At 54.8% G+C, this 57671-nt stretch carries 41 protein-coding genes, 1 pseudogene and 1 riboswitch; of the genes and pseudogenes, 10 read left to right on the top strand and 32 right to left on the bottom strand.

Annotated elements, in window-relative coordinates:
- Positions 1-139: 139 nt before the first annotated feature.
- The 4 genes from KI367_RS07100 to KI367_RS07085 form a co-directional block, all read right to left on the bottom strand.
- Positions 140-895, bottom strand: a complete 756-nt coding sequence (locus KI367_RS07100; RefSeq protein WP_212948649.1) for an amino acid ABC transporter ATP-binding protein — start codon at positions 893-895, stop codon at positions 140-142.
- A gap of 24 nt (positions 896-919) precedes the next feature.
- A complete protein-coding gene (locus tag KI367_RS07095) occupies positions 920-1633 on the bottom strand; it encodes an amino acid ABC transporter permease (RefSeq protein WP_212948648.1) in 714 nt (237 codons plus the stop codon).
- A 13-nt stretch (positions 1634-1646) separates the two neighbouring features.
- Positions 1647-2354 (bottom strand): amino acid ABC transporter permease, encoded by a 708-nt coding sequence (locus tag KI367_RS07090; protein ID WP_212948646.1) that lies wholly within the window; start codon positions 2352-2354, stop codon positions 1647-1649.
- A 111-nt stretch (positions 2355-2465) separates the two neighbouring features.
- Positions 2466-3344 carry a transporter substrate-binding domain-containing protein gene (locus KI367_RS07085; RefSeq protein WP_246536742.1) on the bottom strand — a complete coding sequence of 293 codons (879 nt, stop codon included), beginning with the start codon at positions 3342-3344 and terminating at the stop codon, positions 2466-2468.
- A gap of 230 nt (positions 3345-3574) precedes the next feature.
- Here KI367_RS07085 and KI367_RS07080 point away from each other — a divergent pair, with 230 nt between their 5' ends.
- Positions 3575-4747, top strand: a complete 1173-nt coding sequence (locus KI367_RS07080) for an acyl-CoA dehydrogenase family protein (protein WP_212948645.1) — start codon at positions 3575-3577, stop codon at positions 4745-4747.
- Here the strand turns inward: KI367_RS07080 and KI367_RS27555 are convergent.
- The 3 genes and pseudogenes from KI367_RS27555 to KI367_RS07075 all read right to left on the bottom strand — a co-directional run bounded on the left by KI367_RS27555 (position 4724) and on the right by KI367_RS07075 (position 5750).
- Positions 4724-4900 (bottom strand): YxiJ family protein, encoded by a 177-nt coding sequence (locus tag KI367_RS27555; RefSeq protein ID WP_373316213.1) that lies wholly within the window; start codon positions 4898-4900, stop codon positions 4724-4726. The two genes, KI367_RS07080 and KI367_RS27555, sit on opposite strands and share 24 nt — an antisense overlap.
- A 55-nt stretch (positions 4901-4955) precedes the next feature.
- A pseudogene (locus KI367_RS27550) lies at positions 4956-5091 on the bottom strand (RHS repeat-associated core domain-containing protein); the annotation flags it as partial.
- 215 nt (positions 5092-5306) lie between these two features.
- Positions 5307-5750: a hypothetical protein gene (locus KI367_RS07075; protein ID WP_212948643.1), complete on the bottom strand. Its 444-nt coding sequence runs from the start codon at positions 5748-5750 to the stop codon at positions 5307-5309.
- 633 nt (positions 5751-6383) lie between these two features.
- Between KI367_RS07075 and KI367_RS07070 the strand changes: the two genes are divergently transcribed.
- Positions 6384-7631, top strand: coding sequence for a peptidase (locus tag KI367_RS07070; protein ID WP_212948641.1), 1248 nt, complete (start codon positions 6384-6386; stop codon positions 7629-7631).
- Positions 7632-7853: 222 nt separating this feature from the next.
- Here the strand turns inward: KI367_RS07070 and KI367_RS07065 are convergent, their stop codons facing one another.
- The 4 genes from KI367_RS07065 to KI367_RS07050 form a co-directional block, all read right to left on the bottom strand.
- Positions 7854-8222 carry a VOC family protein gene (locus KI367_RS07065; RefSeq protein ID WP_212948640.1) on the bottom strand — a complete coding sequence of 123 codons (369 nt, stop codon included), beginning with the start codon at positions 8220-8222 and terminating at the stop codon, positions 7854-7856.
- Between the two features lie 144 nt (positions 8223-8366).
- Entirely contained in the window at positions 8367-9929 is a 1563-nt protein-coding gene (locus KI367_RS07060; protein WP_212948638.1) for an extracellular solute-binding protein, read from the bottom strand.
- A gap of 51 nt (positions 9930-9980) precedes the next feature.
- The gene (locus KI367_RS07055) at positions 9981-10865 is read right to left on the bottom strand and encodes a carbohydrate ABC transporter permease (RefSeq protein WP_212948636.1); all 885 of its coding nucleotides are present in this window, start codon (positions 10863-10865) and stop codon (positions 9981-9983) included.
- The gene (locus tag KI367_RS07050; RefSeq protein WP_212948634.1) at positions 10859-11836 is read right to left on the bottom strand and encodes an ABC transporter permease; all 978 of its coding nucleotides are present in this window, start codon (positions 11834-11836) and stop codon (positions 10859-10861) included. The genes KI367_RS07055 and KI367_RS07050 overlap by 7 nt, the downstream gene beginning before the upstream one ends.
- Positions 11837-12084: 248 nt before the next feature.
- Here KI367_RS07050 and KI367_RS07045 point away from each other — a divergent pair, with 248 nt between their 5' ends.
- The gene (locus KI367_RS07045) at positions 12085-14376 is read left to right on the top strand and encodes a helix-turn-helix domain-containing protein (protein ID WP_212948633.1); all 2292 of its coding nucleotides are present in this window, start codon (positions 12085-12087) and stop codon (positions 14374-14376) included.
- A 223-nt stretch (positions 14377-14599) separates the two neighbouring features.
- Here KI367_RS07045 and KI367_RS07040 read toward each other — a convergent pair whose 3' ends face one another.
- The 6 genes from KI367_RS07040 to KI367_RS07015 all read right to left on the bottom strand — a co-directional run bounded on the left by KI367_RS07040 (position 14600) and on the right by KI367_RS07015 (position 20385).
- Positions 14600-15856, bottom strand: coding sequence for an N-acetylglucosamine-6-phosphate deacetylase (locus tag KI367_RS07040; RefSeq protein WP_246536740.1), 1257 nt, complete (start codon positions 15854-15856; stop codon positions 14600-14602).
- 106 nt (positions 15857-15962) lie between these two features.
- Positions 15963-16748 (bottom strand): glucosamine-6-phosphate deaminase, encoded by a 786-nt coding sequence (locus KI367_RS07035; RefSeq protein ID WP_212948631.1) that lies wholly within the window; start codon positions 16746-16748, stop codon positions 15963-15965.
- Positions 16749-16800: 52 nt separating this feature from the next.
- Positions 16801-17688 (bottom strand): sugar phosphate isomerase/epimerase family protein, encoded by an 888-nt coding sequence (locus KI367_RS07030; protein WP_212948629.1) that lies wholly within the window; start codon positions 17686-17688, stop codon positions 16801-16803.
- Between the two features lie 121 nt (positions 17689-17809).
- Positions 17810-18748, bottom strand: coding sequence for a Gfo/Idh/MocA family protein (locus tag KI367_RS07025; protein WP_212948627.1), 939 nt, complete (start codon positions 18746-18748; stop codon positions 17810-17812).
- 2 nt (positions 18749-18750) lie between these two features.
- A complete protein-coding gene (locus KI367_RS07020) occupies positions 18751-19794 on the bottom strand; it encodes a Gfo/Idh/MocA family protein (RefSeq protein ID WP_036709590.1) in 1044 nt (347 codons plus the stop codon).
- Positions 19795-20022: 228 nt separating this feature from the next.
- Positions 20023-20385, bottom strand: a complete 363-nt coding sequence (locus KI367_RS07015; RefSeq protein ID WP_036709587.1) for a winged helix-turn-helix transcriptional regulator — start codon at positions 20383-20385, stop codon at positions 20023-20025.
- A 146-nt stretch (positions 20386-20531) separates the two neighbouring features.
- Here KI367_RS07015 and KI367_RS07010 point away from each other — a divergent pair, with 146 nt between their 5' ends.
- A complete protein-coding gene (locus KI367_RS07010) occupies positions 20532-21695 on the top strand; it encodes an MFS transporter (RefSeq protein WP_036709585.1) in 1164 nt (387 codons plus the stop codon).
- Between the two features lie 49 nt (positions 21696-21744).
- Here the strand turns inward: KI367_RS07010 and KI367_RS07005 are convergent, their stop codons facing one another.
- The 6 genes from KI367_RS07005 to KI367_RS06980 form a co-directional block, all read right to left on the bottom strand.
- Complete coding sequence (locus tag KI367_RS07005; protein WP_212948625.1) at positions 21745-24954, bottom strand: alpha-mannosidase; 3210 nt, start codon at positions 24952-24954, stop codon at positions 21745-21747.
- Between the two features lie 172 nt (positions 24955-25126).
- The gene (locus KI367_RS07000; protein WP_212948623.1) at positions 25127-26254 is read right to left on the bottom strand and encodes a GntR family transcriptional regulator; all 1128 of its coding nucleotides are present in this window, start codon (positions 26252-26254) and stop codon (positions 25127-25129) included.
- A 257-nt stretch (positions 26255-26511) separates the two neighbouring features.
- Entirely contained in the window at positions 26512-28914 is a 2403-nt protein-coding gene (locus KI367_RS06995; RefSeq protein WP_212948622.1) for a glycoside hydrolase family 95 protein, read from the bottom strand.
- A 455-nt stretch (positions 28915-29369) separates the two neighbouring features.
- Positions 29370-29642 (bottom strand): hypothetical protein, encoded by a 273-nt coding sequence (locus KI367_RS06990; protein WP_036709582.1) that lies wholly within the window; start codon positions 29640-29642, stop codon positions 29370-29372.
- Positions 29643-29744: 102 nt separating this feature from the next.
- Positions 29745-30344 (bottom strand): TetR/AcrR family transcriptional regulator, encoded by a 600-nt coding sequence (locus KI367_RS06985; protein WP_036709578.1) that lies wholly within the window; start codon positions 30342-30344, stop codon positions 29745-29747.
- 327 nt (positions 30345-30671) lie between these two features.
- Positions 30672-32924 (bottom strand): AraC family transcriptional regulator, encoded by a 2253-nt coding sequence (locus KI367_RS06980; RefSeq protein WP_036709573.1) that lies wholly within the window; start codon positions 32922-32924, stop codon positions 30672-30674.
- A 571-nt stretch (positions 32925-33495) separates the two neighbouring features.
- Here KI367_RS06980 and KI367_RS06975 point away from each other — a divergent pair.
- The 3 genes from KI367_RS06975 to KI367_RS06965 all read left to right on the top strand — a co-directional run bounded on the left by KI367_RS06975 (position 33496) and on the right by KI367_RS06965 (position 37010).
- Positions 33496-34395, top strand: a complete 900-nt coding sequence (locus tag KI367_RS06975; protein WP_081992337.1) for an ABC transporter permease — start codon at positions 33496-33498, stop codon at positions 34393-34395.
- A gap of 15 nt (positions 34396-34410) precedes the next feature.
- Positions 34411-35295 (top strand): carbohydrate ABC transporter permease, encoded by an 885-nt coding sequence (locus KI367_RS06970; RefSeq protein ID WP_212948620.1) that lies wholly within the window; start codon positions 34411-34413, stop codon positions 35293-35295.
- Between the two features lie 80 nt (positions 35296-35375).
- Entirely contained in the window at positions 35376-37010 is a 1635-nt protein-coding gene (locus KI367_RS06965; protein WP_212948619.1) for an extracellular solute-binding protein, read from the top strand.
- Positions 37011-37131: 121 nt separating this feature from the next.
- Here KI367_RS06965 and KI367_RS06960 read toward each other — a convergent pair whose 3' ends face one another.
- Positions 37132-38460, bottom strand: a complete 1329-nt coding sequence (locus tag KI367_RS06960) for an MATE family efflux transporter (protein ID WP_246536749.1) — start codon at positions 38458-38460, stop codon at positions 37132-37134.
- A 415-nt stretch (positions 38461-38875) separates the two neighbouring features.
- Positions 38876-40306, bottom strand: a complete 1431-nt coding sequence (locus KI367_RS06955) for an NAD(P)/FAD-dependent oxidoreductase (RefSeq protein ID WP_212948615.1) — start codon at positions 40304-40306, stop codon at positions 38876-38878.
- A gap of 140 nt (positions 40307-40446) precedes the next feature.
- A riboswitch (purine riboswitch) is annotated at positions 40447-40546 on the bottom strand.
- A 281-nt stretch (positions 40547-40827) separates the two neighbouring features.
- Between KI367_RS06955 and KI367_RS06950 the strand changes: the two genes are divergently transcribed.
- Positions 40828-41235: a VOC family protein gene (locus tag KI367_RS06950; protein ID WP_036709561.1), complete on the top strand. Its 408-nt coding sequence runs from the start codon at positions 40828-40830 to the stop codon at positions 41233-41235.
- Positions 41236-41289: 54 nt separating this feature from the next.
- On the opposite strand, the gene KI367_RS06945 is transcribed toward KI367_RS06950, so the two are convergent.
- The 7 genes from KI367_RS06945 to KI367_RS06915 all read right to left on the bottom strand — a co-directional run bounded on the left by KI367_RS06945 (position 41290) and on the right by KI367_RS06915 (position 55975).
- Positions 41290-44475, bottom strand: coding sequence for a GAP1-N2 domain-containing protein (locus KI367_RS06945; RefSeq protein WP_052146961.1), 3186 nt, complete (start codon positions 44473-44475; stop codon positions 41290-41292).
- On the bottom strand, positions 44472-45734 hold the full coding sequence (locus tag KI367_RS06940; RefSeq protein WP_212948614.1) for a hypothetical protein: 1263 nt from the start codon (positions 45732-45734) through the stop codon (positions 44472-44474). The genes KI367_RS06945 and KI367_RS06940 overlap by 4 nt, the downstream gene beginning before the upstream one ends.
- A 547-nt stretch (positions 45735-46281) precedes the next feature.
- The gene (locus KI367_RS06935; RefSeq protein ID WP_036709555.1) at positions 46282-46929 is read right to left on the bottom strand and encodes a hypothetical protein; all 648 of its coding nucleotides are present in this window, start codon (positions 46927-46929) and stop codon (positions 46282-46284) included.
- An 18-nt stretch (positions 46930-46947) separates the two neighbouring features.
- On the bottom strand, positions 46948-48228 hold the full coding sequence (locus KI367_RS06930) for a vWA domain-containing protein (RefSeq protein ID WP_212948612.1): 1281 nt from the start codon (positions 48226-48228) through the stop codon (positions 46948-46950).
- A 58-nt stretch (positions 48229-48286) separates the two neighbouring features.
- A complete protein-coding gene (locus tag KI367_RS06925) occupies positions 48287-50737 on the bottom strand; it encodes a transcription initiation factor TFIID (RefSeq protein WP_212948848.1) in 2451 nt (816 codons plus the stop codon).
- Positions 50737-54129, bottom strand: a complete 3393-nt coding sequence (locus KI367_RS06920) for a tubulin-like doman-containing protein (protein WP_212948609.1) — start codon at positions 54127-54129, stop codon at positions 50737-50739. Before KI367_RS06920 ends, KI367_RS06925 begins: the two co-directional genes overlap by 1 nt.
- A gap of 64 nt (positions 54130-54193) precedes the next feature.
- Entirely contained in the window at positions 54194-55975 is a 1782-nt protein-coding gene (locus KI367_RS06915; RefSeq protein ID WP_212948607.1) for a vWA domain-containing protein, read from the bottom strand.
- Between the two features lie 302 nt (positions 55976-56277).
- Between KI367_RS06915 and KI367_RS06910 the strand changes: the two genes are divergently transcribed.
- Together KI367_RS06910 and KI367_RS06905 are read left to right on the top strand one after the other, a co-directional pair.
- Complete coding sequence (locus KI367_RS06910) at positions 56278-56427, top strand: hypothetical protein (protein ID WP_197069951.1); 150 nt, start codon at positions 56278-56280, stop codon at positions 56425-56427.
- Positions 56424-57362: a hypothetical protein gene (locus tag KI367_RS06905; RefSeq protein WP_246536737.1), complete on the top strand. Its 939-nt coding sequence runs from the start codon at positions 56424-56426 to the stop codon at positions 57360-57362. The genes KI367_RS06910 and KI367_RS06905 overlap by 4 nt, the downstream gene beginning before the upstream one ends.
- Positions 57363-57671: the final 309 nt, after the last annotated feature.

Genomic DNA, 57671 nt, shown 5'->3' with positions numbered 1-57671 from the left:
TCTTATCCAAGAGCTTGATTCAGCTTCCCTCCATGCAATCCAACCCAGCGGCAAACCATTAAGAACCGTTACAGACGAGTCACAGGGTACTTTTTCCTGATCAATGGAAGCTGCCAACCTATCCGAATCCGTAACTCACCTAAATGTCATAAGAGTAATCCGCCGGCAAAACTCTCCTCAAGAACTGTTGGGTGCGCTCTTCTTTCGGGTTTGTAAATATGTCCTTCGGCGTACCTTGCTCCACGATGCTTCCGCCATCCATAAAAATAACCGTGTTAGCCACATCCCTGGCAAAGGACATTTCGTGAGTAACCACCAGCATGGTTGTCCCTTCCTTCGCAATGTTTCTCATGACGGTCAACACTTCCCCGACTAATTCCGGATCAAGCGCAGAAGTAGGCTCATCAAATAAAATGATGTCAGGATTTAATGCAAGAGCCCTCGCAATGCCAACCCTTTGCTGCTGTCCTCCTGATAATTGGCTGGGATACGCGTGGTATTTGTCCGAAAGCCCCACTTTATCCAGCATGGTTCTGCCGATTTTCTCCGCTTCCTGTTTAGGTACCTTTCTTCCGATGATAAGCCCTTCGGTCACATTTTCTAACGCTGTTTTATTGTTGAACAAATTATAATTTTGGAATACAAAAGCGATCTTTTGCCGAATAGCGTGAACTTGTTTTTTTGTTGCTGTTCGAAGGTTTACTTCGACATTGCCAAACACCGCATGCCCTTGGTCGGATCTTTCCAAAAAATTAATGCATCGGAGTAAGGTGGTTTTACCCGAACCGCTGGGGCCAAGGATGACGACCACGTCACCCTTATCTATTTTTAAGCTGACTCCCTTTAAAATCTCCTGCTTGCCAAATGATTTATAGACATCCCGAATCTCTAACACGCGTATGGCCCCCTTTGCTCATTCTTAGGCATTGACCGTCTTGTAGGTTCTCAAATATTTCTCATACCGCTTGAATCCGTATTCCACCAGGCTGCAAATGATCAAATAGATAAGAAAAATATCGATATAAGCCTCTACGTAATTGTAGCCGACGTTGGCCGCCACTTTGGCTTTTAAAGTGATTTCTTGCAAGGACATCGCATAGCCCAAAGAGGTAGCTTTAATTAAGTTGGTTGTTGCCGTACAAATATTGGGTAATGCCACGACTAACGCTTGCGGAATGATAATCCTTCTAAAAGCCTGGACGGTAGTTAATCCGACAGACAAAGCGGCCTCCAGCTGCCCTTTGTTGACCGTGTTGATGGCCGAACGGAATACCTCGATCAGCGTCGCTGTCGTGTACAAGGAAAATACGATGAATGCGTACCAGATCGGATTCACCTTGTAAACGTCAGCTTGAATATGAAATTTCGCAAATAGAGAAGTTAGCAATATGGGCACGCTGCTGTAGATAATAAAAATTTGCACGATGATAGGTGTTCCTCTTACAAAAGAGACATAGATCTGAGCGAGCCGGTGTAAAACCGGGATTTTGTTTATTCTCGTTAACGCTCCCAGAAAGCCTAGCGGAGCCGCAATCAGCAGCGCAACCACCGTAATGGCCAAAGCAGTAGGAGCACCGGACAATGCTATAAAAAAGGTTTTCACCAAAAATCCCCAATCGAGCCCCCCCGACATGTTTCCCACCTCCTCATACGGTTTTTAGAGCTTGTTTTCCTTTGCCGAATATTCGCTCCAGCTTCGAGAAGAGCTGCTCAATAGCAATGGAAACCACCCAGTAAATCAGGGACAAGGCCAGATAAATTTCTAATGCGTGAGCGTTATAATTGCTGGAAATAATTAAACTTGCCTTCCCGATGACATCGATCAAACCGATCGTATACGCCAAGGCGCCTTCCTTAATCAGCGCTAGCAAGCTGTTGCCGAAATTGGGCAGCGCCACTACAAAAGCCTGGGGAAAAACGATTCTCCTATAAGCCTGCGCGCTGCTCAATCCTACACTTACGGCCGCTTCATACTGCCCTTTATCTACAGATTCGTAGGCGGTTCTGATGACCTCGGACATCGCTGCCGCGAATTGAAGCGAGAACGTAATAACCACAAATACAGATTTATCAATGCTGTTCAAGTCGATGCCAAACTGATTGAATAGGTATGGTATTCCGTAATACGTCAGAAATAGAAGCACAATGGACGGCGTACATCTGATCATAGTGGTGTACCCATGAGCCATTTTATTAGCCCAGCGGTTCTTCCCTATTTTTGCCGCCGCTAGAAGGAACCCAAATAGGGTGCCGAACAGCACAGAGAAACCGGTAACCATGAAGGTTACTTTTAAAAAAGGAATTAACACGGGAATGGAGTCAAAGATATATTTTGCATCGAAATACTGGTTCATGGTTCACCTTCATTCTGGCTTAGGAATAGGTAAAAGCGTTAATCGAAAAAACTTGCCACTCGAGTGACAAGCTTTTATTTGACTTTGGAAAACCGGTTAGGCAATAGACTGTTACCTTTTAACAGAATTTAATACCTCGAATAAATCCCGTCCATAAAATTTGACGCTCAATTCATTGAGCTTCTTGTCATTTTTCAGCTTTTGAACAGCCTCATCGTAAGCATCTGCGAATTCCTGTTCCTTCTTATTGAACAACGGCCAGGTTTTGATTACGGCGAACTCGTTGTAGACGATCTGATCCTTGAGTTTATAATAGGGGCCGTCCGGCTCAGTGACTTGCTTATGAAAAGGACCTTCAATCATGACTCCCCCGTCCACGCGTCCTTCATTTACCCATTGAACTACATCCACGGTGAACGAATCGCCGGCTTGCAATTTTACTTTGTTATTAGGATTCGCCTTGTTGTATTCGTCAATAATGGTATATTGCGCGTTATTGGCGGCAATTGGCGCTAAGGTAAGCCCGGCTGAAGCAAAATCCGACAGGTTTTTGATGTTTTCATTCTTTTTCTTCAACACAAGTCCGGTGCTGCTTAAGCCCAGGAATTCTTTGGGGAAAATAAATTTTTTGGTTCGCTCCTCTGTCCAAAAAGCATTTTTAATTCCCACTTGATACTTGCCTTGCTCAACGCCTAACAATAAGTCGTCGCTGGATGTTCCAACGAATTCGAATTTGTATTGAGGGAGTAATTGGCTTACTAACTTCATAGCTTCCACATCATATCCCGTTGGATTGCCCTTGTCGTCCGTATAACTTATAGGCTTGGAAGCTTGATCATACGCTATTTTGACAACTCTGGGTTTGGAATCCTTACCATCCGATGAATCCTTCGACGCCTCTGTGGAAGCCGTTGTGCTTGAACCGCATCCGGCCAGGAAAGTGACCAGCGCCAAACTAGTGATAACCATGGATAACCATTTTTTTCTCATAACACAAACCTCCTTTGATCTGATCGTGAACCCTTTTTGGATGAACCAAATATTAACACAAGTAAACCAATCAGTAAAGTATGATTTAAAATTGACCGGGGGAAATTTCTTTTCTTGACAAATAACAGGCATTGGAAATACCATGATATTAAATAAATCCAATCGGAATTATATGATATCTTGAAAAGTTAGGCAAGAGGTTACTTTTATCGCATGGAGGGGGAATCCGGATGAATTTATTTATACGGCGCGATATTCAACAGGAATGGCTGAACAAGCTTTACGAAAAGGAGGCTGATTTCAAAAATAGAGGCGCGCGGATCGATGAGGAAGGGCTCTTCCCTACAGAAAATATAGCCGATTTAATTGAACTGGGCTACACCCGGTCGACGCTTCCAAAGGCCTATGGCGGGGGAGGACTAAACGTATATGATATGGTGCTGCTTCAGGAAACGGTCGCGAGCTTCGATGCCTCTACCGCCCTAGCCATTGGCTGGCACTTGTCCGTGATCGGGGAGTTGTTCGAGAAAAAATTATGGTCGGATCGCCACCTGAATTTTATAGCTGAAGAAATTGCCAAGGGGGCCTTAATCAATCGAGCTGCCTCTGAAGCCCGGACAGGAAGCCCGACGAGAGGAGGCCGTCCCGAGACCAAGGCCATAAAAAAAGGAAGCCATTGGGTGATCTCGGGACGTAAGGTGTTTACATCGCTTGCTCCTATGTTAACTTATTTTCTGGTTTCGGCATGGATAGAGGAAACAGAGACGATCGGGTACTTCCTGGTACATAAGGATTTAGAGGGACTTAGCATCGATGAAACTTGGGATACCATTTCGTTGCGGGGAACTGGCAGCCATGATCTTGTCCTTGAGCAAGTCACCGTTCATGAGGATCTGCTTGTGGAGCCTGATATTCTTGGCAAAGGAAAAGAAGTGAACGGTTGGCTGCTCCACATTCCGGCTTGTTATCTGGGCGTCGCTCAGGCTGCGAGAGATTATGCGGTCGGGTTTGCCAATCAATATTCGCCTAATAGCATAAGCGGGCCGATCAGTCAGCTGTCCAACATTCAACAGCTTATAGGCGAAATGGATCTTGAGCTGATGAAAGTAAGGCATTTTTTATATAGCGCTGCCGAAGCCTACGATGATTTATCGCGAAGACCGTTCCTCACGAACGAGCTCGGCGCGGCCAAACATGCAGTCACCAATTCGGCGATTGCCGTTGTGGACAAAGCGATGAGAATCCTGGGAATCAAAAGCATCCACCGCAACAATCCATTGCAGCGATACTATCGGGACGTAAGAGCCGGCTTGCATAATCCGCCTATGGATGACGCTACTATACAAAAGATCGCTTTATCGGCCATCGAGCAGGATAAGTTAAAAGCAGCGGCGCGAGTATGAAGCCTGGTTTCTGCCTTTACGTCTCGTCGTTCCAACAATGACAGTACAATAATCATTAAAGTCAGCGTTCAAACTTTCATCTTCAAGTAATAAAAAATCCCATTCAAAATCAACCTTTATTTGGCTTGCTTCCTCATAAGGGAAGGGATTCACCCATTATGAACTTATGCATGTCAGATATTTTTGCCGCTTCCATCACAGTTGGAATATGCCCACTTGGGTCGATATAAATCAATGGGTTATTAGTATACATACGTATATCGGTTCAAACTTAAAGGCTCATGAATCTGTCCTTCATACGTATCCTCGCTAATAAACCGTCCAATTTCCGGTTGGTAAAAGCGGCGGCATTATCTAAAAAAACAGGTCAATCATGGTGGTAACTGACCATAATCAACCTGTTTAATATAACGGAATAGGGTTATTTAGGATATAAAAATTCAAGCTTTTCGTACGTACAACCGAAATGACGAAATCTTTATACGGGTATCACATGGGTTATATGTGTTATTGGGTGAATGATGGGTTCATTCGGCACTGGGCAGCCCCCCAATGAATGTCAAGATTCCCTTACCCTTATCACCACAATATTCCCTGAGTTACCAAAACAAGATGCATGATACAGCCCATCATAAATGTTCTCTACTCGGAAATCACCTACAAAGATATTATCAGTTGCCTTTTCATCATAGGCATACCGGACAAGTATTATTGTAAGTTGTTCAATGAGTTTTCTTTCTAAAAGTTCCTGAATATTTTGACCTCCGCCGTCACCCGGAACCGGCTCCCAGCCGTTGTTCGGGTCATAGGCAGGCAGGTAAGTCATGCTCAACCGTTCTCCGCCTGCTCCGTATACGTAAGATTGTTTCCACTTGCTGTCGTCCGTTTCAGCGGCCTGCAGCGGCTCCGGAAGCTCCAAGCTGACGTCATTGGTAAAGTTCAGCTCCCAGTGCCTTTTCTTGTACTGCTTCTCCCAGCCGTCTCGTGGGCCGCCTGGATGCATATCCGGGTATTCTTCGTCGTATTGGCCGCATTTTTTGGCTAGTCCCGGCGGAATGAAGCCCGGCGGTACTACATGGCAGTTGCCCTTGCCATTTCCGTTTCCGTTATTGCCGTTACCATTACCGTTTCCATTATTGCCGTTACCACTCCCGTTTTCCTCTGCACCGGGTCACCGACACTATCGATGCGCTTGTACGGGTTTGCCTTTGTTCAAGCACCTGGTTTAGCGCCTTCTGCGTAGTTCTTTGAATCTATTTTTAACCAGAATTATATAAATGTTACAAAAAATTACAATATGTAATGAAATATATGATTCTTAGCGACTTAATTTTCGCCATTCTACATTGCGCAATTGCGCAAACAAAAATATATGCAAATTCATTTTATTTCTTCTAACAGGAAGGAAACCAACCGTAATTCACCACGCAAGCCATCTTGAACTAAAAAGGGCCAGGTGCCGTTTTTTTTTGAAAACAACCGTTTGTGCAACATTTTGCGTTAACGTCCCGTCTGGAACGGTGAAAGGCATGCATCATTTTCCAAATGAAGGGTTTGGCAAAAGTATTTCGGAAATGAGCAGCCGACTGGTAACCCAAACGTTCGTACAAGCTCACGCCTATAGGAGGAATGACAGATGAATAAAATGTACAAAGTGCTCGCGACCGCATCCATTTTGGCTCTGGCAGCCATGCCCGTGGCGGCAAATGCGCAGCAGCTCCCAGCCCAAGCGGTACAAAAAGGAAACGCCAACAAGCAAACCGACGTCAAAAACGTTCCGGCAACTTGGGGACAAATTACGAATTTCGTGCACGACAAATCGGATAAATTCATTACTGTGACCGGACGCGGACTTGCGCCGACCGATCAGGACGAAATCGTCCTGGCCATTACGCCCAAAACGAAATTCATCGACGCCAAAGGAAAAACCGTTCCTCTGCAAAAAATCATCGACGGGCACAAAACCGTCAAAGCTTTCTACAGCCCGAACATCACAAAAAGCATTCCAGCCCGCGGAACCGCGCTGACGCTGGTCGTTCAGGACCAAAGCTTCTCGGCTATCGACGGTAAGGTAACCGAGGTTAGAGACGGCCGCATTTTGGTAAAAGGCACCGATGTTTACGACAAACACGACGAGGAAATTTGGCTGCATTTCGCGGATAAAGCGACGATCATCGATCAAAACCGCAAAACGATTGCCGCCGGAGACATCAAAGAAGGCATGAGCGTGAGGGCATTTTACGGTCCGGCCGTCGCGATGAGCCTTCCGCCGCAATCCGGAACGAATTACGTGATCGTGAACACGAACATGGAAGACGTCAATCCCGGGGAGGTTAACGAGCTGACGGCAGGAACCGCAGGCGTCATTACCGACCAAAAAGACGGCCAAATCACGGTCATCGGCCAACCGCTGGAAAAAGGCGGCGTCAACTATGTCGTGTTGTCCATCGACGACAAAACGCAAATCGTCGATGAAGACGGCAACAAACTGACCAAGGATGCGCTCAAAACGAGCGGCCATGTGGAAGCGACCTACGGCGCCGTCATGACGCTGATGTATCCCGCCCACACCCATGCGGACAAAATCGTGGTGAAAAAAGCGGAGTCCGTCAAAATTGAAGGCACGGTCATGCCGTCCGACCGCACATCCAAAGATCAAGTGTACGTGAACGTCGGTTCCGACGATTCCACGGCAAACGACGTCATCCTGAACATTTCGAAGGAAACAACGATCATCCCTGCACTGGGCGGCGACACGGCGCTCCGCGCCGGAACGAAAATCGTCGCGTTCCATTCGCCGGTCATGACCAAATCGCTGCCGGGCATCACAAGCGCCGAGGTCGTGATCGTGACGTCGGACAAAGATGCGGTGCAGCCTAAATAAGCAGCATCATCAACGTACGAAAACCCGGCCGATTCATCAAAAGAATCGGCCGGGTTTTTTGGCGTGCAGCGGACTTGAGGGAACAGACCGTATGCGGACATAACCAGCGGTCGTTCGTCCATAGCTCCCGATTCCGCTGCAACAAAAAGACAGCCGATCATCATGACGGCCGCCTTCCCGAATTGTGCTTCACTATGAAATTCGCCGGTTGGATTCCCTGAACTATATCTTCGTAATCATCCACGTCACGCCGAACCGGTCAATGACCTCTCCATAATAAGCACCCCAAGGCTGAAGGGCAAAAGGATACTTGCTTTCCCCGCCTTCGCCCAGCTTGGCATAGGCAGCTCTGGCTTCGGTCTCATCGTTATAGGTTAAAGAAAGACTGACGCTGCGGTTATACATAACCGGTTCAAACGCATCGGACAGCATGAGCGAATTCGTTCCCGCCACGGTCAACGCCAAGTGCATTACTTTATCCTTCATCGCCTCAGGGGCTCCGGACGCATCCCCGTATGTGTTCATAAACTGAATTTCCCCGCCGAGAGATTCGATGTAAAAATTCGCCTGGCTTTTTGCATCCTTCGACATCAGATAAGCGTTTCATCACTACGACGAATGACATATCGGCGAAATCGACACACCCGCAAAAATATTCAAAAAAAGTTTTTCATAAAAAAAGACACCCGGCTTTCGGCCAGGTGTTGCATGGAATCGGCGCGAATTCGCGCCTTCCTATTTATTTTCCAGCTTCGTCTCCTCTACTCTTTTCAGCGCCGCATCGTACGTGTCGATCAGCTTTTGCACGCCGAGCCCGTTGATTTCTTTTACGTATTGGTCCCATTCGTTTAAGCTTCTTGTGCCGAGGACGAATTTCGAGAAGTTTTCTTCCCTGTATTTTTTCACGGCCTGCCCCGTCACCGAAAGCACCTCGTTTTCCTCGTCCGTAAACGCCGGTTTCGGCTGCATCGCAGGCGGATCGTATTTGACGGCTTCCTCGTAAGCCTTTTTCAAATCCGGCGAAAACAGCGACAGATGCGCGTTAAAATCGATCCAGGTGTACGTGCCGCTCGTTTGCAGTCCGGTCTGCTTCCGCATTTCCGTCACGTCGGTGAACTCAGGTTTGAATTTTTTCTGTCCGTTTTCCTCTGTATACGTTTCGCCTTCCTTGCCCCAGCTGCTTAACGTCCGTCCTTCTTCGCTGTAGAAAAAGTCCATGTATTTCATGATGTCGTCTTTATGCTTGGAGGTCGACGCAACCGTCAAACCGCCCTCCAGGTAGTGGAAATAAGGATTCTGCGGTTTCATGCCCGGCAGCCCGGCCGGCGGCGCCATAAATTGCAGGCTGTATTCCGGATTGTCCTTGCGCATGGCGTTGTTGAAAAAGTCGACGCGGCTGATATAGTCGATCGTAATGAACGACTGGCCGGTGGACATGACGTCCTGCCACTGCTTCGTCTGGATCGAGAGGAAATCCGGCGGAATCAGTCCCTCCTTGTAGAAGGTGTGCCACATGCCAACCATCGCCTTGTAGTTGTCCTCCGTCGGGCCGAACTTCCATTTTTTCTCGTCAAAGTTGTAATAGACGTCCGTGCCGCTGCCGAAGTTGGTCGTCAAATTCGCCATCATTTCATCCGGGATTTGGCCGAAGCGCATGGAAAGCGGATAGCTTTCCGGATAAAGCTCCTTCAGTTTTTTGAGGACTTGATGCAGCTCTTCGTACGTTTTGGGAACGGCAAGGTTATGCTTTTTGAAAACATCCTCGCGGTAGAGCCAGATCATCCGGTTCGTTTCCCCGAAGCCCTGGTTCGGGAACATATACATTTTGCCGTCGGCGGACAGCGCCGCTTTCGCTTCTTCCGGATATTGCTCCATCCATTTTTTCAGGTTCGGCATTTGGTCGACATGGTCCAAAATGTTTTCCAAAGCCCCCTGATCGCCGTATTTGTTGGAGTCGCGGCGGCTCGACATATACATCAGGTCCGGCAGGTTGCCCGAGGCCATGACCAGGTTGAGCGTATCGCTCAGCTTGCCGGACGGCGTTTCGACGTTTAACGTCACGCCCGTTTGGTCTTTGATCCATTTCCAAATCGGCCAATCCTTGCTGTACGGAAACGTCGCGTTGTTATCCAGAAGCGCCGTGAGCGTGACCTCGTTTTTCGGCGTCGCCGCAGGAGCGTTCCCGCCTTTAGGCTCCGCGGCCGGAGTTTCCTTTCCCGTGCCCGAAGTGCAGCCGGCCGCCGCAAGCATCAATACGAGCAGCGCCGCCAAAATCGCATACGACCGTTTTTTGCCCATGTACATCCCCCTTGAATTCTTTTTTCGTTCCGAAAGCAAAAGCCATGGATGTCAGCCTTTGACCGCGCCGATCATGGAACCCTTTACGAAATATTTTTGCACGAAAGGATACAGGATCAAAATCGGCAGCGTCGAGACCATGATCGTGGCGTATTTGAGCGAATCCTCGACCACCAGGTTATCCCCGCCGATCTGCGTGACCTGCCCGGAGCTGACGCTGCCGGCAAGGACGAGATTGCGCAGCAGCACCTGCAGCGGGAACAGCTCCTGACTCCGCAAATAGAGGAGCGGATACAGAAAGTTATTCCAGATGCCGACGGCGTAAAACAGCGAGATGGTGGCAAACACCGGTTTGGACAACGGCACGATGATCCGGAAAAAAATCCCGATATCGTTCAGGCCGTCCATCCGCCCCGATTCCTCCAGCTCTTTCGGAATGCCGCTGAAAAACGTCCGCATCAGGATCAAATTCCAGGTGCTGACCGCGCCGGGCAACACCATGCCCCAGATGGTATCCACCAGCCCCAGCGAACGCACGACCAGAAACGTCGGAATCATGCCGCCGCCGAAAAACATCGTAAACACGATTAAAACCGTAAAACCTTTATGGAACGTCATGTCCTTGCGCGACAGGGCGTACGCCCCCATCGAAGTCACCAGCATGGCTATCGCCGTGCCGAGCACCGTATAGAGAATCGTATTCCGGTACGACGTCCAAATTTTCGGATCGCCAAGGACAAGCTCATACATCCGAAAATTCCAGCCTTTCGGCCAGAGCGTGACTTCGCCTTTCATCACGTATACGTCTTCGCTCAGCGATACCGCGAGCATATACACGAAAGGATACAGCATCACGGCGGCAACCAGCAGCATGATAAGCGTATTGACGACCGTGAAGACGCTGATGCGGCGCCGGCCGCGCCCCAAAGTTACCATAGGCTCGTTCCTCCCAACCGCCGGCTGATGTAATTGGCCGAAAAGATAAAAATAAAGCTGATGACGCCCATAAACAGGTCAATCGCCGAGGCGTAGCTGAAATTGCCCTGCTCCATGCCGACCCGGTACACATAGGTGCTGATAATGTCGGCCGTGCTGTAGACGGCGGGATTGTACATCAGGAACACTTTTTCGAACCCGATTTCCAGCACCTTGCCGATATCCAGGATCAAAATGATCATGATGGTCGGCGCGATCCCCGGCAGGGTTACATGCCACAGCTTTCTCCACCTGCCCGCGCCGTCGATGCCGGCCGCCTCGTACAGCTGCGGGTCCACCGCCGTCAGCGCCGCCAGGAAAATGATCGTCTCCCAGCCGATATGCTGCCAAATCTCCGACAGGACGTAAATCGGCCGGAACAGCCCCGGCTCCATCATGAAATTGATCGGCGTCCCGCCCAGCGCGGTAATGGCATGATTGACGATGCCTCCCGTCGGCGACAGGAACATGATGACCATGCTGGCCACGATGACGTTGGAAATAAAATGCGGCAAATAGCTGAACGTCTGCACCCATCGTTTGAAGATGGCGTTTCGGACCTCGTTCATCAGCAGCGCGAGAATGATCGGCGCCGGAAACCCGAAGATCAGCTTGTAAAGCCCCAGCAAAAACGTGTTTTTCATCAACACCCAAAAGTCCGGGTTGCTGAAAAACATCCGGTAATACTTTAAGCCAACCCAATCGCTCGCCCAGATGCCTTTAAAGACGTTGTAGTTTTTGAACGTGATGACCAGTCCGAACATCGGCGCGTATTTGAACACCGCATAATAGATCAGGCAGGGCAAAAACAGCAGCCATAAATATTTGCTCCGCCGGAATGCCCGCGCGATTCGCCCCCTTTCCGGGCGGGCGCGGGAGCGTCCTTTTAATACTGTACCGGCTTTCGGCAAATTCGTTTCCGCCGTTTTCATGTCCCTTCCGCACCCCCTTTTCGCCAATTCGTTTTTCTTTTTTGCCTTTCCTGTACCGACAGCATAACGGATGCCCCTGCGGAAAATAAATCGGCAAGTTTGCGGCCCCATCCCCTTTTTTTCGGGTGAGTGGAAAGGTTGTAGAGAATCCTGAAAAGGTGAATATTGTGTGAACGCGAAAATAAACCTTATGATAAAGTCACTGTAGGCCGATATTTTCGTTCACCCTTCGGGAGGCGGGCCTATACTTGCATGGAGGTGTCGACCTGATGTCGTTTGTGCTGATGAAGAGAAGGTTTGGCTTTTCCACCTTGTTCACCAAGCTGCTGTCCGGTTTCCTCGCGGTCATTTTGCTGCTCACCGCCTTCAATCTTGTTTCCTTTTTTTATTTGAAAGGGCAAATCCACCGGGAGATCGTGAAATATAACGAGCTGGCCATGAACCATGCGGCCTCGGGCTACGAAAACCAATTCCGGCTGACCCGGGAGATGGTGCTGGGCTTGAGCCAAAACCCGGAATGGATGACGTACGTAAACCAGCTGCGCCAGGTCAAGCGCAATCAGGCATACGGCTACGTCAACGACGTGATCGGGGAAATGAAGCGGCTGTATGGAAACCCTTTTTTGGGGATGGACAATTTGATCATCTATTTTCAAAAGGACGCCTATGTCGTCGAAAAGGACGGGACGAGCAGCGCAAAGGCGATGTTCGGCACGTATTATGCAAGCCCGTCGTACCCGCCGGCTTTTTGGGATGAGCAGTTCGGAAAGCGTTACGCGTTCCGGGTATTTCCCGCGGCGGCGTTTACGGAAAACACGGCCGGATCGGTTCGCTCCAAGGGCATGCTGATGCCCGTCGTCATCAAAATGATGCCGTACAAGGATATGTATCTGGTGGCCATGCTGGATGCGGAACGGCTCGCCCGGAACCTGCAATCCGCCATGAGCGGCAGCTTTTATATTTTGGATTCGGATGGGCGCCCGCTGTATGCGCCTGAATCCGGATCCGACGCGGGTCTGCTGCCTGCCCTTCATACGTTTGACGAACGGCATTCGTTCGTGCAGACGAAAGACGCGTATTATTTTTACCGGAAAGGAACCGACACGGGGTTCATGTATGTCAGCCGCGTGCCCGTCCAAAGCATCTCCTCCCAGCTTCTGAATTTGAATCTCGTGCTGCTTTCGCTCCTCGGCATCGTCGGCCTGCTGATCGTGTTGACGTATGCGTTCAGCCGCAGGGTGCATCGCCCGATCCGCATCATGGCCGATACGCTGCGCGCCGACGAGCCCGAACCGGTGCAGGGACCGGTCAAGGAAATCGAGCTGATCAGCCGGAGAGTACAGCATTTGCGCTCCACCCATCAGCGGATCTCCAGCGATTTGGCCCGAAAAAACTCGCTGCTCCGCCATTACGCCTATACCAACCGCCTGAAAAACATCCATATGAACCTGAGCGAGCTGAAGGAGCTGGCGGATGTCAGCATGCCGTACGTCATGGTCGCGTACCAGATCATTTTCAAGGAGGCCAGCGCCGAATATCCTTTGGTGCAGGAAAAAGGGGCCTATTACATGCGGGAATACGTCGACCAGATTTGGCGGCAGGTGTATCCGGACTCCGTCACGCTCCAAACCGAACCCTGCCAGATCTTGTCCATCGTTTTCCTTCCCGATGAAAACGCGGAAACGTCGGCGCAGCTTCGGCATCTGCAGCAGGTGTTCGACCGGGACCGAAGCTCCTACCTCGTCACGATGGCGGAAAGCCCGGTACAGCCGGCAGGGGCCTCTTTCACGGCGGCGCTGGCCTGCGTGAACGGCATGCTGAAACAGCGGAAGCTTCGGGATGAAACCCAGTGGATCCGCCCGGACGGCGCCGGGCCCGGCAAAGACGCCCGCTGCTTCAAAGCGACATGGGAGCAGGAGTTCCACAACCGGGTGCTCAGCGGAAGCGACGACAGTATGCGGGAGTGGATCGCGAAAAGCTTGAGCGTGCTGGAAAAAAAGCAGGCGGCGGCCATCGAATACCGGCGGTTCGCCAAAGACGTGGCCGGCGAGCTCGACAAGCTGCTGCGCAGCCAGAACCTGCATGCGGAATTTGAGGCGGCGGCTGTGCCAATGCTGGAATCGACGCGGCATTTCTACAGCCCGGGGCAATATGAAGCCTGGTTCGGCAGCCTGCTCGGCCCGGCGCTGGAACTGATCCGGCGCAAAACGGAAAACCACGACCCGATCACGTCCTTCGTCATGACCTATATCAATGAGCATCTGGACGAGGACATCAACCTGGATATGATGGCCGATAAGCTGAATATCACCTCGGGGTACCTGTCCACCTATTTCAAGGAAAAAACCGGGCTCAATTTCAGCGATTATTTGAACGATCTGCGCATCCGCGCGGCCAAGGACATGCTGCAAAACCTCGATTTGCGCATCCAGGACGTCGCCGCCCGGGTCGGCTACCACAACGTCAATTCGTTTATCCGCATGTTCAAACGGCATGCCGGCATGACGCCGGGCGAATTCCGGAAGAAATACGCTTCCTGACGGGGAGGTTTGTCCGTCCCCGTTCAACAAAACGGTGAATGAAGTTATACCCGCGCCCAAGAAGACAGGCGGCAATTGGCGCGGCTGCTTCTTAGGCTAAAACGCACCGCCGCGAAGCCCAAAAGAAACGGCGGCCAAGAACGATTTTCTTGGCCGCCGTTTTGCGTTTGGTTACGTCGTTTTGAATTGAAGATGAGGCTGCGCTTTCTCCCGTCGGCATGGCTTAGGGGCCGTTTTCACGTCGCTCTGCCCTGGGGTCGCGGCGAAACATCCGTTTCCCTCGCTTATACGTCTCCAGCATCCGGATTTGCCCTTCGTCCAGCGTGAACAAGGCTAGATCCGCCGGTGCTCCAGGCTGCAGCCCGGCGCCGGTCTCCAGCTTCATCAGCTTGGAAGGCGCGATCGAAGCCATGTCCCAAGCTTCCCCGAGGCTGCAAATGCCGCAGGAACGCATATGCGAAATGCCCGTGGTCAGCGGCAGCGCCGATCCGGCCAGCAGCGCCGGCTGGCCGGCAAGATGCAGCCGCCCCTGCGCGGTCAGCGTGACGCGCCCGCCGACGGGAGCATCGTAGTTCCCGGGCGGCATGCCGCCCAGGCTGACGGCATCGCTGACGAGAATCAGCCGGTCTCCTTTTACCTTCCGGGCGACCTTCAAGAAGGCGGCCGGAAGGTGGAAGCCGTCGGCAATGACGCTGGCCCACAGCCGATCATCCGCCAGCTGATCCCAAATGTAGTTGGGATGGCGCGGCAGCACCGGATGGGCGCCGTTGCCGAGGTGCGTGGACAAGCTGGCCCCGGCTGCGGCGGCGCGCCCGATTTGATCAGCGGAAGCGGCGGTATGGCCGATCGCTGCCACGATGCCTTGCTCGGCGCAGCGGGCGATAAAGGCTTCGGCCTCCGGCCATTCCGGCGACAGCGTGACGATCCGGATGCGCCCGCCGGCCGCCTGCTGCCAGGCATCGAGACGCACCGGATCGGGCGCCTTGACGAAGGCCCGGTTATGGGCGCCGCGCGGCCCGTCTTCGGGGGATATGAACGGGCCTTCGAGATGGATGCCGGCGATGCTGTGCGCTCCGCCCAAGCCGCCTTCCCGCTCCAGCCGGGAGCAAACCCGATCAATGACGGCAAGCGCCCGTTCGATCGATGCGTCGGAGCCCGTAATGACCGTCGGGTAAAACGAGGTGACGCCTTCGGCCCACAGCCTGCCGATCAGCGCTTCTACCGTCTCCTCCGCCAGGTCCGGCGCGTTCATGTCCAGTCCCCCGTAGCCGTTGATTTGCAGATCGACAAGCCCCGGGGCGATCCACGGAAGGTTTTCGATTGCCGGCAGGTTCACCGCGTTTAACTCGCAATCCGCTGCGTCAATGCTTTGGCATTCCGCGATGACCCCTTCCCGGATGCGAACCGCCACCGGCTCCCCCGTACGGTAGTGCCTCCCGATCAATTCGAAGCCGGGCGTCGCCATGTTCGATCTGACCATCCATGCACCGTCTCCTTGCTTCATAAGTTTGGATAAAAGTAAGAAGGTTTTATGTTCCAGGCGAGGCGTTCTAACCTGCCGCCTTTCCTCCGTCGCCCGCATGACGTCAATGCGGCGCGGCCGGCGAGGAATCCCTGTCGAGGTACATCCGGCAATCGGCATGCGTTCTCAGGATCGAGGCCGGGCAAGCCGTCGTGATCGGCCCTTCCAGCGTGCCTTGGACCGCGCGGCGTTTGGCGGCTCCGGGCACGATGCAAAACAGCCTTTCGGCCGACATCAGCGCCGGTACGGTTAACGTCATCGCATACTCCGGCACGTCCTCGAATTTAGCAAAACATCCGTCGTGAACCTGCTGCTCCCGGCACCAATCATCGAGATTGACCTGTTTTACAAGCTCGGGATCGTTAAAATCGGCCACCGGCGGGTCGTTAAAGGCAATATGCCCGTTTTCGCCGATGCCGAGGCAGACGATATCGAGCGGCGCTTCCCGGAGCAGCGCCGCATATCTGGCGCATTCCTGCGCCGCTTCGGCGGCGCCGTTCAGCAGATGAACCCGTCCCGGGCGAACGCGGCTGAACAGCCTCGTCGTCAGGAAATGGCTGAACCGCTGCGGCGCATCCGGGGAGAGTCCGATATATTCGTCCATATGAAAGGCTGTTATCCGCCCCCAATCGATGCCCTCCTCCCGCACGAGAGCGTCGAGGAATTCGTTCTGGGAAGGCGCGGCCGCAAAGACGATCCGTACGGCTTCCTGCGTATTCAGTTTTTGCCGGATGGCCTCGGCCGCTTCCGATGCGGCAGCTTTGCCCATCTCGTCCCGGCTGGCGTATTGACGCACGCGCAAACGGCCCGCCGTCCATGATCTTTCAGGCGATGGGGCATTGGCATTCATCGATGCATCCCTCCTCTCATCAAATCATCGTTTTCCGAAGCAGCCCCCGGCATCAACCGACGCGCGGCCCGTGCTGCCGCAGCAAGCCGAGGAAGCTCTCCAAGCATTCCTCCGTCGCCTCCTCGCCTCCGGCGGAAAAGGCATATCCCGAAGGACGCTTCAGCTGCTCTTCGCTCAGCTCGGAAGCGAGCCTGTAATGCGTTTCGACGACAAGCCAGCCGTCGTATCCGTCCTCCGCCAGCCTGGCAAGCAGCCGGTCATACCCCACCTCGCCCCTGCCGATGGCGACGGCTTCGGTTTTGCCGTTCTCCCGTACGGCATCCTTGACGTGGATGTGGCAAATTTGGCCTTGCAGCGCTTCGTACCCGTCCGGGTAAGGCGTTTCGCCATCCGGGTCCCACAAATCGTTGCCCGGATCGTATAAAGCCCGGATCCGCGGATTCGCCGCCTCGCTTACGAGCGCAGCCACCTTGGTTCCGTTCGTCGCATACACGGAAGGATCGGCTTCCAGGGCAAGCCGGACGCCGAATTCCTCCAGCACCGGGACGGTATGCTGCAGCTCGCGCACGATGCCCGGAAAAGCCGTGCGATAATCGTCCCGGTTCGCCCAGAAGCTGAAACCCCGGAGAATCCCCGTACCGAACCTCCGCGCCAGTTCCGCGTAACGGCGGAGCATGCGGTGATGCGCGGCGACCTCCTCCTTGTTATGCAAATTGCATTTAAACACCGGCGTGGACAAGCCGCACACGCTTAGACCCGCATCGCGGATCATGGCGGCAATCTCATCCAGCCTCCGGTCGCCGAGCCGGTGAAGCTGCTTGCCGTCGACCGAACGCAGCTCCAATCCGTCCAGTCCGTACCGTTTGGCGATCCGGATGGCATCTTCGACGTTTTGCGAAATTTCATCCGTAATGACGCCAAGCTTGAATCCGCCCATCATCCAATCGCCTCCTTTTTTCCGGCAGCCGATGGTCCTGTCAACATCCCCTATTTCTCCGAAATCCGGAAGGTTTATAGGTCGATTCCATTCCCGCCGGCCGCCTGTCTGAATGCGCCCGCTTCTATCCGTTCCGCTTCGCGAACGAGCCGCGCAAAGGAACGGATTTCCCGGTTGCCCTGCTTTCGTTCGCCGCTTCAAGAAAAGCGATCACTTCGATCGTTTCCTCGATATCGAGCGGCGGCGTTTTCGTTTGGAACATGCGGACGACCTCTTCCAGCATGCTGGCGAAATAAGGCTTCTGCGCGGCATAGATATCGACGTATCCGGTTCCCTGCTCGCGGTGAAGCAGCGCCCCGAAACGCCGGTTCCCTTTGCGGTTTCCGCGGATGGTGCCGATCCGTCCGTCGGCCCAGACGCCGACCGCCAGATCATGGTCCTCATTGGCCGTCACCCGCACCTCCGTGCAGCCCGGTCCCATGCAGCGGTACAGCATATCCGCCATATGAATGCCGTACCAGAAAAAGCCCGGCTGGGTCGGCTGCAGCTCCATCGGACCGCAGCAGTCGGCGCCGATGATCCGGCCTTGGCCGTCGTTTGCGCGGACGGCCGCGTCCAAATTTTCCGCCCAACGGACGGAGGAGCAGCTCATGAGCGGCACCCGGTGCTCGCGGGCGAGATCGGCAATGGCGCGCGCATCCCGGCTGCTGACGGCGAAAGGTTTGTCGATAAAGACCGGTTTTCCATACGGGGCCACCGCCGCAAACTGTTCGGCGTGAATCCGCCCATCGACGGTCAGCAGCAGGATCGCATCCGCTTCCTCGGCTACCTCCCCGATGCTGCCTGCCATGCGCACGCCAAAATCGCCTTCGATTTTGGCGGTGAACCCCGCCACCCGATCGATGCTTAGCGGAAAATCGGGCGAACCTCCCGGAAAGGCGACGGTCACCCGGGCTCCCGGAACATGATGGGGATGGGCCGGATCATTGAGCATTTCCGCAAATAAAGGGGCATGGGAGGTGTCCAGGCCGATCATGCCGATATTCAATGTTTTCGAATCCATGTTTATGCGCCTCCAGGCTGTAGTCTCACTTCCCTGCCGGTTCGGGCGGACTCGTAAACGGCCAAAATCAAGTCGACCGATTTCCGCGCCTCTTCCCCGGATATGAGCGGCTCCCGGTTCTCCTTCACCGACTTGATCAAGTCGTCGATCAAAATATAGTGCCCGTCGGCCGAAATCGCGCGCGGGTCATCGGTGCCGTCGGCGGTTCCTTCTTTCGCGCCGATCGGCGCCGCATCGCCATCCACCGTTTTCCACACTTTGAAGCCGCTGTCCCCGTAAACGATCGAGCCGTGTTCCCCGTGAATTTCGAACCGCGCTTCCTGGCCCGGATTCACCGTCGTCGCTCCTTGAATGACGCCATAAGCGCCGTTTGCGTATTTCAGCACGGCCACCGCGGTGTCTTCCACCTCGATGTCATGAATGAGCGGCGACGCGTAGGCAAACACGCTTTCCACGTCGCCCATCATCCAACGGATAATGTCCACGCCGTGGACGCCTTGGTTCATCAGCGCCCCTCCGCCGTCCAGCGCCCATGTTCCGCGCCAGCCGGCGCTTTTGTAATATTCGCGGCTGCGGAAATATTTCAGATAGGCGTCCCCGAGCACGAGTTTACCCAATTTGCCTTCCTCGATCGCTTTTTTCGTCAGAAGCGCTTCCTGCGTGGTCCGTTTTTGGAATACGGTAGCAAGCTTGACCCCGTTCGTCCGGCAGGCTTCAATCATCTCATCCATATCCTTCGCCGTGATGCCCAGCGGCTTTTCGCAAAACACATGTTTTCCTGCCCGTGCTGCGGCCACCGTAATGTCGCGGTGGAGCCCGCTCGGCACGCATACGCAGACCGCGTCAACCTCCCCTCCCTGCAGCAATTGTTCCATGTTTCTGTATGTCGGCGGTGATCCGAACTCCTTCGCTAACGCTTCGGCCTTTTCCTGCACTTCATCCACGACGGCCGTCAGCTCGGCCTCCGGATGGCTGGCAATCGCACGCGCATGGAGCGGGGAAATGACGCCCGCGCCGACAATGGCAAACCTCATCTTTTTCGTCATTGCGACCTCCTTAATCGGTGAGTGCACCATGGACTTTCATCCCCATTCTAGAAACCGGCATCCCGGCTGCCAATCCTCCGTTGTTCCGCTTTGCCCACACCTTTGGCGTCAGCCGCAAAATGGAAGATGAATCCGCAGAAGTGCATATTCAGATGTATATGAGGCTTGACCCCGCGGTTTTCGCAAAAAAAAGAAGATGCATCATGCATCCTCCCAGATCCGGCCACTTTACGCCTGTCTCCTGTTTTGTTCTCCGGTTTGCTCCTGCACGTTCCATCTGGCAGCCCATCGCTCCATTTCCTGCAGCGCCGTTTTGAAGTCCATTCCCTTCTCCGTCAGCGAATATTCCACGGTCACGGGCACCGTCGGGAACACTTGCCGCGAGACGATCCCGCTCTGTTCCAAATGGCGGAGCGCGTTGGACAAGGACTGCGTTTTGACGATGGCCAGGTCCCGGCTGAGCTGGTTGAACCTTTTCGGCCCCTTGGACAACTCGGCGATCACCAGGAAAGCCCACTTTGCCCCCAAAATCTGCAGCACCGAGCAAATATTCGAAAAATCGCCCGCGTCGCCGGGATTATTCTGTTCCATACACGAACCTCCCTTTATCTTACTTTTTGTAAGTTAGTCAAAACATTTGGATAATATCCAAATGTTTTGCGTTCTTACGAAAGGAATGTACTGCCATTATAATGCAATCGAGAGCTCTCCAACATCCCTGAAAGGAATGATTTTTGATGAACCGTTTATTTATATATATTCTGACGCTTGGCGTGTTTCTCACCGCCACCTCCGAGCTTGTCGTTTCGGGCATTTTGTATGTCATCGCTTCGGATCTCCGCATCTCGGTCGCGCTCGCGGGCCAGCTGGTTACGGCGTATTCGCTTGCTTTTGCCGCCCTGACGCCCGTCGTGGTCTTTTTTACGTCCCGCTGGGAACGCAAAAACGTGCTGCTCTTTTCGTTAGCCCTCTTTTTGCTGGGAAGCGCAGCCTCCCTTGTCCCTCATTTCGGCGTCGTTTTGGCCTCCCGGGTGCTGCTTGGCATCGGCTCCGGCGTTTATCTGGTCACCGCTTTTGCGGCCGCGGCCAAATTATCCCCTCCCGATAAAGTCGGCGCTTCCATCGGCACGATTGTGCTCGGGTTCAGCTCCGCGATGATTTTGGGCGTTCCAATCGGGATCGTTATCACCAAATGGCTGAACTGGCAGTCGATATTTGCGATCCTCGGCGTGCTGAGCTTGTTGATGGGACTTATCATCCTCCGGTCTCTTCCGCGCATCCCCGGCGACGAACCCGCTTCGTTCGGCCGGCAGTTTAAGGTGCTGGGTTCCGGCATCATCGCCAGCCTGCTGATGCTCAGCTTCTTCCGCGAATCCGGAAATTCCGTCCTGCTGACGTATTTGACGACGTTCATGAACGATTTGCTCCATTTCGATGCGAACACGATCAGCCTGCTGATGCTCGGCCTGGGATTGGTCGGCGCCGTCGGAGCCCGCCTGGGCGGTTCCGGCGCGGACCGTTTTGGAACCAAGCGCATCCTGATTGCCACCTTAACCGTGCATGCGGCTGCGCTTATTCTACTGCCTTTGTTTACGGGCACGCTTGCCGTAGAAGTCGTCCTGATCGGACTGATCATGTTTTCGATGTTCATGGGCGGGCCGGCCTTGCAAACCCACTTTATCAAACAGGCGCCGGAGTCCTCCAGCCTCGTGCTCAGCCTGAACACGTCGATGATCCATTTGGGCCTTGCGGCCGGCGCCGGTTCGGGGGGCATGCTGATCGAACGCACGTCGACCGTGCTTTATAATCCGTGGCTGGCGGGAATCGTCGTGGCGCTGGGGCTTGGAACGGCCATTTTCAGCTTCGCGCTTGGAAAACGGCGCGCCCCTCAAACCGCGTGATTGTTACGGTCGAATCAAAGAGGACGCCGCAAGGCGCCCTCTACAGGTTTTAGGAAATCGCAATATTCAACGTTTTGATTTCGTATGGCGCGAAAGCCAGCTCGATCTTCCGGCCATCCACAGGCAGCGGCACCGGATGTTCTTCCATCAGGTCGGTTTCCGCCGCCGACCGGACCGGCCCGAGATACGGATCGATTTCCACTTCCGTTTTCGTCCGGATGCCGCCGAATTCGTACAGGCGCACGATGAGCGTATTGCCGTCTTCGGCCTTTTTGACGGTATCGATCATGACGTTGCGCGCGTTGACGCTGAGCATGCCAAGCGCTTCCGGAAGACCCGTCCCGCCGCTAATGCCTGCCGCCATCAGCGGCGCATTCAGCTCGCAGGCCGCCTGATGCGTTCCCGCCTCATACCAGCCGCCGCCGTGCGGATACAGCGAATACGTAAATTCGTGCAGCCCCTGGTCCGCATTGCCGTCCGGATAGACGGCCGACTTGATCAAGCTTAGGCGGATGACGTGGTTCCGGATGTCATGCCCGTATTTGCAATCATTCAGCAGGCTGACGCCGTAGCCGCCTTCGGACAGATCCACCCAGCGCTGGGCCACCGATTCGAACCGCGCGTAATCCCAGCTCGTATTCCAATGCGTCGGCCGCTCCACGTTGCCGAACTGGATTTCGTACGTCGCTTTGGTCGAACGGATCTCCACCGGGAAGGCCGCTTTCAGCAGCTGCTGGTGTTCATGCCAGTCGACGCGCGTTTTGAAATCGATTCGCGGATGATCACGGTAGACGGTCAGATGCTGCTCGATCGTCGAGCCGTGGTAGCCGTACACCAGCTTCAGCACGCCGCGCAGCGGGCCCGCTTCGAGAACCGTCAGCTCCTTCAAGTCGTCTACGACCGTCATTTTCTCTTGGTAATAAATATCGATGTCCCATGCATCATGGGCCATCGGCTTATCCTCGAACACCTGCAGCACGTTGGCCGGCTGCCCCGGCTTCAGTACCTCGCGTCCGGCCCGCTTGTCGAAAAGCGAAACGATCTGGCCGTTTTCGTTCAAGCGGATGCTGTAATAAGGGGTTTCCAAGCGATCTTTTTCGATAACCCATTCGGAAGCAGCGCTGCCAGTCCCGTTCGCTCCAACGCCGCTTGGGACTTGGTCCGCCTCGCGCCGGCCGTAAATGGTCGTGTACCCGTAAGCCGGAACATTCCGAACCGCCACCAGCACCTTGCCTCCATCCCAAGATCCGGCCGATGCCGCCTGCACGTCCAGCCGGGCGCCGTCCGCCCCATACCAGGCGTATTCCGCCGCATCGTCCACGTCAACCTCCGCCAAGAAGGAACGCGTCCAGCCGAGCCCATTAAAAATGCGGACCGGCAGCCCTTTCTCCATGCCGGCAGCCGCCTTCGCCCCATGCCCGTTCAAGCCGGCAAGGCCCGTTTCGATCGCGGCCAGCGCCAGCTTTTCGGATTCCTCGTACTCCAGCTTGCTGTCTTCGTAAACTTCATGGATGGAGGAGCCCGGAATGATGTCGTGGAACTGGTTGCGCAGCGTGATTTCCCAGCTTTCGGCCAGCTTTTCCGACGGGTAGGCATGACCCGGGTTGAGCGCAAGCGCCAGCGAGTTCAAAAATTCGGCCTGGTGCAGCAGCAGCTCCATCCGGCGGTTCATCCGCTTGTTGTACGCTTGGGATGTATAGGTTCCGCGGTGGTATTCGAGATACAGCTCGCCGTCCCACAAATGAAGCAGCGGATGGTCCTGTACCTTCTCCTCCAGCTGGACGAAGAAATCCTCCGCGCGGCCGGCTTTCACCTGCGGCGCCCCCGGCATGTCCTCGTAACGCCGCACCGCTTCGAGCATATCGCGGGTCGGGCCGCCGCCTCCGTCGCCCCAGCCGTACGCAAGCAGCAGGTGGTCGTTGATGTCCTTCTGGCGGTAGTTGTTCCACAGGCCCTGCACCGACGCCCCGGTCACGTTGCCGTTGTAAGTGTAAAACCAGCTGCCGTCGTTGTCCGGCGTCGTAATGTAATGCGTCAAGATTTCCGTGCCGTCGATCCCCCTCCAGGTAAACGTGTCGTAAGGGAAACGGTTGTACTGGCTCCAGCTGATTTTGGTCGTCATGAAATAATCGATGCCGCTTTTCTTCAAAATCTGCGGAAGGGCCCAGCTGTAGCCGAACACGTCGGGCAGCCACAGCACGCGGTTGTCGACGCCGAATTCCTGCTTGAAAAAGCGTTTGCCCGTCAGGATTTGGCGGACCAGCGACTCGCCCGAAGGAATATTGCAGTCCGATTCAAGCCACATCGCGCCGGTCGCTTCCCAGTTGCCTTTTTGGACGCGGTCTTTGATCTTTTCGAACAGCGTCGGAAAGTCTTTTTTCAAATAGGCGTACAACTGCGGCTGCGACTGAAGGAACACGTATTCCGGAAAGCGGTCCATCAACGTCAGCACCGTCGAGAACGAACGTCCCGATTTTTCGCGCGTATGCTGCAGGCGCCACAACCAGGCCACGTCGATATGGCAGTGCCCGACGGCGGTAATTTGCGGGCGGGGCCCCCGCGGAATCGCTTCAAGCCGTGCCCGCAGCGTTTGGCGCGCCTGTACGGCCGAAGCGTAAAAAGCGTCGGAACCCGGACGGCTCCAGTCCAGCTCGCGGAAAGCTTCTTCCAAAGCGGCGGTGAGCTCATGCCTTTCCACCTGGCGTTCATCCAGCTGCTTTACGGTTTGCAGCATATGCAAGGACGTATAATACAGGTCGTCCACATGTTCGTCCAAGATCCCTACGCTAAGCGAATCGATGCGGTGATCGAACGGCGAACGCCCGTCATGGGCGGTCAGCCCGCTCCACGCGTAAACGGCCAATTCAGCACGGCCCGCGGCCACCGCGTCATCCGGGAAAAACAGCTCCGCATGGTTGCGGTCCAACGCCTGGAGCGGTTCCCCGTTCAAGTACGCTTGCGCTTCATATCCCGAGCAGTTCCCTCCGCCCGTTTCGCCGAATTTGATCAGGCCGATGACATCCCGGCCTCTCCAGCTTTGAGGGAATTCGACTTCCGTAATAAACCACGCGTAACGGTCCCGGCCGCCCCAGCGGTCGCCGACGCGAACAACGGGACTGGACGGGGCGAGCTCCCGCGCCTCCTTTAACCCCTTCACGTCGGGCACGATGCGGACCCGATCCAAAGTCCGGCCTTCCCGGTATCTGAGTCCAGCCAATTCGCGAATGCGGTTCTCCAATTTTTGAAGAACAAATCTCATAAGTCCCCTGCTCCCTTCTCCGGTTCAAATGACCTTTTAATATATATAATATATCATTTATATCTAAAAATATCATTAAAAAACATCGGCGGGATCCCCAAGGATGGAATGTCGTAAAAAAGAAAAAACCGGCTCTCCAAATCGGAAAAACCGGTTATTGCCACGTATGCGGTTAAGAAGAAGCCGGTCCGGTGGTGCGCAGCGGAACCAGCTCCGGCTGCATAATGATTTTGCTGTACTTCGGCGTATGTGCAGGATTTTCGAGCAGGCGCAGCAGCACTTTTCCCGCTTCGTATCCCATTTGCTCTTCTTTTTGGTTAATGAACGTAAAGATGCTGAACTCCTCGAACATCGGGCTCGGATTGTCGAAGGTGATGATCGATACGTCCTCCGGCACCCGCAGGCCGGCCGCTCTGGCCAAAGACCAGATATGCACGCCAAGCTTGCAGTTCAAGGCGATGTAGGCGGTAGCCATTTTATTTTTGATGAAACGGTACAGCGGGTAGTCCTCTTGAAACGGCTCGTCCTGAATGCTGAAATCGGTCAGGATCAGCGCCGGATTAATGAGCGCCCCCTGACGCTTCAACGCCTCGTTGTACCCCTGGATCCGCTCCTCGACGGTAACGGTCGGCATCGGAGTGTCCGAACAGATCGCAATGTTGCGGTGTCCTTCGTTCCATAGATGCTCCACGGCAAGGATCGAACCCTGCAGCGGATCGGACAACACGACATTCGTCTCGACGCCCGGCAGATGCCGGTCCAGCAGCACGAACGGATAATTTTGCATTTTCAGGGCGATGATTTCTTCGTTGTATACCTCGGCGTCCACCGGGAAAATCAGCAATCCGTCCACTTTGGAACGCAGCTCGCGAATGGCGTTTTTTTCGAGCTCCTTGGAATTGTACGTAAACATGATGATCAGCGAATATTTGCTGTCCTTCAGCGCCTTGCGGATGCCGCGCACCATTTGGATCGCAAAAAAGTCCTCGATGGAAGGAAAAATAAGCCCGATTTTGGGCGTTGTCGCCTGCTGCGCTTCGAAAGGGCCGTCCCCGGCGTTCTGGATGTAGCTTTCCGGTATGCCCTTGACGTAACTGCCCCGGCCGGGGATCCGGTAAATCCACCCTTCGTTCGCCAAGTCGGCCAGCGCGTTGGCCACCGTAATGCGGCTGACCTGAAATTGCTCGATCAATTCCTTTTCGGTCGGAATCCGGTCATCCTCCACCAGCTGCCTGGACGAAATCAATTGTTTGAAGTGATTTTGGATCTGGATATAGAGCGGTTCCCGTTCCTGACTCATCTGCTACCCCCCAATGACGTTTATTGCTTCGCATGCGGTTGCCCCGCCCTTGTGTGTATGGAATGAGCTAAGCGTTCTTCTCCCGTCAGTCCTCCGGATGCGCGTTCCTTAGTCTCGATTCGTTCGTTGGCATGATTTTATAACATTCATTATATCATTTAGGCTGCAAGGCAAGTCAACGGAGCGGATGCGATTTGCGTCGATGGCGATCACCGGAGCCGGGTGGCTTCATCCCCGAAAGCATTCGTTCGCTCCGCTCAGGCAGTTCCCGCGTCGACCCGTCGAATGCGCAGCAGACCTTCCTCCGCCGTTCCGATCGTTACCGAAGTGCCGGCCATAAAATCGATGTCGAGCGTTTGCCCGCGGTACCTTACGCTGCTCCTTCCGTCGAAATCGGCCATTACGGTCGCTTCCTCCAGCAGGCCGTTCGCCCAGGATACGTTCACCGTGTAACCGCCCCGAGCCCGCAGTCCTTTGACGCTTCCTTCATTCCACTCCCCCGGCAGGGCCGGCAGCAGATGGATGTCCCGCTCATGGCTTTGCAGCAGCATTTCGGCGATGCCTGCCGCGGCGCCGAAGTTGCCGTCGATCTGAAACGGCGGATGCGCGCACAGCAGATTCGGATAGATGCCGCCCTTATGGTAATCAAAACCTTCGCCGTCCACGATCGCAAGAAAATTGTTCAGCACCTGCCATGCCTGGTCCCCTTCGCCTAAACGCGACCACAACGCCACTTTCCAGCCCATGCTCCAGCCCGTGCCTTCGTTGCCGCGAATCTCGAGGGAACGCCGCGCCGCCTGCGCGTATTCGGGCGTTCCCGTTACGGTCAGCTCGCTGCCGGGGTACAGGCCGTACAAATGGGAAAGGTGGCGGTGTTTCGGATCGGCATCGTCGAAATCCCGATCCCATTCCACCAACCGGCCGTTCGCGCCGATTTGCAGCGGGGGCAGTTTGCTTCGCGCTTCCCGGCAGCGATCGGCGAAATCCTCTCCTTCTCCCAGCAAACCGCAGACCTCGATGACGATTCCAAACAGCTCCCGGCACAACGTCATGTCCATGGCCGAAGCCCGCGAGACCGAGCTATGCCGGTCCGTGCCCGGCACGATGAAGCTGTTTTCCGGCGAAGTGGACGGGCTGGTGATGAGCCGTCCCGCATCATCGGCCACAAGCCAGTCGAGCAAAAACCCGGCGGCTTCGCGGATCAGCGGCCATGCCCGGTTCCTCAGGAAACCCAGGTCTCTGGTAAACAAATAATGCTCCCACAAATGGCTGCACAGCCAGGCCCCGGCCATCGGCCAATAAGCCCACTGCGCATCCCCGTGCGGCCCGACGTTGTTCGTACGCCATAAATCCGACATCGTATGCGCGGTCCAGCCCCGGCAGCCGTACTGAATCCGGGCCGTACGCGCGCCGGTGACGGCCTGCTGCCCGATCAGGTCCAAAAGCGGCTCGTGGCATTCGGACAAATGGCATGTTTCGGCAAGCCAGTAGTTCATCTGCACGTTGATGTTGAAATGGTAGTCGCAGTTCCAGGGCGGCTGCACCTTGTCGTTCCATATCCCCTGCAGGTTGGCCGCCTGCGTTCCGGGCCTCGAGCTCGATATGAGCAGGTAGCGGCCGTATTGGAACACGAGGCTGAGCATATCCGGGTCTTCGGCGCCGTTCATGATGCGGCGAAGCCGCTCGTCCGTCGGCAGGCTGCGCGGGACATCCGCGCGTTGCGGGGAGCCCAATTGAAGATCTACGCGCTTGAACAGCGCCTGATAATCGCGTACATGCGCCTCCAGCAGCGCATCGAAGCTTTGGCCCTCCGCTTCGCGCATGACGCGGCGGCAGACCGCCGCCGGATCGATGCCGCTATGCCCCGGAATCCGGTCCGAACCGTCAAAGCTTGTCGCCGATGTATACAACAGCGTGACGCCGCTCGCGCCCGACAAGATCAGCCGGCCATCCCCGGCATGAAGGCGCCCCCCTTCAAGAAGCACGCGAACGAACGCGGCGAAGCGCATCGGCCTTCCCGGCTGTTCTTCGTCATAAATTACGGCCGATTCTTGCCCGTTGTTGTGGTTCTGCACCCGGAGAGGGCATTCGCCCGTCAGCAGCAGCGAGCCGTCAGAATAAGCCTGCACGGCATGCTTCAGCTCCGAAGTCAAAGACACCGCCAGTTCTACGCCAGCCGGATCGGCGCTTTCGATGCGGACGGCCATGACCTGGTCGGCCGCCGAAATAAACGCCGTGCGGATCTGCCTGCGTCCTTCCGCGCCGAATTCGGTCCGGGCAATCGCCGTATCCAGGTCCAGCGAACGGGTATAGTCCCGTTCATCCGGCTCCCCCGCAAATTCCAACATCAAATCGCCGAGCGGCTGATACGGCTGCACGCCTTGCCCGGGCATGCCGAGCATGCTGCGCTCGATCAGCTGCTGCGCCTCCGCGTATTTTCCCTCCGCCAGCAGGCGGCGGGCTTCCGGCAAGGACGCTGCCGCCCCCGGATGATCCTCTTGAACCGGATAACCGGCCCAAAGCGTATCCTCGTTCAACTGCAGCCGTTCGCGCCGAATGCCGCCGAACACCATCGCGCCCATTCGTCCGTTGCCCAGCGGGAGCGCCTCCTCCCATTTTTTCGCAGGCTGCTTGTACCAAAGCATGTTCCCCTTCGCCATTGCCGCCGACCCCCATCCCATTTTTCTATGGCCCTGACCCATAGCTATATAATCCACGATGTTATTCGGTTCGGCTGGTGCCCCAGCGCCTATCGTACGCCGCAAACGCTTCCATATTCAGCGGTATGACTGAAACGATCCAGAGCGGCACCGGCCCTTATGATTACACTATCTCCGTATTGAGGAACATTGTACACTCCCGACATCCAAAATTAAACATATTATTCAAAGAAAAAAGAGCCCTCCCTGCTTCCCTATCGGACGCAAACATTCCAATAGGCGGCTGAGAACGACCCTCACGAATGTATTCATCGGCACTTTCAGACGGTAATGATTTTGCCCAAAGCGGTCTCCTTTTCCGTTCGTTTCATTGATAGACTGCCTTTTCCAAGCATGGCTCCCGTTCTGCCTATGCTGCAAGGTCAGCGAAGTTTTAGGCCGGGCTCAAAAGCGGATCAGAACTTTACCTTTTTCGGACATACCTTGTAGACCGCAAACGCTACGATCCCATAAATCGCGCCGTACATGGCCCATGCGTCGATATTGTCCGCCAAAGCGGACAAGTCGTTTGCAAGAAACAGCAGCGGAAGCAGCAGCGCGATGGCTGCGCCGACCAGGATATTGACGTGCAGCAGGCGGCAAAACACCCCGATCAAAACCGCCAGGAGCGGACAGATAACAAATGCGGGAAGAAGGACGTTCATCCTTTCGAACAACCAATAAAGCATGCACATCACCTCCACCATAACATCATACTTATTAAGTAGAACGTTATAGGGATGCAGAAAGTTACCGTTCCGAAGCCAAAACGGCAAAAGTCATGCGTAACATCAAGTGTCTTCCCTCTTCCGGATGCCTCCCACAAAAATGGTCACCGCCTGCTGGAACAGCCGCTGCAGCGGTTCGCCGTCCATCGTCAGCGTAAACTGGCACAACGTCCCCATCCAGCTGCCGAACAGCAGCGTCGTCTCTTCGAGGTTCTCGATCGCAAATTCGCCGTTTTCCACCCCTTCGCGGAAAATCTCCGCGTAAGCGGCCATCGGCGTAGCCGCCAGCCCTTGCAGCGCCTGCAGCGTCTCCGGGGAAGTGTTCGGATTCATCGCCAGCTCCTGGCCTACAGGCAGCAGCGGCGTCTTGTAGTTATTCATGACGAAATAAGCCATCCCGTACAGCTTCTCTACGGCCGTCGGGTACGAACCCGCGACCGCCTTCCACTTTTCTCCCCAGTTGCGCATCGTCTCCAGGGACAAGTGGACAAACAGCTTCTCTTTGTTTTCGAAATGGTAGTAAATATGGCCTTTGCTAAACCCCGACTCGCGCGAAATATCCGCGATGGACGTGCCCGCAAAGCCTTTTTGCGCAAACAGCTGCGCCGCTTTCTCGGCGATGACCTGCCGCGTTTCCTCGCTGTTGTAATGACGTTTGTTCATGGAATAAACCCTCTGTTCCTCGGTTCGCTTAATGTTGAACGATTGTTCCATTCCGAGTATATTGCAATAACATACGGCCGGCAAGAAGCGCAGCAATTCGCGGATCGCACTTTATTTGAACTCCCTTTTCAACTTGTTCATATATATAAAGCGCCTATAAGGCGAACGCCGAGCCACGGTTCGGAGGGATCCCGGCCATCCGTTCACCGTCGCTCTCTTCGCTTAAGGCGCTTTGCTTCTGCGATCTTGCAGTATTTCTGCTTCAAACCCAAGGGCGGATCATTTCAGGCGATCCTATGCCAAGGTCGCCTTTTTTGCGAAAGGCTCCTATTCAGCTTTGAGCCATTGGCTTTTCCGGTACTCGCCCGGCGGAATGCCGGTTATTTTTTTGAACATCCGGTTGAAGGATGTCACGTTGCGATACCCGATGCGGGCGCTGATCTCCTGCACGCTCAGCTCGGTGCCCGCCAGCAGCTCCTTGGCCTTGCGGATCCGGACCGCGTTGAGATGATCGCTGAAATTGGCGCCCGTCTTCTCCTTGATATAAACCGACAGGTAGGCTGCGGACAAGTTCAACCTGTCGGCCAGCAAATCAAGCGAAAGATCGTCGGCGTACCGGTTCTCGATCATCTCCATGACAAGCGAGACGGTCGGATCCTGCTTCTCCTTATTCGCTTGGACGACCGCAGCCGCATCGGTGAACAACTGCGCGAACATCTGCTTGAACTGGTCGAGCGTAAAGCATTCGCCTACATGCTCGACATAACGCAGACGCATCGAGGCGTCGGCGTCCGAGCCGTAAGGCTCCAGTATTTTCGCGACTCTGGCGATGACGCCCCCTGCAAGCTCACGGAGCTGCTGAACGCCGGCCCCTTTCTTGTCCATCCGGTCCAGCATGCGTTCCATGAACGAGATGCAGTAATTGCGGTTTCCGGCCTGCAAATTTGCGTACAATTCCTGTTCCTGCGGCACCGTCAGCAGGAGCAGCTCCGGCACGGCGCGATGAACGCGCAGCACCTGGCTTTCGTCCAAGGGCCTCGCCTGCCGGGCCATCCGGAGTACCTCGCGATAGGCGTCGTTGAACTGCGCGGAACTATCATGGACGGAGCTGACCGCGATCGTCGCGAGCAGGTAAGCCTTGTCGCGGTCGAGGATCGATTTGAGCGTCTCCAACGTCTCATCCAGCGTCTCCCGTGTTTCCTCGCTCCGGATCAGCGACAGAATCTGATTGTTCTCGATTTGAAACGTATGCGACGAAGGCATTCGCTCCGATAGGAAGATATGGATATATTCCCGGACATAATACGCCATCCGGTCGGTCCGGAGCTGGCTGGCGGAGACGGTTTTCGATTTGAAATGGAGCTGGCACAGCACCAGGACGAACGGCTCGTCGATTCCGGCGATATCGTTCCATTCATTGATGTCGGATGTAATCGCCTTCAATTTGTTGATGTAACCGAAGCTGGTCAGGAGCGTCCGCTTCCCCAGCAGTTCCTTGCGAATGGCCTCCTTCTCCTTCATGAGCTCGCCGATATTTCGCTGGATCAGATCGAACTCCTGGATCGCGCTTGGCACTTTGACCGGATCCCGCCGCATGAGCGATGCAACCATTTGCTTCACCGGACGGTTGATCTTGCGGCCGAAATACAGCGAAGCCATCACGCAGATGACGACGGACACGGCGAAGACGACAAGGAGCGACAGGCTGGCGTTCCGTACTCTCGACGCAATATCCGCGGAAGGTACGGCCGTAACGTAGGTCAATCCGGACGCCGGGTCTTTCTTCGCAAAATAATAGCGGTCTTCCGACAGCGCATAGTCCCGGCCGCCTTCGAATGCGGGCATGTCCATCGCGGACAGCTCGCCGGAGGAGCTGTACATGAGCGTCCCGTCATCGGAGACGATCATGAACAGCCGGTCGCCGGTTTCCCCGAAAAACGTCTGATACATCGTTCGGGCGTCCAGCAGCGCGATCACGACATAATCCGACGACGGCATCCGGAACGAAAACGGGATCAGCTGCGCGGTGTAGGACACGTTCAGGTCGTTGATCGTGAACGCGTCGTTCGGGTGCAGAACGTAATTGTCGGCCCGATTCGTTTGATCCCGCCAATAAGCGAACGGATAACGGCTGCTTACGTAGAAACGGGAAAACATCATTTCCGCGTCGACCGTGCCCTCCTTGTCGACGATCAGGGATCCGCGCTCGTAATAGATGAGCAAGTTATTCAGATAATTCATCGAATTAAACGCCTCGGCGCGAACCGCCTTCAGAACTTCCGAAGCCATCAACGGTTGCGGCCCTTCCCCCGTCTTCCCCAGCTGCCTGTCAAAAGCCACGACATGTGCGTTCCGGTACGTTTCGAACAGCATCGTCCGGATGCGCTCGAAATGGGCGCGGTACAGGTCGGCCGTATTGTTCAACATCAGGCGGTTGTACTGGATCACCTCGCGCTGCACTCCCCGGTTGAACAAAAAAATGCTAAGCACGTTAAAAACGGAAAACAACAGGATGATGCACAGAAAAATGGCAAACATCTGAAACCCTAGCGTTTTGCGGTTTACGATCGGCCATTTCAATCATGCTTGCTCCCTTCTCCATCTAACTACCCCAAACCTTGAACAGGCCTATAAACATGGCTTCCCCTAAACTTGAAGTGGATTCGAAACCTCCTCCAGTCACGTTCTATAATTCTCCGGGAAAGTTCATTTTTCCTACCGTTTGGAAAACAGTCGGCAGGCTTTTATCATCGTTCTCGCAAACCTTTGTTTTGATCCGTGCAGATCGCTCTCGGGGCGGACCGGCGGAGGAACGGGTTTAGAATTAATGTGGCGTTAACCTTTTGTTTGAACAGGATTAACAGTTGTCCCTTATCTTGATACCAATAAGTAAATAGACAGGGTGGAGCCTTGGAGAGACCTGATCTGCCGCGGAAGCTTGGAAAGCCGCGTGGACTTGGGTCTCTTTTTTGTTCGCTTCGCAGCCTCCGGGCGCCGCCCATGCCGGAGGATCGGGCAATCCCTGCATTTTTTTAGATCCTTATCTTTTCTTTATGTCGGCCAATTCGGCGCAAAGAAGTGAAAGAAGTGTCAATACCGCCCCGTCCCTGTCGCTGCTATACTCCTAAACGAACGTTCAAAGCGAGGTGATATGTTGAAAAGACAAATTCGCAGAAATTGGGATCTGTACGTGCTGCTGCTGCCGGTCGTCGCCTTTTTTATCGTTTTCGAATACGTCCCCATGTACGGCGTGCAGATCGCCTTCAAAAACTTTATCGCCACGAAGGGCATCTGGGGAAGCCCCTGGGTCGGGTTGCACCATTTCGAAAGGTTTTTCGAAAGCTACTATTTTTGGCGGCTCATTAAAAATACGCTGGGGATCGGCTTGTATCAGCTTCTCGTGGGTTTCCCGGCGCCGATTCTGCTCGCGCTCCTCATTAACGAGGTGCGTTCGCGCAAGTTCAGCCGGTTCGTTCAGACGGTAACGTACGCGCCGCATTTTTTATCGACCGTCGTCCTGGTCGGCTTGCTCCTGATTTTTCTCTCGCCGGAATCGGGGCTGGTCAATCTCGTCATCACCTGGCTTGGGGGCGAACCGATCCGCTTCATGACGGAGCCGAGCTGGTTCAAGAGCGTGTACGTGCTGTCGGGCGTCTGGCAGCAGATGGGCTGGAGTTCCATCATTTATCTCGCCGCCCTGACCGCTATCGACCCGCAGCTTCACGAGGCCGCCCGGGTCGACGGCGCCAGCCGTTGGCAGCGAATATGGCATATCAACTTGCCCGGCATCATGCCGACGATTACCATCCTGCTTATTCTGAACATGGGCTCGCTCCTGAGCGTCGGCTTCGAGAAGGTATACCTGATGCAAAATTCGCTTAATATGACGGCCTCGGACGTCATCTCGACGCATGTGTACCGCAAAGGGATCGTCGACGGGCAATACAGCTATTCGGCGGCCGTCGGACTGTTCAACAACGTCATCAATTTCATTCTTCTGATCGTCGTCAATCGCGTCGCCCGAAAGATGAACGACACCAGCTTATGGTAGGAGGAGCTGATTTGCATGGTTAATCAAAGTTTAGGCGACAAGCTGTTCGGCTGGGTCGTATACGCCCTTCTGGCGCTTATTTGCGTCATCGTGCTGTACCCGCTCATTTTCGTGCTCGTCGCGTCATTCAGCAGCCCCGGGGCGGTCATGCGCGGCGAAGTTTGGCTTTGGCCCAAAGACATGACCTGGATCGGGTACAAAAAAATTTTTCAAAACGCCGAAATTTTGACCGGTTATGCGAACACGCTGCTGTACACGGTGATCGGGACGGCCATCAATTTGCTGTTGTCGATCGCGGCGGCGTATCCACTGTCCCGCAAAGACCTGTACGGCCGCAATGTCATCTCCGGGATGATGGTGCTGACGATGTTTTTCAGCGGCGGCATGGTGCCGACGTACCTGCTGATCAAAGACCTCGGGATGCTAAACTCGATGTGGGCCCTGATCCTGCCCGGCGCAATATCCGTTTACAACGTCCTGATCATGCGGACGTTTTTCCAGAACTTCATCCCGCAGGAGATGCAGGAGGCCGCGGCCATGGACGGCTGCTCCAATATCGGAACGCTGGTCCGGATCGTGCTGCCCCTGTCGATGCCGATCATCGCGGTCATGATTTTGTTCTATAGCGTCGGCCACTGGAACGCCTATTTCAGCGCGCTGATGTACTTGACCGACCGCGAGAAATACCCGCTGCAGCTCATCTTGCGGGAAATCCTGATCCAGGGGCAGATGCAGGAGATGCAAGGCGTCGGCGACAACGTGCTGGCCGAAACCGTCATGCAAAGCGAAGCCATCAAATACGCCGTCGTTATCGTGGCCAATCTGCCGGTGCTTCTGCTATATCCGTTCCTGCAAAAATATTTCGCCAAAGGCGTCATGATCGGGGCGGTCAAAGGATAGCGCAAGCGTCCCGAAGGCTTCTCAGTTGACTGACACTCATTAGGCGATATATAAAACCAATTCATGAGGAGGCATATGTTATGCGCAAAAAGAGATGGACCGCTGCAGCACTGGCCTTGGCCTTGGCCGTCGGCTTGCTGTCGGCCTGCAGCAACGGGGGAAGCGGAGAGGAAGGGAAAGCCGATCCGAAACCGGGCAAGGAAGCGGGGGCGAATGTGAACGCAACCGGAATGCCGATCGTTAAGGAACCGATTTCGCTGACGTTCTTTACGGGCAAAGCGCCGACCAACGGCAACAAGTTCGAAGAAACGCTCGTCTGGAAGGAATACGCAAAGATGACGAACATTAACGTGACGTTCCAGCTCGTGCCCTTCGAGAATTTGACCGAGAAGCGCAATCTGGCTTTAGCCGGCGGCGATTATCCGGATGCATTCTACTCGGCCCGGGTTCCCGCATCCGATCTGATGAAATACGGGGCGCAAGGGACCTTCGTCAAGCTGAACGATCTCATCGATCAATACGCGCCCAATTTCAAAAAGCTCCTCGAAACATATCCGGACTTGAAACGAGGGTTGACGATGCCCGACGGCAACATTTATTCGTTCCCTTCCCTCTACAGCCCGGACTTCCTGCCGATGCTGATCGGCACCCCGCTCTGGGTGAAGCAGGAATGGCTCGACAAGCTGAATATGAAGGAGCCGGAGACCACCGAGGAATTTTACCAGTATTTGAAGAAAGTGAAAGAAACCGACTTGAACAGCAACGGTAAAGCCGATGAAATTCCTTACGCGGGGGAAGGCATCAACCCGCTGATCGAGCAGCTGCGCGGCGCTTGGGGATTCGGCGACCGCGGCCTCGGGCACAAATTCGTCGACGTCGATCCTGCGACGGGCAAGCTCCGCTTCTTCCGCATCGATCCCAAATATAAAGAGGTCATCGATTATGTGCGCAGGTTGTATGCCGAAGGATTGATCGATCCGGAAATTTTCACGATCAAGACGGCCGCGCTGTATGCCAAGGGGCAGGAAGGCGTTTTGGGTGCCACGATCAACCCGAACCCGAAAACCCAGATGAACCAGGACGGGTATACCGGTCTGGGCGCGCTGAAAGGACCGCACGGCGATCAGATGTACTCGCACATCAAAGTGCCCGCCGTCTGGCCCGGCGCCTTCGTCATCACCGACAAGAACAAGCATCCCGAAGCGACGGTGCGCTGGATCGACCATTTTTACGGCGACGAAGGGGCGACCTTCTATTTCATGGGCATCGAAGGGCAGACGTACCGCAAGGCGGCGGACGGCAAGCTGGAATACGTCGAGGAGATCACGAACAATCCGGACGGGCTGACAATGGATCAGGCGTTGGCCAAATATATTACATGGCTCGGCGGCAGTTATCCGGGTTACGTGCAGGAAAAATATTTCAAAGGCTCAGAGTCCCTTCCGGAATCCATCGCCGTCGGCAAGAAAGCAGAGCCGCACCGCATCCCGGAGATCTGGAACGCCTTCAACTACACGGAAGAAGAGACGGATTTCCGCTCCACCGTCGGGTCCGACATCGAGACCTACATCGGCGAGATGGAAGCGAAGTTCATTACCGGCGCCGTGCCGATGTCCGAGTGGGATAAATACGTCGACACGGTTCGGAAGATGGGCGTGGACGAATATATGGAGATTTACAACCAGGCTTACGAACGATACAAGAACAACGGTTGACGTCCAAAGAAAACAAAACAAAAGAAAAAAAGCAGCTGCGCTTGTGCCCTTTAAGGCTACTTGCGCAGGCTGCTTTTTTGTCGCGTTCAGACGAGAGACGCCCTTGGATTTAATAGCTGACTTATTGCACGAGACTGGTAATCTGTTTCTTTTTCCACGACAACCAGTAATACGAATAGACCAAAATCATGCTGACGATAAATGCCGCCGGATAGCCGAGCCAAATGCCGCGAATGCCAAGGCTCGTATGGTACGACAGCACGTATGCGACAGGCACCTCGACGCACCAGATGGAAATGACGCTGAAAATCATCGGCCATAATACGACGCCGCTTGCGCGCATGGTCGCCGCGACGATCTGCACGTGACCGAAAATGAGGTAACTCCACAACGTAATGACAAGCAGCTCATGGGCGATATTCAGCGTTTCCGGGCTCGTGATGAACCAGGACAAAATGTTTTTCGAAAAAATGTAAATCGGGATCATCAGCGCCACGCCGATAATATAGTTCAGCACGATTCCCGCGCGGATGACCTCTTTCAAGCGATCGTTCTGTTTCGCGCCGATCGACTGCGCCGCCAGAACCGACACCGTCATCCCGAGGCTGATCGCCGGCATCTGGACGTAGCTCACGACCTGGTTCACCGATCCGTATGCCGCGGTGGCATTGGAGCCGAAACGGTTGACGAACACGATGACCGCGATTTCGGACAAGGACACGAGGATCATGCTGACGCTGGACGGGATGCCCAAACGGAGCAGCAGCTTCAGCATGTCTTTGTTCATGCCCAGATGCTTGCGTACGGAAGCGTCCAAACGAAGAGGGCTTTTCTTCCAATACGTGTACCAAAGCAGCAGGACGAACGTAATGACGGTCGAAATCACGTTAGCGTACGCCGCGCCGTAAATGCCCAGCTTCGGCAAACCCAGCCACCCGAAGATAAGAACCGGCAGGAAAGCCAGGTTCAGCACGGTGCTGACGATCAAGGAATAAAACGGCGTCTTGGAGTCGCCCGTTCCGCGCATAAACGTCGTATAAACCATGTACAGGAACATGACCGGCAAGCTCCAGAACATAATGCGCGCGTAATGGATCGTGACGTCCATAATGTTGGCCGGCGTGCCGACCATGCGCAAAATATCCTCCGTAAAAATGCCGCCGACGATGGCAAGCACGATGCCAAGCAGGAACGTGAAGGTCATGGTCGTGCCGACGATCGTCTTTAACTTTTCCATATTTCCGGCGCCGTAAGCCTGACCGATCAGGATCGCGCTCCCGGAGCCGATTCCGATCACGAACGAAACCAGCAGGAAGAACAGCGGGAAAAAGGCCGATATGGCCGCGAGCGCATCCACGCCGATCCAGCGACCGACGACGATCGTGCCGGCCAGCTGACCGACGGACTGCAGCGCGTTGCTTAAGATGAGCGGAATCAGAAAAGCAATCATGGCGCGGTAGACGCCAGGTTGCGCTTGAGCATTCAATGGGGGCGCGCCTTCAGGCCTTCGGATATCATCCGCATGCCCGGCGGCCTGCTGTGAGGAACTCATATGACAACATCTCCTTTTATTAGACAAATAATTCATTGGTTTGAAATCCACTTAGACATTATATTGTATCGTTTATTATTTATCAATATAGAAGCCAGGAAATTATTTTTTAAAAAATGCGTTCCCTTTCATTTTCTTCACGGTTTGTTTCTAATACATTTTTTAACCAATCGGGGTACAAAAAAGGTACGCCCCTCCGAAAATCGGAAAAGGCATACCTTTAAATAACCTTTGCAAAAAAACGATGTTCGCGTCCGGCTCACGTCTGTCACGCCGTCGGCCATGTTCCGGAACACCTTATGCATATGCATGCTTACAGCGAATCCACGATGCTGCGCGCAATCCACACGCCGGCGGCTCCCGCCTGGGCCAGACCGCGGGTAATGCCCGCGCCGTCGCCCCCGCAATACAGCCCGCTGATTTCCGTTTCCAGCGTTTCCGACAGCTTCGGCCGGGCCGAATAAAACTTCGCCTCCACGCCGTAAAACAGCGTATGCTCGGAAGCGATCCCCGGCGTCACCTGATCGAGCGCCTGCATCATTTCGATTAAACTTTTCATCGTATTGTACGGAAGGACAAGCCCCAAATCCCCCGGCACCGCTTCCTTCAGCGTCGGCTCCAGGAACCCTTCGCGGATCCGCGCTTCCGTGGAACGTCTGCCGCGCAGAATGTCCCCGTATTTCTGAACGATGATCCCGCCGCCCGACAAATCGTTGGCCCGTTTGCAAATTTCCCGCGCGTATTCGTTCGGCTTGTCGAACGGCTCCGTAAACTTATGCGAGACGAGCAAAGCGAAGTTCGTATTGCTCGACCCCAGCGCCGGGTCTTTGAAGGAATGGCCGTTGGCCGCCATCGCCCCCGTGTGGTTTTCCACCACGACATGCCCCGAAGGGTTGCTGCAGAACGTTCTGACCCTTGTTCCTACCGACGTGTTAAAGATGAACTTTCCTTCATATAGATGCTCGTTGATCTCCCGCATGACCACATCGGACGTTTCGACGCGGACGCCGACATCGACCTGATTGTTGTACATTTTCAGCCTGCGCTTTTTCAGGATCGAAGTCAGCCAGCCTGAGCCGTCCCGCCCAGGCGCGATCATCACGCGGTCCGCTTCGTACGTCTCCCCGTTTTTCAGCACGATGCCGTGCACCGTATGCGTGCCGCCGTCTTTGCTCGTGACGATGTCTTCGACTTCCGCTTTGAACATCATATCGACGCGGGTTTTCAAAAATTCGTATATCGATTTCAAAATTTCCAGGTTCTGTTCGGTCCCGAGATGGCGCACCTGTGCCCGCAGCAGCTTCAATCCCGCGGCATAACCGCGCTGCTCGATGCCCCGGATGACGTCGGTCGTCGGGTCGGTGATGTTCGTCGTAGCCCCATGCTCCAGATTCAACGCGTCCACGTAACGGATGAGCTCCATGACCTTGGAAGGAGACAAATAATCCGTCAGCCAGCCGCCGAATTCGGTCGTGATGTTGAATTTCCCGTCGCTATAAGCGCCCGCTCCGCCGAAACCGGCCGTGATCGAACACGCGGGCACGCAGCCGGCAAACTCCTTACGGCCTCCAGCAGGCGGGCAAAGCTTGATTTTGTCCTCCAGAATCGGACAGCTGCGCCGATAAATGTCATGGCCTTTATCCACCAACAGCACCTTCAAATGCGGAGCCTTCAACGCAAATTCATAACAGGCAAAAATGCCGGCCGGACCGGCTCCAACGACAATCACGTCATATTTGTTCATCTCGAACCTCCTGGAAGTATGAGTAGTCGGATTTCATTCCCTGCGGGGCATCCCCGCCCCCGGTGCCATAAGCCCGGTTCGGGAATCCGGACAAAATGTCTATAAGGGCAAAAAAAATCCCCGGCGCAGGAACAGGTATGCCAAAAAGCAATCCTGTTCGTAGCCAGAGATTTACGGTCCCTTGTAGAAACCCTCAAACCATATCAATGAGGATATACGAACAATCTCTCTATATCATCAACAACAAATATAAGTTTATCGAACAAACACGAAAGTGTCAATCAAAAATAACAAGATAATTCGTATTTACCGAGGGAAACGAGCGTGTTTATTTAGCGGATTTGATAAATTATAGTCTAAAACCGAACATTCAAGAATCACCTTCTGCTTTTGCTGTGTTTTTCGCCCTTTGCCATGCGCGTCACGGTATTGAAAAACGCAGCCGTTGGAGTTATTATGAATGCGCTTCCACAAAAAGACACCGGTATGACCCATGCCAACGCGATAAGGAGGACTTGCAAATGATCAAAGGAATCGGGCATTTGGCTTTTGACGTGGCGGACATGGAACGCTCCCTGCATTTTTACTGCGGCGTTCTCGGCTTTAAAAAGGCGTTTTCCATCGAAGACGATCAAGGCAATCCGTGGATCGAATACATTAAAGTCGCCGACGGCCGGTTCATCGAGCTGTTTTACGGCGGCAAGCAAAAACCGGAACGGCCGGAACGCCCCGTCGGCTTTTCCCATCTGTGCCTTGAAGTCGACAGCATCGAGGAAATCGCCGACCATTTGAAACAAAACGGCGTTCCCCTTGACGTTGAGCCGCAGCAGGGGAAGGATCTCAACTGGCAGTGCTGGGCGAGGGATCCCGACGGCAACCGCATCGAATTTATGGCGATGCATCCGGATTCGCCGCAAATGAAGGCCTGAGGCAAAAATAAGAGCGCCCTTTCCTCCAATGAGGATCAGGACGCTCTGTTTATTTTATGGCGATTCCGATTCGTTTCCCGTATCTTGGATGCCGCCCAGCGAACCGTCTTCGGTGCCGCCTTCCACTGTATTTTGGGTATCCGTTGTGGACGCGCCCTCCCCGGTCACGTCCGTTTTGCCTAACTGGTCTTCCGGTATGATCACGTAAGGCACGTTATCGACTAGCACCTGGTCCACTTTGTTCAGGTCCAACTTTTTGATCAGTTTGAGCGTTACCGTGCTCGTATAAGCTTCCGGACCGCCGTCCTCCGCCGTTCCGGCTGCCCCGCTGCCGCCGGGGTTATCCCCTCCGCTTGCGGACGTGCCGGACGCATCCGTTCCTTCGGTCCCTTCCTGGCCGGATGCCGTGCCATCCGAAGCGACGGCACCTTCCGGATTTCCGGTTTCGTTGGCTGAACCGTCCGAGCCGGACGCGGAGTTTTGGCCTCCCGCCGTTCCTTCCGTACCGTTCGCACCCGAAGCCGTCCCCGTTCCATCCGCGGAACCCGCGCCTTGATCCGATGCCGTTTCTTCCGCGCATGCATGAACGAAACGCGGCGTCGGGACTTCCAAAATGATGCTTCCGTCTTTCCCCATGACGGTCACTTCATTTGCGACGAAATCGCGGCAGGAAGCCGGCTGCTTGAAGTGGAACACAAGCTGGGTCACGCGGGTTTTGTCCGCGTTTTTGATCGTTTTGGACGTCAGGACCGGCACTTCCTTCGCGGCCTCGACCGGTTCCTTCGGCTCCTCCGCCTTATTTTGGTTTTCGGTTGCCGCAACCGGCGGTTTCGCCTCGGCGTTGACCTGCTTCTCCGGCTCTTTTTTGAACCCGCCGTTGGCCTGCATGACGATCAGCATGCCCCCGATCACGACGATCATTAGCGTCAGCACCGCGCTTAGCTTGAATACTCTCGGGTTGCCCCGGAAAAACTTCACAAGCGGCGACGCCAGCTCGTATCTGGCTTTGTCGTAGACCGCTTTTAACTCCGGAGCCGCCGCGTCGAAATATTTGCGCACGTTTTCTTTGTTTTTGAACGCGGCAGCATCGTAATTTTGGAAATAATTCAAAATCGCCGTCGCATAGGCTGGAATCAACCCGCGCGGCCGCACGAACGCCGGCTCCTTCGCGGACCATTCGATAAATTCGTAGACCGTCTCGGGATGAGGTGCATGCTTATGCAAAAATTCCATCAGCCCGTTGTAATCCACCGCCCCTGCATCCACATCGTAACAGAAGGCCAGCGTGATGCTGCCGAAACGGGATAACCCGACTTCCTTCCGCAGCCAATTTCGGGCAAGACGCTGAAGCTCGTCCCGCTCCTCCGGGGAAAGTCCTTTCAGCAGGGAAGGGTCCGGCTCCACGCTCGTAAACCAGCGGTGCGCGGCCAGCATGACCTCCGCTTTCGAACGGGTCCGGGTGTCAAACCGCGACACCCAGGAGCGGAACTCCTTCGGATTGTTCAAAAAGCCGATTTGCAGCAGCTGCTCTTTCGTGATCTTGTCGAGCTGCACGTCCTTCAGGAGGAACAGGTTCGCCGCATACATCAGCCTGTCGACGAAAAACGAGCCTCCTTCCACCAGCGAAAAACCATGCTGCGGATCCTGGTCCAGCTCGTCCAGCTGATCCAGCACCTGATTGACGGCTTTGACCGGCTCGGCTTCCTTCCGCAGCTTGTCTATCAGCTGACTTTCGGCGGTTTGGACAAAAAAGTCGTTGCTTAACACCACCGGATGCGACGTCACCCAGCGATGCAGCAGGTCCGCCACGTCCCGCGCTTTCATCGCTTTTTTCAGCCGGTTTTCGATATATGGGTTAAACATCAGCTTCGGCAGCCCCTGGCTTGCGAGCACCCGGCCGAAAAATGCCGTGCACAGGTCCGCATCGCTTTCGATCATTCCATAGATCGCGGACAGCAGATCCTTGCGGCCAAGGGTAATGGCGTTATTCAGCGCACGGATAAAATACTCCACGATCTTCCGTTCGCTGTGTTTTTTATCCACCCGGTAATAGTCCTTGATGCATTCCAGAATTTCAAGCTCGGGCAGCTCTCCTTGTTTGACCCGGTCAAACTCCAGGTCGAAGCTGGCCAGGAACAAATCGTTCAGCCGCATCTTTGCAGGCAGGGAACCGGCCGGCTCCAATAAATCGAGCATCGCCCGAAGCACGCTGAGCCTGTTCGGCTCGTACAACTCCAGGTTTCCTTCTTCCATTTGGAAAAGCACGGCAAGCTCGTGGTAGCTGGCGATCGCGATTTGACGGATCGGCTCCATGTCTTTGAGCATCCGGGCCGAAAAATCGTAAAACCGCTCTGCCCGCTCCGGATTGCCAAGGTTATCCCAGGCAAAATCCAAATAAGGCTGGTCGTCCCAGTCCAGATCGGCGTTTAATATGCGCCCGGCCGCCAGCTCGAACAGAAAGTCCTTTTCGATGCTGCGGTCGTTCAGCCGCAAGCTTCCTTTTTCGACGAACATGATCTGGACGCCTTTTTTGCTCTGAGGCTCCCGCGCATAGGTCTGGAAGCCGAGCTGACGGCGGATGCCGTAAGGAAGGCTGGCAAAAAGCAGCGCCAAAAGCCGTTTCGCTTTTTCGGAAAGCTGCTCGATCGGCACGTCCAGCACAATGTAGACCTTTTTCTTGCCGGCCACCGAGGCCATCGCCGCAAACAGCAGCTGCTTGAACGCCTGCTCGTCGATTTTGAGTTCCTGAAGCAGCCCGAGCGCCTGCTCCCGGGTAAGATGGCCCTCATGGTCCTTGGCCGGGATGGCGGGCAGTTCCGGAAGGTCCATCCCCTGCTCGACATCGTACCGTTCGGCAAACGAAGCGTTCAGCCAGGTGCGGTAATCCGTTTCCGGCGAATCTTTGAAATCTGCGGGAATGACATAGTTATGCGTAAAAAAGGCGCTGCGGAGCCCCGTAAAATCCGCCGGCTGGAATACGCTCCGTCCGACGATCGTATCGCCGGATTCGGTATGGATGACGTGCAGCGCATCCGGATATTCCTGTCCTTCCTTCTCGGTTCGTGCCGCAAGTTCGGCAGGGGCATCGTATTGGCAATACGGATGCAGCACCTTTTTGATATAGGCTTGATCCAGACCCGAGGAACGGGCGACGGTGTCAAATCCTTCGTTATCGCGGAAAATGCCCCGACGCTCGCGCGTATACATTTGCTGCTGCACTACATTCGGGGGTAACATCATGCGTCGACTCTCCCCTCTATGTAATTCAGCTTATACATCAGCCAGATAAACGGCTCATCCACGCGGATCGGGCTGACGACGGACTGCATTTTTTGGTTGACCGGGTTGCTGCCAAGCGCCGATACCGCAAAATACGCCGTGTTGGAAAAATAAACGTCCATCGTGCCTTTGAACGGGCGGTCCACCTTTTCGATGAAGCGGCGGATCTCGCCGTCGATATTTTCGAATTCGGTCAAATTGAGCGCCTTGCGGTGCACCATGTTGTGGAACACGTTGCTGTTCGATTTGATATACTCGCCGTCTTCGTCCTTCAAGGAGTGGAGCATATCGCTTTTGGTCAGCACCACGGCGGTCGGAATGTCGGTTTTCCCCTTATCCTCGTAAGCGATAAAGTCGCCGAACAACGTCAGCACCACGTCGCGCGGCTCGTCGTACTGCGGCACCCACTCTCCCGGCTCGTCTCCCATTTGGATGCGGATTTTATCGCGGATGGAGCGGATTTGCAGCGGATCGACCATAAACAGGATGCCCGCCGAATTTTTGATATGCTGGCCGTGCAGGCCAAGATAATCCTCGTCGACCATCCCTTCGCCCGCCACGTCGAAAAACACCAGCGTCAGCGGCGGTTTGCTCTCGTCCTTGAACACGAATTGGAAAATGAACGGCTCCTGCATTTTTTCCTTCTGGGTCGATGCCAGCAAATCCCCGCGTTCAAACAGCGGTTCCTCGTACATCGTCCGGAATTTGCGGCTGATTTCAGCATTCAGCGGCATGCATGCCGCGTTGAAGTGGTCGGCCGTCGAATGCTGCAGCGTATGGATCAGCGACGTCATGTAGACGGATTTGCCGACCTGGGAAGCGCCGATAATGGAAATGATGTTGCTCGGCACCTTGCCCGACGTGACCGGGAGCTCGTTATGGCATTTCGGGCACAGGCGGCGGCGCGTCACTACCCCGTAGCGGTCATTCAGGCCGACCAGCACGTGATCGGAATAAATATGGCGTTCCTCGGGAATGTCGCTTGGCCGCAAAATGGCTTCCATGTCATACACCGAGTCCAAGCCGAAGCGCTCGCGGTACCGGTTCAGCACCTCGTCCTCCTGCAGCGCGTAATCCTCGTCGTCCTCCCGGCTGTGGGCCGCGCGGAAGACGACCTCGTCCGGCGCGAATTTGCTGAAGCAATACGGACACACAATATCGTAAAAAAGCGGCCTAGGCTCGGCGATCGGTTTCTTTTTGAACATATTGAAAATGCCCATTGGTTTCCCTCTTCCCCCTTTGGCTGGTGGGTTGCCGCACGGCAGCCCTGCTGCCTGCGCGTATCGATCATCATATCAAAAGTGACGAAATAGTTCATTATGAAGCTTTTTATGGAATGATTCGTTTATGTTATTAAAACTTCACTCTATAAATAAAGGCTAATATGACTTTATGCCGAGCATTGCGCAGCGGGCCGACGCGATGGACGGAATCGAGCTGCCGATTACGGCGTCCTATCGATTCGTCTCTCGCGACCTTTTGCGTTCGTCTTATGCGTCTTCCTACTACATTATACTTCGTAAAGCAAGAAACTTCTCGTTTGAGTGCGCGATCCCTATAAAATTCTTCCCCGGCGGGCGCCCACGCGAAGATCAAGCTGATTCGCTCCTGCCAATCAGCTTACACCTTCCTCCCGAAACACCAAGCGGAATGTAAATTGCCCGGAGAGTTTACGGGCCTCCTTTGAAGTCGTGTTATGTCCTCATAGTCTATTCCGATAACACGACTTCAACAGAGGCCGGAGGGAATTTACATGGAGCGCCCAATTTACGATTCCGGCACCAACTCATACATCTGCCCATATTTCTTCCCGTCGGTGAAAAACAGCCGCACGTAATCGTTTTTGCCGACCTCGATCACCGGCAGTACGTTTACGCCGGCTTCGAAATCCGCCACGAAAGGGTACAGCGTGCCGTCGTCTTTATTCGCCGGATAACCGCCGGTCTTTTTGACGTAACAAAGCGCTTCTTTCGGGATCGGAATCTCGGTGGTTACCTTGATTTGCACCGACTTGTATTTTTGCAGCCAACCGCCCTTGTGGCGGATGGAAAACCACACCTTTGCTCTGCCCGTGCTGAATTCCTTCCGGTTCTGGCCGTCATGCTGGCGGATCAGCGCCGGGCCCTCCTCCGTTTCGGTGGCGGCATAAATCGTATACACGACCTTTCCGACCCCGTCGATCCGGTCATGGTAGCCGTTCGCCGCTTTATATTCATTCCGGGTGTACAGCTTCAGCCTGCTCATGTTCGGCCGGCGGGCATCCGGCATCGGCTCTTCCCCCGCCATGCTGCGCTCGATATAGACCGCCTTGATATCCTCCGGCCAACGCCAGCGGAGCGTGCAGCGGTCTCCATCCAGCTGATGGGTCACGCCGCGAATGAGCATGGAGCTGATATCCGCATCGATGAACCTCATCCTGTTTTCTCCTCCCGTTTAAAATCCTCTGCTGTTGCTGTTGGGGTTCCGGCCGGCAAATCCGTTCCGCGAACGCCCTGCTTGGCCTGGACGATGCAGGCCCGCTTCGATCTTTCCGTTCTCTTTGACCGGCACGATCGCCGTAAATACCGCAAGTACGCCGGCGAGCACGAGGCAGGCCAAAAGCCGGATGATGCTGTCTTTCCAGTCTTCGCCCGTCAATCCGAATTCCAGCAGCAATCCCGCCAGCAGCCCGGAAACCGTGCCTCCGGCGCCAAAGCTGCGGGCGAGATAGCGGTTATCGAAGATCAGCCCGAGCGCAATGCCGATGCCGGCGCCGATCAATGCGAGGAAAACCACGCGGGCGATCAAGTAAAGGGTGCTGTTCTCCTGCGGTCCGGTCCGCTCGATAAGCAGCGTGCGCTCGCCTGCATCCCGGTATATTTTTTGGAACACCGGCGACAAATCGCCGGCATTTTGCACATCGTAATACTGTCCGCCCGTTTCCTGCGCGATCGCCTTCAGCAGATCGGAACCTTGCGGATCCATCAGTCTCAGCCCGATCGTGTTCACTTGGACTTGCTTTTGCTTATAAGGGGCAAGGGCCGAATTCAAGTCTACCTCGCTCGCGCCGTCGGAAAGCAGGACGACCATCGTTCCCCGCCCTGCATTGCCTTCATCCTCAATCTGCTTCATCGCGTCCGACAAAGCCAAGCCGATGTCCGTGCCGCCGTCCGTCGCTTCCAGCGCGTCGATTTTGGCCGTCACTTCGTCCTTGGCAGCCTGGTTTTTCATTTTCGCAAACGGCTGCAGCAGCGTCGTCTGGTCGTTAAACACCAGCACCGCGACCCTGTTGCCGCCGTCCATCCGGTCGATCATGTTTTTGGCGGCGGCGTATCGTTCGTTGTCCGGATCCGTCTGCGTCATGCTGCCCGAGTTGTCGATCACCAGCGCGATGTCCTTCACCGGCTTCGTTCCGCCGCCGTTGATCTCGTACACGAATTCGAGCGCCAGCGACAGGACGAATATCATCACAAGCGTGGCCGGCACCAGCAGCTTCCACGACGTCCCTGCATAACGCTGCTTCCAGGAGGGGCCGTTCAGCCGCGGCGACATGACCTCGGCGATCAGGCAGCCCAGCCCGATACATAAGGCAAGCACGCCAAAATAGAGTCCGACCGCCACGATCCGGGGCCAGTCTTTTCCCCACGTATTCAGCATGATCTCCGCGATGATGTAGCCGACGGCACCGCCAAGCAGGCTGAACAGCAGCAGGAGCAGATTCAATTTTCGCTGCATATCCATCTTCCTTTCCTTTAAGGCCAAACGAAAGTTCGGCGACCGATTGAAAACGGGGCTATTTCAGCTCCGGCAGCCGTTCGGCGTCGATCCCATGGAATTCGTAGCCGTTCTGAACGTAGGTTTCGTAATAAACTTTTCCGTTGCGGTAATACATCAGATCCTCAAGGTGAAATCCGCCCATCAGGTTCAATTTCTCGACGCCGCTGCTGCGTTTCTCATGCACGACGCCCAGCTTGTAGATCCGGGAGGTCTCGTCGGCTGCGGCCGCATACCGGATAAATTCGCTTTCGGCATCCCCGAAAAAGTATTTTTCCTCGTAGCGGTGCTCTTGCGTGTATTCGAGCAGGCGCAAGTTGATGACGGCGTGCTCCTCCAACGTCCGGTACAGCCTTTTGAACAGCTCTTCCTTCGAAAGGACCTGCCGGTTGCCATACTCCGCCGTTACGTTCGCCCGGTTCAAAAGCTCCTCCTCGAAGGTCTGATCGAACGCTTCCGATTCCAACAGCTCTCTTCTGCACACATCGATCAGCCGCATCAACATCCGTTCCCTGCCTTCATCCAAAAGCTCGGCGAAACTTCCCATATACCGCTCCTCGAAAAAAACGCCTTCGCCGCGCCGCGATTCCAGCTCGCGCATCAGCTCTTCGGTGACCACGCCGTAATATTCCATGACGTTCTGGCCGATGTAATCGTCGGCTTCCCGGATGCTTGCGCGGGCCGCATGCAGCAGCGTCTCCTCGACCTCCGTAAGCTCCAGCGCCTTTTGCTTATATTCCGCGTGGATTCGGGCCAATTCCGTTTCGTAACGCCGATACAGCTTCAGCTCGGTCTCGATCCGCAGCAGCTCCAGCTTCCGCCGGTACACCGTCTCGAAGAAAAAACGGATGAAGCTTCGGACGTTATGCTTCTCCATCAGCGGCCGTTTCGGGAACGGCTGGTTTTCGACCCGCTCCTCATAGTAACTTGCAAGCTCCGCTTTTTCGGCTTCTAAGTGTCCCGCCAAATCGCGGATGCGGCTCCGTACCGCCTCCAGCACGCTGCCGCCGTTTTTTTCGTCCGTCCATAACGCGATCCCGAAAATCCCCACGGCCGACTGCTCGCGCAAACGGCGGCGGATCCGTTCCCCCAGTCCTTCGCCGGCTTGAAGCTGCTTTAAGCGCAGCTCGGTCTCCTGCACGTAGTTGCTCTGGAAATAAGCCTCGCAGCCGCCGCCGAACAGCGCCTCTTCCGCGTCGCGGAGCGTCATGCGCTTTAGCGAGCCGTAGCTGACCGGGTGCGTCATCATGCCGGTCATCTCGGCGATTTTGCCGCCGTCCGGGACGATTCTTTCCGCTTGCTCCGATATGGCCGCCGGGTCGAGGCCGAAAAAGGACATTTTTTCTTTGAATCCCCATTCCGGCACGTTTTTCATCCGGCTGAGCAAACCGCCGTAAAAATGGTACAGCACGGCCAGCGCAATCGACTCGTTGGGCCGTTTAACGCGGGAAAAACCTGCCGAAACGTATCCCTGGCGGCCGGATTCGGTCATGACGTTGTTTTTGAAGGAGGTGTTGTTATACCCTCCGGCATTCATGTCGAAATGGCTTTCCTTTTGCTTCCGGTTTTTGAGCAGGCTCACATGGCAAATGATTTCGTAGTTGTCCTGCATGCCGTGGGCGGCGGTAATGCCGCGTTCGTTTTTGTCCGAAAGCACGTAGACGAGATCAAACAGCGGGGCCGGCCGGTGCGTGACCGGGATGGACAGGCCGTCCTCCGTCACGTGCAGCTTTGCCGAAAAGCTGTAGTCGGGGCTCTGCATCACTTCCAGTTCCCGGAGAAAAGCCACCCCGGCCGAGCTGCCGTACCCGAACGATTCCATCTGGTCCCGCTCGCTGATCAGGACGTACAAATCCATCTGCACCGATTTGAAGGACTGGGCGAAGATGGACTGCGCCAGCAGGGAAACTTCCGGTATGAACACATTAAGCGGGTCGTCGACCCGCGTAATGACAGAAAGATGAATGCGGTCGAATGACGAATACAGCCGCCCGTAGTCCGCTATGTTGTAGCTGAGCTGCCGCAGCGCCCGGTTCAGGGCGTACAGCTGCTCCTCGTCCCGGTAAAAGGAACGGTACAGCTCTTTGCGGAGCGTTTTGGGATCCTGTCCGGCAGGTCCGGCGTCGATCGCAAACCGGCTGACCCGCAGCTCGGCGCCGCCGGAAATTCCGGTTTTCCCCGAGGCCGGAGATGCCGCCCCCGGATTCCCGGTCGCGGACCGGCTTGCGTGTCCCGAATGCGGCCCTCCCGGCCCGCGGCCGGTTCCGACATGAAAATACATGACGCCGGCGCTGTTATCCCATTTTTTATGATTGATGCGCATCATCGGCTCGATGGCCTCGGCCGATTTATCCCCAATGAACAGAAACACGGCCGGGTAGTGGATGCTGCTCTGGTCATCCCCTTTGCCCGACAGCTTATCCTGATCGGCGGCATAACCTGCGGCGAACCGTTCCAATACCCGCTCCATCATGATTTCAACCTTCTGCGGATATCGTTTAATTTGGAAGCGACCTGCTTGTAGAACTGATAGCGTTCTTCCCCGTCGGCCAGCTCCACCTTCTCGTATTCCAGACGCTCGCGCGCGTCGAGGAATACCCCGAACAGATCATCCAGCTTGACGAGCAGCCCTGAAATGTCCTCGGAAGCCGTCAGCTCTTGATCGCGGCGGGAGGATTTGCGCAGCAGCGTGCTCCGGCTTCGCTCATCCAGCCCGCGGAAATGCTTGTAAACCTCGTATTCCACATAATTGACGCTTTTCATCAGGTTCGCGAACGGCTCCCACGCTTCCTCTTCCGGATCGCGGTCATAGACGTACAGCGCCCCTTTTTTGCAGATCGTGCCGGTATACATCGCTTCGATAAACTGGTCGAGCCATTTTTCCTCGTCCTGGTTTTTGTTGATGACGGCCTCCAGTTCTTTCAGCTTGGATTGAATCGCCTCATATTTCGCCAATTCCGCCCGAACGCGCGCAATCTGCTCCGGCGAGCGGATCAGGTTCTCCTTCGCCAGCTCTTCGTTGATGCTGCCGAAAATATCCTTGACGTTTTCCTGCTCCAGCCCGTCTTCAAGCAGCCGCTTCAGTTCGGTGGCGGCACGCTTCACTTCGCCGAGATTCGGCTTGGCCGCGCCAAGCTGCATGTCGTAAGCGCGAAGGAGCTGATCCAGATCAAACGGCTTCGTATAGACCACCGCGAAGCGGTTGCTCGTGTTTTGGTCGACGCCTTTTTCCACGATGATTTTGTACCCAAGAGCCCGGCCGAATTCCGCCCGGACGCGGGCGTTATAGCTTTGAACCCGCGGATTGACGTAGGTTTCGCCCCATGATTTTTCCGGGATCGGGGACGGCAGGTACGTCCAATTGGCGCGGTCGGTTTGCACCAGATGGCGACCGATGCCCTCTTTGTCGAGGATGGTTCGTTCGTAGCTTTCCTCGTATACCTTCAGCGGCGTATACACGAACAGCGGCACGCCGTTTTTCGTGTTCAGCCAGAAAATCCGGTTTTTCACTTCGCTTTCCTTCACCGTGAAATTCGATTTGCCGATCGAGTTGCTCTGGTAGTTGCGAATTCCTTTCAGGATGCTCGGCGCCTGCACCGGCACCGACACGAAGCCCCAGGAAGGGAAATACAAGTTGCCCGCGCTGTTGCTCAAATGGAAAACCGGCACGGCCTCCTCGTCCAGCTTGCTGGCGATTTTGCGCTCGACGAATTTTTCGATGGATTCCTCCTGCCCGAACTTCATCACCAGGAAATCCTCCATCGACTTCGTGATCAGATCCCCGAATTTTTCCGTCAGGAAGTCGGAAATGGAGCTGACGATATCGATTTCCTGCTCTTTGATCCACCGGTCGGAATGCTCCAGCAGCTCTTGGGTGAAATCGCGGATCAGATCCTCGACGTCCTTCTGCTCCATCATCCGGTTGATGACCTTGGAGATGTCCGGCACGCTGACGATATTCCAGTAGTACGTTTTGTTGCCTTTATGATCCAGCTGCTCTTCGCCGTTCAGGAGAATGTCCCCGTTTTTGGCGAAAATGGCGTTCAGGGCGTTCAAAATTTCGGTATAGACGTTATAAATGCGGTTGTTTTCCTGGTTCAATAGCTCATACAGATCCTCGTAAAACTCGATCATCTGCTCGGTGCGCTCGACGTCCGCCATCAGCCAGTACTCGTTGATTTTCGCTTCGATGTAGACGTTTTTCTTTTTCTCCTTGGAGACAAAAGCGCTTTTCGCATCGCCCAGCCGTTCGTTCGCCTGCTCCCTGGCCGCCTCGATGTCGCGCGGAATGCGGGTCAAATTCTCCCGCAGCGTCTCGATGTAGGACAGCAGCATCTTCAGGAGGCAGAATCCCTTCTCCGTGTACAGCAGGCGCGATACGTAAAACGGGCCTTGCTGCGGATGCAGGAAGATGCGGCGCACCTGGTCGCTGAACTGCTGCACGATTTCGCCGGGCAGCTGTTTTTTCGCTTTGATGTATTCTTCGCGGGCACGGGCCAGGAACGTCTGCTCCAGCTCGGTATCCATATTGATGACCTGGTTTTTCACGACGTTCGTATAGCTCAGGCGTTCGCTGTTCTGGTAACCCGGCAGCGGCTCGGGCACGCGGGATTCGAACGTTTTGACCATCGTGTCGAGGTCGATGCCCAGCTTGCGCGCGAACTTCTCCACGTCCTCCTGGCTCGGCGCCTTTTCGAACATCGATTCCATTTTGCCGAAGAGGCGGTACGCCAGGTATGTCGTCATTTCCTCGATCGGCAGCACCGCGGACGATGCGCCGATAATGTTGTAATCGTAGTTGGCCGGATACATCTTGTTCATCTGCGCGATGTTGGTCCGGATGTTGCTGATGTAGTCGTGGATCGCGAATTCTTCGCCGGACTGCTTTTCTTCGCTGGCCATGAAGTTCGTGATGTTCTCGGCGGTGACGTTCATGCAGTAATCGTACGCGTTTTCCAGCAGCTTGCCTTCGGTGTTCGTCGCGGAAATGAGATGGCACAGGTTAAACGGCGGCAGCGGCGAGTTGACGGTCAAAATGTTGCCGTACTGCTGCTTGAAGCGTTCGCCGCGGGCGTCGACGTTCATCCAGTAGTCGAGCTCCTTCAAGGCGGCGTAGCCGTTTTTCTTGATGTATTCCCGCGTATGCTCGCTCAGGCTTTTGTTCGACAGGTTCACGTCAGGCGTAAACAGGTAGCCGAGCGTGTTGACGCGGTCGATCCCCGCGGAGCCGTAATCGCGTTCGATAATGCCGCGCACGATGTAGGCGATGTCCAGGAAGCAGCCGCTGCCCGTTCCGCCGGAGAGCCCCGTCAGCAGGAACACCATCAGCTTTTTGCTGGTGCCGACGGAGAGCGTTTTGATCTTTTTGTCGATGGCTTGAACCACCTGGTTGATTTTCGTGAACAACAGCAGGCGTCCCGCCTGGCGCACGCCGGCAGCGCCGTTCATGCCGTCGGTGATGCTGAGCTCCGGGGACAGCCAATCCGTGATGTACGGCTCCAAAATGCTGCGGTTCTGCAGCAGCCCGCCGATTTCGGCGTTGGAAAGCAGGACGAATTCGTTGATCGAATCGAGTCCCACCCCTTTATAGCGTTTGTTCCGGTCCTGTTCGTTCGTTTCGAAAGCCAAAAACTCCACGTTGGACGGCTTCTCCATTTTTTTCTTGGACAGCGGATCCTCCGGCAGCTTGAAGCGGCGGTTGATCTGGTATTTCAGGCGCAATAGCGCGTCGATCCCCGTGCCTCCAAGGCCAATAATGAGAATCGGATTGTCGATCGTATCGACCCGGATTTTCTCGCTGACGATTCCTCCGCCAAGCGATACGTCAAGCTGCTGGATGTGTTCTCTAACTACCGGTTTCATCTTTTCCCCTCCTGAGTGCTTCTCAAGGTTCGTCTATTGTTGCTTGCGTTTCATTCGTTCAACATCACACCAAATATTCGATCAAAATCGTCTTATCCACCTGCGGAAGCGATATGCTGAGACGGTCGCCGCTTTTCAGCTCGGTACCCTGCGCGGCGTTCACCGCGCGCCCTGATTTTTCGACGGTGCAGGCGGAGTTATTTTTCAGCACAAGCCGGTCGTTTTTGCCCGGCATAAACATGACTTTTTCCGTTTCCTTCAACTCCGGCGCAAGCTGGAGCAGCTGGTGCAGATTGAATTTGCCTTTGAAGGCGGTCAGCTTTTTGTATTGCGGATACGTTTTTTCGCCGGTGTTTTCGTCGCGGATCTCCACGACCATCTGCCCGACGAATCCTTTATTCGCTTTCCGGACCGCGCCCAGGACGAAGTAGGCGGCAGCGGCCAGCACGGCCAGGACGGCGATGCCTATCACTACGGGCCACACCGGAAATGGTTTCTTGTCTGCCTTGTCCGCGCCCGGGGCCCCGCCGCTTCCGGCGCCGGCGGCTTTGGCGCTGATGGTCACCGGCTTCGATTCCCGGTAAAAGCTTTTGTCCTCGGCGCGAACCTTCAGTTCGTATTGATGTTTCGCCTCCACCTTGTAGGAACCTTCGAAATGGTCGCCTTGATTGGCAAGCTCCACCTCTTTCGTATCCCCGGTATCGAGATCCTTGACAAGAAGTTTGGCGGTCATGTCCTTATAAAGCCCGTTATTGTTCAGCTTTTGTCCGTTGCTGACGAGGTAGGCGTTGATGTCGACCGTATCGCCTTTTTTGACGGAGGCCGATTTCAGCGGCTCCATGGCCAGCTCAAGATCGTAGTTGAAAATGAGGTTGATGTCGATTTTATCTTTGGGAACGCCCTTGACCCGCAGCTTCCAATCGCCCTGCTCCGGTTTGAGGAGCTTGATCAGGGAATACGTCTTCGATGTGGAGCGCTGCACGTTCGCCGACGGTACCGGCACGTCTTTCCCCGACGGATCGGATAATTGGACGTCCACCGGCTTGCCGGACATCAGGGAGATGTTCGCTTCCAGGACGTTCGCGTTCGGCACGTTGACGACGACTTCCTGATAGCTGCCGTTTGCCGTGATCGAACTGACCGGCACGATTTTCAGCTTTTGGTGGCTGGCAAAAATTTCGCTCAAAATCTGCGGCAGATCGTCGGCCGAACTGGTCGAAAAAGACTTGCCCCCGGTCTGGTCCGAGAGCTTGGAAAGCGCGTCTTTGTTCAGCTTGCCGTCCGCATTGAGGCCGATCGTATAAATCGGGATGCCCCCGGCCTTCGCCTCCTGCACCGATTGGTTCAGCTCCTGGTCGGCCTGCGCCTGCGTGCGGCCCGATTCCGGGTCGAGCGCGTTGTTGCCGTCCGCCAGCACGACGATCATCGGCTCATGGCCCGGATCGGCGCCCTGCTTCAGCACCTTGACCGCTTCCTTCACCCCGACGGATATATCCGTATAGGCGCCGCGGTCGATTTGGTCGATGAATTGCTTCAAGTCGTTTTTGTCGGCATCCGATTGGATGGTAAGCAGCGCTTTTTCCCGCTGGATCTTGTCGGTATAGGAGACGATCCCCACCTTGTCCCCTTGCGCCTGGAGCATGTCGATGAACATCTTCATCGCTTCGCCGCTGACCTCGTTCGGATCGCTTGTTTTCATCGAGTTGCTTGCGTCGAGGACCAGCACCGCGTCGATATGGGAAGACGGCTGCGCGGCGGCGGCCGAAACCCGGGGGCTCCAAACCGGCAGCATGACCAGCAAACCTACCAGCAGAAGACAGAGTGCTATTTTATTTTTATGAAGCATAGACTTTCGATACTCCTTCTCTAGTGAATTGTGGGATTTCATAAGCCTTCCTTCTACTTTAGGAAAAAAGTCTTAAAAAATGCTTAAGAAACGATAAAATTACGTAATAAACGAAATCCCCGGTTTTCCAAATCTAGCAGCGAAAGCCGCCATAAGGCGACTAAAAACTCCCAATACTTTTATAATATGATATAATTAAAGCCGGCAAAGTTCAATGAGAGCAGCCGCTGCGCTGCGTATAGGACTTAAGTCCCGCAAACAATTGAACTCATCGTTTTTGAACCCCGAAAGGAGTGCGGATTATGATTGCATACGGATGCCTCGGCATTTTGTTTCTTTTTATCGTCATCAAAATCGCCGTGTACTTCCATCGACAAAAGAAAGCTCCTACGCCCGAGGATATCGATGAAACGCTCCTGGAAATCGCCAACCCGCGGGGGGATCGCGCATGATGGCCAAGAAAAAGCCGCTGATCCTACGCCCTTATCATAAGACGAGATATGCCTACGAAAAGTTAAGAATTTGCAAACATTGCCGTTTTTTTACGGTGCTATGGGAAGACCGATGCGCAAATTGCGGCCGGGAAGCGCTGATTCCGGTCATGCAGCAGGCTCGCATCCAAGCCAAACGTTCCATGCAAAACGAGCGTCTGATCGCCCTGCTCATCACCCTTGCGGCCGTGCTATTCAGCCAAACCCTCCTGCAGATCATCCTCTGCCTGGCGGGCGGCATCCTGCTGACGGGCCTGCTTTGGTGGTTTCAGCGGAAAATGATCGAGCCCGAAACCCGGAGGCAGCTCGAAAGGCTGCTGCGAAGCAGCCAACGCCGGATCATCGAAGGCATTTATACGAATTTGACGACGGCTTCGGCCGCCATTAAAGACGATGAGCAGCTCGGCTACGAAATTTTGCGGGAAATGGCGACGATCGTACATAATGACCGGATCCGCTTGCAGCAAATCATGCTCCTTCAGTCGTTTACGCTCCGCAAAGACATGGATCTGACGCTCGAACCGCTTATGATCAGCGATTTCGAACCCGCCCTGGCTGAATACATCGGCGAGCTGGCCAAAATCAAACGCGAACTGATCAAACATCAAGCCATCCGGTACGTGCTGCGGTACGAACGCGAAATCCTCGATATGAAGAACGGCGTCCGAATCATGGCGCTTGTCGCCGGCGCGGCCGTCCGGATGAAAACCTACGTGGATGCGTACCCGGATTTTATTCTTCGTTACGTCCGCCATCTTCCGAAAGACCGGTTTCTTCGCTTATACCGGCTGGTACGGCGCAATCCCGATCAAACGTGGAACGGCCTTCGCAACGAGGTGTCGGCCCTCTATAACGAAAAATACCGTTGGGACCCCGAATTCCAGAACTGGGATTAGAGCATGTGTCCAAATTCTATTAAAGGGGCCGTTATTATATGACGATAAAACCGCCGCAAACCCTGCGCAATTTTTGGATTCGTCCGCAAAACGCCGCAAAATAAAGCCCGGTTATATTTGAAAAAGGCCTGCTCAAAATGGAGCAGGCCTTTTCGGGTTTATCATATGGTTAAAAATATGAACCTGAATTTCGAAAGTACTGCTCTTTGAAAATATGAAAAAGTGCTCAAATCTTTGGTAGAATGGTGTTTGTCGAGAACACATCACCCAAAGAGAGGAGCACCCTTAAGGTGAAGTCTACCACACCCG

It is taken from the genome of Paenibacillus cookii (assembly GCF_018333375.1).
Lineage (GTDB): Bacteria > Bacillota > Bacilli > Paenibacillales > Paenibacillaceae > Paenibacillus_AQ > Paenibacillus_AQ cookii.
The sequence above is the reverse complement of the archived record's forward strand: the minus strand, read 5'-3'. Positions and strand labels throughout refer to the sequence as shown.

Excerpts from the sequence above, each read along its gene's own strand:
- KI367_RS06910 (WP_197069951.1), top strand. The coding sequence starts at position 56,278 with ATGATTGCATACGGATGCCTCGGCATTTTGTTTCTTTTTATCGTCATC.
- KI367_RS07055 (WP_212948636.1), bottom strand. The coding sequence starts at position 10,865 with ATGGTAACTTTGGGGCGCGGCCGGCGCCGCATCAGCGTCTTCACGGTC.
- KI367_RS07050 (WP_212948634.1), bottom strand. The coding sequence starts at position 11,836 with ATGAAAACGGCGGAAACGAATTTGCCGAAAGCCGGTACAGTATTAAAA.
- KI367_RS07025 (WP_212948627.1), bottom strand. The coding sequence starts at position 18,748 with ATGGATTCGAAAACATTGAATATCGGCATGATCGGCCTGGACACCTCC.
- KI367_RS07060 (WP_212948638.1), bottom strand. The coding sequence starts at position 9,929 with ATGGGCAAAAAACGGTCGTATGCGATTTTGGCGGCGCTGCTCGTATTG.
- KI367_RS06970 (WP_212948620.1), top strand. The coding sequence starts at position 34,411 with ATGGTTAATCAAAGTTTAGGCGACAAGCTGTTCGGCTGGGTCGTATAC.
- KI367_RS07065 (WP_212948640.1), bottom strand. The coding sequence starts at position 8,222 with ATGTCGAAGGATGCAAAAAGCCAGGCGAATTTTTACATCGAATCTCTC.
- KI367_RS07035 (WP_212948631.1), bottom strand. The coding sequence starts at position 16,748 with ATGAATGCCAATGCCCCATCGCCTGAAAGATCATGGACGGCGGGCCGT.
- KI367_RS06940 (WP_212948614.1), bottom strand. The coding sequence starts at position 45,734 with ATGGGCATTTTCAATATGTTCAAAAAGAAACCGATCGCCGAGCCTAGG.
- KI367_RS07085 (WP_246536742.1), bottom strand. The coding sequence starts at position 3,344 with ATGAGAAAAAAATGGTTATCCATGGTTATCACTAGTTTGGCGCTGGTC.
- KI367_RS07005 (WP_212948625.1), bottom strand. The coding sequence starts at position 24,954 with ATGAGATTTGTTCTTCAAAAATTGGAGAACCGCATTCGCGAATTGGCT.
- KI367_RS06955 (WP_212948615.1), bottom strand. The coding sequence starts at position 40,306 with ATGAACAAATATGACGTGATTGTCGTTGGAGCCGGTCCGGCCGGCATT.
- KI367_RS07030 (WP_212948629.1), bottom strand. The coding sequence starts at position 17,688 with ATGATGGGCGGATTCAAGCTTGGCGTCATTACGGATGAAATTTCGCAA.
- KI367_RS07000 (WP_212948623.1), bottom strand. The coding sequence starts at position 26,254 with ATGAGTCAGGAACGGGAACCGCTCTATATCCAGATCCAAAATCACTTC.
- KI367_RS07090 (WP_212948646.1), bottom strand. The coding sequence starts at position 2,354 with ATGAACCAGTATTTCGATGCAAAATATATCTTTGACTCCATTCCCGTG.
- KI367_RS06990 (WP_036709582.1), bottom strand. The coding sequence starts at position 29,642 with ATGCTTTATTGGTTGTTCGAAAGGATGAACGTCCTTCTTCCCGCATTT.
- KI367_RS07075 (WP_212948643.1), bottom strand. The coding sequence starts at position 5,750 with ATGCATCCAGGCGGCCCACGAGACGGCTGGGAGAAGCAGTACAAGAAA.
- KI367_RS06985 (WP_036709578.1), bottom strand. The coding sequence starts at position 30,344 with ATGAACAAACGTCATTACAACAGCGAGGAAACGCGGCAGGTCATCGCC.
- KI367_RS06995 (WP_212948622.1), bottom strand. The coding sequence starts at position 28,914 with ATGGCGAAGGGGAACATGCTTTGGTACAAGCAGCCTGCGAAAAAATGG.
- KI367_RS07040 (WP_246536740.1), bottom strand. The coding sequence starts at position 15,856 with ATGGTCAGATCGAACATGGCGACGCCCGGCTTCGAATTGATCGGGAGG.
- KI367_RS06960 (WP_246536749.1), bottom strand. The coding sequence starts at position 38,460 with ATGATTGCTTTTCTGATTCCGCTCATCTTAAGCAACGCGCTGCAGTCC.
- KI367_RS06965 (WP_212948619.1), top strand. The coding sequence starts at position 35,376 with ATGCGCAAAAAGAGATGGACCGCTGCAGCACTGGCCTTGGCCTTGGCC.
- KI367_RS07095 (WP_212948648.1), bottom strand. The coding sequence starts at position 1,633 with ATGTCGGGGGGGCTCGATTGGGGATTTTTGGTGAAAACCTTTTTTATA.
- KI367_RS06945 (WP_052146961.1), bottom strand. The coding sequence starts at position 44,475 with ATGATGTTACCCCCGAATGTAGTGCAGCAGCAAATGTATACGCGCGAG.
- KI367_RS07015 (WP_036709587.1), bottom strand. The coding sequence starts at position 20,385 with ATGGAACAGAATAATCCCGGCGACGCGGGCGATTTTTCGAATATTTGC.
- KI367_RS06920 (WP_212948609.1), bottom strand. The coding sequence starts at position 54,129 with ATGAAACCGGTAGTTAGAGAACACATCCAGCAGCTTGACGTATCGCTT.
- KI367_RS06930 (WP_212948612.1), bottom strand. The coding sequence starts at position 48,228 with ATGCAGCGAAAATTGAATCTGCTCCTGCTGCTGTTCAGCCTGCTTGGC.
- KI367_RS06905 (WP_246536737.1), top strand. The coding sequence starts at position 56,424 with ATGATGGCCAAGAAAAAGCCGCTGATCCTACGCCCTTATCATAAGACG.
- KI367_RS06915 (WP_212948607.1), bottom strand. The coding sequence starts at position 55,975 with ATGCTTCATAAAAATAAAATAGCACTCTGTCTTCTGCTGGTAGGTTTG.
- KI367_RS06925 (WP_212948848.1), bottom strand. The coding sequence starts at position 50,737 with ATGGAGCGGGTATTGGAACGGTTCGCCGCAGGTTATGCCGCCGATCAG.
- KI367_RS07070 (WP_212948641.1), top strand. The coding sequence starts at position 6,384 with ATGAATAAAATGTACAAAGTGCTCGCGACCGCATCCATTTTGGCTCTG.
- KI367_RS07010 (WP_036709585.1), top strand. The coding sequence starts at position 20,532 with ATGAACCGTTTATTTATATATATTCTGACGCTTGGCGTGTTTCTCACC.
- KI367_RS06950 (WP_036709561.1), top strand. The coding sequence starts at position 40,828 with ATGATCAAAGGAATCGGGCATTTGGCTTTTGACGTGGCGGACATGGAA.
- KI367_RS06935 (WP_036709555.1), bottom strand. The coding sequence starts at position 46,929 with ATGAGGTTCATCGATGCGGATATCAGCTCCATGCTCATTCGCGGCGTG.
- KI367_RS07020 (WP_036709590.1), bottom strand. The coding sequence starts at position 19,794 with ATGACGAAAAAGATGAGGTTTGCCATTGTCGGCGCGGGCGTCATTTCC.
- KI367_RS07080 (WP_212948645.1), top strand. The coding sequence starts at position 3,575 with ATGAATTTATTTATACGGCGCGATATTCAACAGGAATGGCTGAACAAG.
- KI367_RS06975 (WP_081992337.1), top strand. The coding sequence starts at position 33,496 with ATGTTGAAAAGACAAATTCGCAGAAATTGGGATCTGTACGTGCTGCTG.